The sequence below is a fragment of the Clostridioides sp. ZZV15-6597 genome, from assembly GCF_020657815.1.
Taxonomy (GTDB): Bacteria; Bacillota; Clostridia; order Peptostreptococcales; family Peptostreptococcaceae; genus Clostridioides.
Genome location: NZ_JAGWCT010000010.1, coordinates 1 through 57,671, shown reverse-complemented (window position 1 = coordinate 57,671; position 57,671 = coordinate 1). Strand labels below are relative to the sequence as shown.

The window sequence follows — 57,671 nt, the reverse complement described above, 5'->3', positions numbered from 1 at the left end:
ATACATAATATTGATAAATTCCATGAGCTTCTGTGCTATTTATAATATTTCGTTCTTCTAAAATCTTTTTTAAATCTTTAGCTGTCTCTTTAGCTGGATTAACCAATTTTATGTGTTCTCCAACCTCTTCACCTATTGTTCTCTTTAAAATAGGATAATGAGTACATCCTAATACTAAAGAGTCTATATTCTTATCTTTTAATTCTTGTAGATATATCTTTGCTGTTAATTTAGCTACTTCTGTATTTGACCATCCTTCTTCAACAATTGGTACAAATAAAGGGCATGCTTTATTAACAATTTCTATATTTTTATCTATTTTAGATATTTCTAAATTATATGCCTTTGAACTTATAGTTCCTTCTGTTCCAATTATACCTACAATCTTGTTTTTAGTGGAGCTTACAGCTGTCCTAGCTCCTGCTTCTATAACACCTATTATTGGTATATCATATTTTTCTTGAGCCTCTTTTAAACTTCTCGCAGTAGCAGTATTACAAGCTATAACTATAGCTTTTACATCTTTAGTTTTTAAAAAATTTATAGCTTGAAAAGTATATTTAATTATAGTCTCCTTAGATCTCGAACCATATGGTATTCTAGCAGTATCTCCAAAATATATTATATCCTCATTTGGTAATATCTTCATTATTTCTTTCAAAACCGTCAATCCGCCTAATCCCGAATCAAAAACTCCTATTGATTTATTGCTCATTTTTATACAACACCTACTTTACATTTTTGTGTTTAACAACATCTTATTTATCGCTAAAATTTATTTTTATATTCACAGTTAATATATTATTACCTAAATGATTATTATAGTTTATTTTAAACAAAAAATAAAGGAGCTATCTCAAATTAGAAAATAATTTCTAGAAAAAGACAACTCCTTTCAGTACTCAAAAACTTAAATTTATTTTGCAAACACATGATTCCCTATTCTCATATATGGATTTAGTCTAGTTATCCATTTGCAAGTGGCTATTTCTGGATTCCAGAAATATACTGCTTTATTTGTTGGGTCAGTTCCATAAAGAGCTTCTTTAGCTGCTTTACATGCTGAATCTGTTGGTGTCTTGTTTATTGAACCATCAAGCACAACTGAGAAAGCATTTTTCTGATATATAACTTCCTCTATTGAATCTGGAAACCTAGGGTCCAATACTCTGTTTATTACTACAGCTGCTACAGCAACCTGTCCCTCATAGCTTTCTCCTCTAGCTTCACCTGCAACCAATTTAGACAGTAAGATTAAATCATTATCAGATAAATTTATTACTTCCTTCTTTGCTACATTTTGTTCTTGTTTATTTACTTTCTTAACTGTCTCTGTTGGCTCATCTGCAAATACTTCTTTAATGGGCATAAATATATAGGTTAAGGCTAGTAATATAGCTATCAGTTTACTCCACCTGTCCATGATTAAAACCACTCCTTATAATTTTATTTTTTTAAAATTTTTCTTCTAAATCCTTTACTACTTCAATTACTTTAAATTTGATTTTTACTTTACTTGTTTTCTTTGGTGTGTCTTGTTTTATTAGCTTATATTCCTTGTCAGTTAAAACTTCTTTTAACTTATCATCTGTAGATTTATCTATAACACCATTAGACTCATCAACAAAGCATAATGGAGGAAACATAACACACCACCAGTTCTTTCCTTCACCTTTTCCAATTATAATTTTTAGTGCTTTATATTCACCTGCTGGAAGAACTATATTAGAATATTGCTTTGTAGGAAAGTTACTATATTGTATACCTACCTTTACACTGTAATTATATCCATTTTCGAGAATAATATTTTTACTTATTTCTTCCAGATTACTATATTCTTTTTTTATAATAGCTTCACTTTCCTCTATACTTTTTGAGTTTTGTAGCTTTGGCTGTAAATATTTTATTACTTCATCCCTAACTTTTAATTTAAGTTCTTGATCTTCATCTGTATTACTATTTGCTATAACATGAAATCTTATTAATTTATCTTTATAGTCTTTTGATATATTATCAACTTTTTTTACTTCACCATTTATTACTATCGTCATTATTGATATGACTGATATAAGACTTAATATTAATATTCCCAATCTAACCTTAATTTTTCTCATTGAAAAGTCCCCCTCAAGATAAATTTATATCATCAATTATGTCCAATTAAATTTAATTTATTCATAATATTTTTCAATATCAATAAAAAAACTACTTTGAAATGATTATAACCATTTCAAAGTAGTTTTTAAATTTTATAAGTCTTTATTCATCATAGCCTTATCTATCATAAATTGCTCTGCTTTTTCTATATGCTCTGTAGCATATTTCTTCGACAATTCACTATCACCTTTGATTATGGCATCAAGTAAAAATCTATGTTCTTCAACAATATTAAGTGATGAGTCGTAATCAGACATATAAGTAACTCTAAACCTATACACTTGTTCCCATAAGGAGTTTATCAATTGGATTAATTTTTTATTGTTTGTTGCTTTAAATATACATTCATGAAATTCTACATCTTGTTTCAATAGTGCATCTAAATCTGATTCTAAAATGCTTTTTTTTAACGCTTCTGATATATCTTTAAGTTTTTTTATATCATCATCACTAATTCTTTCAGCAGCAAGAGACGCTGCTAAACCTTCTAAGCTTGCTCTTACTTCTAATACATCTAGAAGATCCTTTAAAGACATATTTGCTACATATGCACCTTTTCTAGGTAACATAACAACTAAACCTTCTAATTCAAGCTTTCTTATTGCCTCTCTTACTGGAGTTCTACTTACGCCTAGTTGTTCTGCTAGTTGTACTTCCATCAGCCTTTGACCAGGCTTTAATTTCCCTTCTAAGATTGCCTCTCTTAAATTTTCGAAGACTACATCTCTCAATGGCTTGTAATTATCCAAGTTTAGTTTAGTTAAATTCTCCACAAATTTCAACCCCTTTTTGACTGCTGTTAACAACATATACCTGTTTATATTTTTTTAATAATTCTTTTTTTCCAATTAGAGCGTCTTCTTTACTTTCAAATAATCCAAAAACTGTAGGACCACTGCCACTCATCATAGAACCTAAAGCATTATTTTTCATCATAACTTGCTTTATATTATTTATTTCTTCATATTTACTTATAGTAACATTTTCAAGAACATTTATCATATTTTCTGATACAGCTCTTATATCTTCTGAATTTAAACACTCCATCAAATATTTATTATTGGGTCTTTTTTTAATATTATTCAAGTCTAATCCTTGATAAACTTCTTTTGTAGAAACAAATAATTCTGGTTTACATATTAAAATACTTATATCACATGGTAAACCTTTAATATCTGTTAGTTTTTCTCCAACACCTTGAGCTAAAGCAGGCCTTCCTGATATACAAAATGGAACATCTGCTCCTAAATTAAATCCTATTTCTTTTAATTCATCTTCAGATAACTCAAGTTTCCATAATTCATTTAATCCTACTAATACTGCGGCGGCATTGGAACTTCCTCCAGCCATCCCTGCTGCTACAGGAATATTTTTTTCTATGAATACTTCTACACCTTTTTTTATATTAAATTTATTCTTAATTATTTTGGCAGCTTTATAAACAATATTATCTTCATCTAAAGGAATATCTAAACTAGTGCTTTTTACCTTTATTTCATCTTTATCTAATCCTTTTATTTTTACTATATCGTATAAATCTATCGTTTGCATTATCATTTCAACAAAATGATAACCGTCTTGCCTTTTTCCTAAGACATCAATGGATAAATTTATTTTTGCTCTGCTCTTTAGTTTTATAAAATCCATTCTATCCTCCTTGTTTAAAGAATAATGCATCACTAACAATAATATTATACTACAAAAAATAAAATAATAGGGTATTATAATACCCTATTATACTTAATTACTTTAAATTTTTTAATATTAATCTACTAATACGACTTTTTTTTCTAAAATAAGACACTTACCAGGCTTAATTGCTTCGTCAAGTTTTATATCATTAAGTTCTGCAATTTCATTTTCTGTTGTATTGTATTTTTTTGCAATATTCCAGAAAGTATCTCCTTCTTTACATATATATACAATTATACTTGGGGCTTTAGATAAATCATACACACCTTGATCTTCACCTTTAACAATAAAGCTTTCTGCCTTTTTATCTAATGCTTCAGTAAATCTTTTGATTTTTATAACTAAATCTATTTGGTCTCTATTTAAATCAACTTCAATTTTATCAATACATGCTGTATTAAAAACAGATGCTGTATCAGTTAAATTATCCATCTCTATATCATGCTCAAATGGAATTTCTTCACTAATTTTATAAACTAACTTTAGCCCTTCAACTGGAATAAATAAAATTTCAACTTTTATAATCCCTTGTATAATACTTTTATTTCCTTCAATGTAGCTATTTTCTATAGACATAGTTGGACAAACGCTTACAATATCTTTTATTTGTATATCATCATTATCATTTCTTATTCCTTCTCTAACCATAAATGTTTCTTCACTATTTCTCAAAGTCTTATTTAGTTGAATAGGTTTATGGTCAAATTTTATTATCTTTTGAGGAGAGTATGCATCTTGTAATACCTCTCTTGTCACTTCATCTGTAACTTTTACCTTGCAACAAGCCATACAATCTATTTCTAATAGACCTGTATTACTTTCACTATTTTGTTTAAAAATATGATTAAAGTCTGACATGGACAATAATACTTCCTCAGTCATGCCATCACTCACTCCAGGAACTTCTACAAACTGAGTAAACTCTATACCCACTCTATCTAACTCTACAAGTTCACCCTCATATGTACAAGCCAATGGATTTATTTCTAATACTCCACCAATAATAACCTTATTATCAGTTACTCTACTTTCTTTTACTTTAACACAAGGATTTAAGCTTATTATAGATTGAATTTCTTCTGTATTTATAGTTATAGTGTCTCTTATAGAACTTTCTGCTTTTTCTATTCCCACTATATCTTGAAAACAAATTTCCTTTCTATGCTTTTGTATGCCTTCTACCTGTGCTACATCCTTTACAATATCTAATCTTTGTTTTTCAAATAAACTTCCTCTTATATTCATAAGAGCTCCTACTTTAATCTTTCTCTCATTCATTATAGTGCAGTCCATATGCTCTACTTCTGAAAATAACATGTATTCCATATCTTGCATAACATTATCTTTTTCTATTACTTCGTTTATATCCACTTTTCCATCTACATTAGAAACAGTATTTTTATCGTCCGCGATGTAAATTACGTTGTAATTAAAACTTCCTCTACAAAGTATCTTTCCGTCTGCTATCTCAATTTTTTTAAGTGATATGTAACCCTCAGTCTTTACAATCTCATATACATCTAGTTTCTTGTCTGGCACTACTGCTTCTGCCTCAATAAATGTTTGAAATTTCCCAAAGTCTATTCTATTGTCAATTTTAATTACATCTTTAATTAATTCCATAGTTTACCCCCTTAAGTATTATAAAAGTATCACACTATATTTATATTTAAGGAGCAAAAAAAAAATTACACCTATTTTTAATAGGTATAATTTTAACTTATTTGTAATTTATCTTGATCTCTAAAAACTTGCAACTTTACATTAGATGTTAATAAATCTGAGTAACTATAAGATACCCTAGGATATCCATTACTTTCATCATCTAATTTTATAACAAACACGCTTGGATAAACTTTTTCTAGTATACCCTCTTTTGTAATAATCTGCTTTCTTCCTTTATTAGCTTTCAACAATATTTTCTTTCCTATATGTCTTTCTAAGCTTACTCTTATCTTATCTAGAGTTTGAACAGTAGCCACAATATCACCTTCTTTAACGTTTATATGTTTACATAATATCACATATAAACATTTTTGTCAAACGTTTAAACTAATTATTTTATATATTTTTTGCAAAAATGTCAATACTATTTTTGAATATATACAGTATAATTATGTTAATTTTTGTTAATGCAATATTGTTTTTGGCATTGCCCATCTAAATTTCCCTCTTGTTTCAGAGCCACCAATGCCCTTAACACCTGTGATAGTCTGCTCTATAACCTCATCAATAGGTACTACTACATCAATTCTTGAACATGCAATTTTTTCTACCACAAAAACAGGGTCTAAAGCATGTATCATTATTCTACCAGGGGAACTTGCATAATTCGCTCCTGCATTTATTATTTTTTCATAATTTGACTGACATGCACCTGCAAATATTACAAGATTATCCAAATTTGGTTGCCATTTACGTGCTTCTTTAACTGTTTTCATAAAATTTAAAGAGTTTCTATAGTTATTCATATCTTCTATATCTCCTCTTTTTATTGTCATTGCATCATGTCCTGTAATTACTAGTATATCCGGATTATATTTTTCTAGTAATGCTCTTACTTCTTTATGCTGATTTTGCTCTGAAACTGCTACTCCTACTGCAGGTATTCCAAGTTGAGCATATACATCCAAACAAATTTTCAAATACTCTTTATCTCCATCTATTTGTAGTACTTTTCCAGGCATCCCATATGTGTTAGAATTTAATTGAAGTTTTGGAACTGCCCTTGTCATCTTTTTCTGTCTCTCTTTAGCCTTTCTTACTGACTTATATAATAAATTTTCTACATTTTTATCTATTAATATATCTTTTATATCAGGTGCTTTTACTAATTCAAGGTCATCAATATAAGCATCTGCTATTACTCTAAATGCAATTCCTTTTAGTATAGCTATTTTTTCATTATTTTCATCTACACCAAAAGAGACTATTTTAAATACAATATCTTTGTTATGTGACTTTCTAGCTACAATGTCTCCTACCTTCATAGTTAAACCTCCAATAAATTTTTATCTTAGTTTATACTATGTTCGATATAAAACTTTGTTTCCTAATGTCAAAAAAACATTTCTTATAACACTTCTTTTATTACCCTTAAAGCGTTTTTATAGTATATTTTTTCTATTTCATCTTCACTAAATCCTTCTTTTTTTAGAGGTTCATATAATTTACCCATTTGAGATATATCTTCAATCTCAACCTTTGAATGTATTCCATCGAAATCTGAGCCTAAAGCTACAACATCAATTCCTCCAACATTTACAATATGTTTTATATGTCTAACCATATCTTCAAGCTTACTTTCACTTTTATCACTTAAAAACAAGTGGAAGAAGTTTATTCCTGTAACCCCACCCTTATTAGCCAACACTTTAATCATATCATCAGTTAGGTTTCTAGTATGATTCATCATTGCTCTTGAATTCGAATGTGTAGCTATTATTGGTTTAGAAGATATTTTTGCAATTTCATAAAATCCACCATCTGAAATATGAGAAACATCAACTAGCATACCTAGTTCATTCATCTTATGTACAACTTCTCTACCAAAATCTGTAAGACCTTTTTCTCTATACTCTATCTTATTATGAGGAAAACTTAACTCATTCACATGATTCCAACTTATTGTCATCATTCTAACACCTAAATCATAAAACTTCTTTAAGTTTTCTATTCTACCTTCAAGTACTGCCCCTTCCTCTATGGATAAAAGTGCTGTAAGTTTATTCTCTGATTGATTTTTCATAATTTCTTTATAGTTAGTAGCTAGAGCTATTACATCACTATTTTTTTTCATTTCTTTATGAAATTTATCTGCCATACTCATACAGTAATCAAAAGGATGTTTTACTTCTTCAGTATCAACAAAAAGAGCAAATGTTTGAGCCAATGAATCCCCTTTTTTCAACCTGTCTATATCAACAGAATATTTGTTAGTTTTAAGTTCACTTGTTTCCACATTTTCCATTAATTTTGCTATAGTATCACAATGTAAATCAATAAATTTCATATTTATACCCCCTGTATATTTTATATTTATATCTAAAAATAGAAATAGTTGTCCTTATAGACAACTATTGACAACTATTTTTTAATATTCTTTTTAGTGTTACTTAATTTTATTCCTCTTTTAGGTTAGGTATTACTTTTTTAACTTCTTCAATTTGATGCCATGTTTTATCTATACTATTTTCACTAATATATTTTTTTAAATCAGTTAAAGATGTAAAATCTTTAACTGATAAATTGTCTTCATCATCTGCAAATCTTAAAATAAACATAAGATTACCTTACTTTCCACAACATTTCTTATATTTTTTACCACTTCCACATGGGCATGAATCATTTCTTCCTATTTTTGCTTCTTTAACTACTGTTTTAGATTTTTTGTATGCTTTTATTATTTCTTTTCTTTGGTCTGCTGGTAATATTTCTTCCCAACCTTGTAAATTATATAGCCAATGAGCCTCAACAGTTACCATATTGTTATATAATTTTTCCCAATCTATTTTTATAGAAACTTCTTTATCAGCTTCTACATCTTCTAAAACTATATCTTCTTTTAAACTTTCACTTATTCCATCTATGAATCCCATGAAAAATTCATTAGTAGTTCCAAATTTTTCAGCTAATTCACTTACTTTACCTTCAACAACATCCATTTTATTATTTAATATTTCATTGTATATTCCAGCTTCAACTTTTAAATATTCTTCCCAGAATTTTACCTCTGTTTCTTGATTCTCGTGGTTATCACTTAAATTTCTCCATTCAGTATATAAACTCATACTTTTTTCCTCCTAAGTATATCTATATTTTTTTAGTTTTTTTATAGTATAAAATCTTTTAGTTAGATTGGAAGTTTCTTCTTTTTGATTATACCATATTCTATTTAAAGTTAACTCTTACATTATATCATAATTAAACAATTCTTTTAATACTTTTATAGCATACTCTTGGTTTATAAAGTAAGGACTAGTAGCAATTGTTACAACTTTAGCCTTTTTAATTAGATTTTTTATCTTTTCTAGTTTAAAATCAAATGGTATATAGTCCATATCCTCTGAAAATATATCTAAATCTATATCAAGAACAAACTCTGGTTCTATATCTAAATCAAAGCCATATGAGCTATCTATTATTATTAATTCTGAAAATATACTATGTTTTAATGCTGGTTTTATAAAACTTCCTACATTTAAAACCTCATTTGTATACCTAAATACATCCTCCAGATTATTTATATCTACATTGTAGTTTTTAGGCTCTCTAGTATCCTTATGCTGGTCTACATGTACTAGTTTACATCCTCTTGTGAATTCATTTACCATCATAGATTTTATCCAAAAATAAAATGCATGGTTATGATTATCAAAAACATATATTCTTTTATTTCCCAGGACATATTCGACCATATTTTCCAATCCTTTTGCTTTTATCTCTTTATTTTCATCAATTTCATTAAATACTACTTTATTTCCCAATTTCACATCATCCAGTGTTCCACTTATTAGTTTTGGAACATATATACTCTTATTTTCTCTTTCTTCATATGAAAATACATTATTTCCTACTGGTTTTTCTATATAAAATCCTGTATATTTATAGTTTGTCATAAGAAAATTTCCTCCATTATTATAATCTATATACATTAAAATCACTTATTATAAATTAGGTTATCTAATATAGAAGCTACTTTGTATATAACTAAATATTATCTCTTCTCTCAATATGTATTATACAATAAGTGTAAAATATATTTATATAAAATATCTTACATTCCTATAACAAAGCCATCTGCTTCAATTGGCAAGTAACTTACTCTTGTATTTAATTCCACTTTTCCAAAGAATACTACCCAGTATGGTCTAAAGATACTTTCAATTTTAACTATCTCAATCTCTGGTATCCCCCCCATAAACCTGTGACTTAATCTTATAGCCATTTTATTTGCCTTTGCTTTTACCCTTCTCTCATCCTTATCACTATATTGTATGATGTCATTATCTACATTTTTTACAATTTCAGATACTGGTAATTCTTGTACTATACTACCAGCACCTGTAGAGCCATTTACTAAAATATTTAATTCATTTATATTGCTAGCTTGTTTTTTTTTCATGAAAGGAGATTTATTTTGATAAATTTTAAGTGTAACGACTTTAAACTCTATATAATGAAGTCTAACTTCATGAACTTCTTTATTTTTTAATATCAACATACTTAATAAGGAATTCTTTCCACTTTTTGCTATATCTATAGCTTCATCTTTTGTAATTTTTATAGGCAATGCTCTTATATCCATAAAATCATTCCCTTTCCTCTTTTTTTCTTGTCATTTTGAATACTCTATATAGATAATCAAAAAATATTATAACTACTGCTATCATAACTCCATATGGGATTATCTTTCCAACTATAATATCATTTCTAGTTACTATACCATAAAATATAAATCCTGTTATTAAGAAGTATAATAGTACTAAAAAACCATCTATACCAATCCATTTTATTTCCAAATCTTTTTTTACTTTAGAGACCAATTTAGACATAATAACTACTCCTTTTTATAGATTATTTTGTGTATTTAAATTTTCGCCTATTCTATTTCCTATTGTCCATGCAATAAATGAAAGAGGGATGGCTATAACAAGAGGCTCTAATTCAAAACTTTGAACTGGAAACATTTTAAAATAACCAAAAGTTACTCCACCTACAATCATTCCCAAAATACCGCCCATAGATGTTCTTCTTCCATTACCAAGAAGTCCTCCTACTATAGGTACAAATGCTGAACCCATCCAAATACTTCCTACAAATATACATGCATCATATACATTTTCAAATCTAAACGCCACACTAAGTCCCATAACTGCCGCTAAACATACACCTACTCTAGTAAGTTTAACTAATTGCTTTTGAGATAATTCTTTTTTAGTAATTCTTCCATATATATCATTTGCTAAAGTGGCTCCTGCTGCTAGATAATAACTATCTAGTGTTGATATTATTGAACCTAAAATTCCTATTATAAATATTACTCTTATACCTTCTGGCAATGTATTTAAAACTAAAGTTATATATCCAGCTGCTGGAGCCATTTCTGGATAAGTGGCTCTAACTATAAGACCTGTCATAGTTAACACCATGTCAAAACATATCCACAGAGAAAAACAAGTCAACAAGGCTCTCCTACCAACTTTTGGAGAGTCTGCTGCCGAAAACCTTTGATAGAAAGTTGGGTCTGAATAAGCTCCAAATGAATATACTATTAACATCAATGCTTTCATTGCTGACATACCTTTTGTAGGATGCATTAGCTGAGGTGCATCTTTAAGTGCTTCTGTAAGACCTTGAAAACCACCTATTTGGTCAAATTGACCTGGCATGACCATAGTTAGACCAAATACCATGCAGAAAAACAATACCATATCTGTAATGGCAACTCCCATAAGACCACCAAGAACTGTCAATATAACTACTACCACTACCATTATAAACCCTATTAGTTGTTTATCAATTCCCCAAGCTACATTACCTATAGTTCCCATAGCTGTTATTTCTCCAAGTTGTGCACAATATATAAACATTAAAACTGCTCCAATTATAGCAACTTGCTTTCCATAAAAACTTTCTAATAAATCAGGAACTGTTATATTAGTTCTTATATGAATTCTTGGTCCAACCCACAATGCTAAAGGCATTCTTCCAATGTGTGCAGCTATTGACCATACTGCCCATGCAGATATCCCATATATAGCTGCATACTCTACACTACCAACTGTACCAACTCCACCATACCAAGAGGCAACCAAAGTACCTACTATCAAAGACCATGGTAAGCTTCGATTTCCTAGGTAATAACTTTCCATATCTTTTACATTTCTAGAAAAATAATAGCCTATCCCTAACAATAGAAATGCAAATATAATTATAATTCCATTTTCCCATAATGCTAACATATCTACTCTCCATATTCTTATTATTGTCTTAATTTTCTATTTTAATATTTAAATAGTTACTGTCATTTTTTAATTAAACTTAATTTATACCATGTGTTATAAATTTATTTTATAATTATGAAATCTCTAAACTGAAACTATTTCTTATTTTAAACATGAACAACTCTACCCATTTTTTAAAAATAGGTAGAGTTATATAAATAATTATAAGTATTTAAGCAATTTTATTATTCAAGTTTTTATTTTCTTTTTTATTTATTTTATTTAAAGCATAAGTAGCAAATATACCTATAACTGCACACACTACAGATAAAATAAATATATACGTATATCCTGTCTGTCCATATTTATCTAACCAGTTACCTGCAACGGTATAGTAAAATGCATCTGGAGAGAATCCTATAAATGAAGCGAATCCAACTACTGCTCCTGTAGTTTCTAAAGATATATTAGACTCTGAAACAGATGCAAAGTATATACCTCTAAATCCAAATAAGATTACACTTAGTATTATCATATTTATTACAGCTATCCATATAAGTCCTGCACTTTTAGGAATTACTAAGTAAGCTGCTGTACTTATTGTCATTAATATAAACCCTACAAACATTACTTTTATAGATGAACCAACTTTATCTGTTATAACACCTGCAATAGGAGATGCTCCCATTTTTATAACATAAGTTCTAATTATTGATAAAGCTGAAACTAAAGTCATTGGCATTACATAAACTTCTGATAGGTATGGGCTTAAATAAGTTAAACTTGAAAATACTAAATAAGTTGAAAATATTATAAGACCAATCAGCCAAGCTTTTGGCATTGTAACTACTTTTAGTAATGATTTAATACTTAATCCTTCATCTGATGCTCCAGTATCTTTCTTTTCTTCTACTAAGAAGAATAAAAGTATACCACATATTATAGATGCTGCAGAATATAACCATACTACATATTTAAATCCAATAGTTATTTCAGCAAATTTTCCAAAGAAGTAAAGACCTATAAAAGAAATTAACGTACCTGATACCCCTGATAACCCTTCATAAAATCCAAATATTCTTCCTTGTTCTGATTCACTACCCTGCATTCTAACAACCTTAACAGAAGCTGAGAAGAATGTTAATATTGTTGTAAATCCCCATAATACAAATATTAAAAGAATCATGTTGTATGATGGAAATGTTGAGAAGTAAAACCCTAATGCTCCTGAAGCAATTAAAGAAAAAGTTATCAGTTTTCTAACTGAAAACCTATCAGCAAACCATCCACCTATAAAATAAGATACCATTCCTACTAATCCATATAAACTCAATAAGTTCCCTATTTGCGTATGACTCAATGCTAATGCTTGTTGCATTGGATCATAAAATGATGACTTCATATATGGTAAACTATACATGGCTGTTGTTCCAAATGCCAATATGAATATTACCAAAAATCTCTTAACATTATTTTTGTTTTCCATGATTTTCTCTCCTTAAGATTTTAATTTTCTAGTTTTATTTCTATAACTTTATTTTAATTTTTCTATAGCTTGTTTAAAGTCATTTATTATATCATTTGCAGACTCTAATCCTACTGCTATTCTTATTAGATTTTCTCCATTCATTTGAACTAATGTATGTTCTTCTCCTAAACTTGTTGCTATTGTTGCAAGCTCTAAAGAATTCATTAATTTTCTACTAGCTTGGTCTCTTGTTAATCCATTTATTCCATCTTTAAGTTTAAATGAAACTACTCCTCCACCTAAACCATTCATTTGAGTTTTGCAAAGTTCATACTGAGGATGAGCTTTTAGTGCTGGATATTTTACCAATTCTACATTTTCTTCTTGCTCTAAAAACTCTGCTACTGCCAATCCATTTTCACAGTGTTTTTTCATTCTCATGTCTAAAGTTTTCATGCCTCTTAAAATCATCCATGCACTCATTGGTGGTAAAGATGCTCCTGTAAAACAACATAAACTTGGCCATCTCACTAAATCTATTAATTCCTTTGAACCTGCTACTGCTCCCCCTAAAGTATCTCCATGTCCATTTATAAATTTAGTAAGACTATGTATTACCAAGTCTGCACCTAAGTCTATTGGTCTTTGTATAATTGGAGTACCAAAAGTGCTGTCAACAATAGCTAAACTCTTATTTTCATGAGCTATTTCTGCTATTGTTTTTATATCTACTAAATCTAATGATGGATTTAATGGACTTTCTATATAAACTATCTTAGTATTTGATTTCATTGCATCTTTTACATTTTGTGGATTTACTGCATCCACAAATGTAACTTCAACGCCAAATTTGGCCAACAACTCAGACATAAATAATTTAGTATGTGAGAATATTCCATCAGAACTAACTATATGGTCTCCACTTTTTACTAATGCTAATATAGTAGATGTTATTGCTCCCATACCTGATGTACTAGATATAGCACTTTCTGCATTTTCAAGCATAGCTAATTTAGCTTCTAACTCTGTAAGTGTAGGATTACACTCTCTTGTATATACATACCCCCATGTCATACATAACTCTTCAAAATGCTCTACTGTCTTTGCAGCAAATGTTGCTGTTTGACATATTGGAGTAGCTAATGCACCTGTTGTTGGATCTGCACTATGTCCCCAATGTATTATTTTTGTCTCCAAATCTTGATTAATATTATTACTCATTTTAATTCCTCCTGTTTTGACCTATTTATACAACGTTTTCCCTGCCAAATTTCACCAATTCAGCTTTAATTAGTATAAACTTTTTAAGTATACTTTTATATTTGTTATAATTTCTAAAAATCTGACACTTATTTTGCTTTTTTACAGTTTTAATTATAAACTCTATAGTAACTATAGAGTCAATATATTTTTGATATTTTTTTTACAATGTTTAAAAAATTTAACATAAAAAGAGATATGCATTAAAATAAGCTTATTTTAATGCATATCTCTTTTTATATTAAATTTGATTCAATACATAAAACATCAATTTTTTGTTCTCTGTGTAAATTCTTTCATTGTCATTTTCTCATCAAAAGTCTATAGTAATTATATACATTACTATGATTTAACATCTGTAATAAAATATACTACATCAAGAAAATTATATACTCTATAAAACTTTATATAAAAATCAAAAAAAGTTTTACTATTTATTGTATCCATATATCTGTAAATAAAATTAATTAGAGGCATAAATATATTCAAATCATCCAATTTATTTATACCTCTAATTTTTCATAAGTAAAATCTCATTAAATTGATTTCTTCGCACGAATAAGTGTGCTTTTAGAGATACCAGTCATCTTCACAACCTCTCTATAAGGTTTAGAATTTAATAATCCCAATGCGTATTGTATCTGCTGATTACTATATTTCTTTGGTCTACCATCCTTAAAATCTTTTTTCCTTCTAGCAAATTCTTTTCCCAACTGAGTTCGTTCTATTATCATATTTCTTTCAAGTTCTGCAACTGCAAGTAATGTAGTTAAAAAGAATTTCCCCATTGAAGTATTTTCTAGGAGACCTATATTTAAAATATGGACACTAACTTCTTTAGCAAACAAACCCTCTATCAGTTGTATTCCTTCTGATGTACTTCTAGCCAGTCTATCAAGTTTAGTTGCAACAAGTAAATCTCCCTTTTTTAAAGAAGATATAATTTTTTCAAATTTAGGTCTATTTGTAGTAGTACCTGTATAAGTTTCTTTTATTATTTTGGCATTGTTATACTTGCTTAATATCTCTTGCTGTTGTTGATACAAACTGTTGTTATCTGTCTGATTCTTTGTACTGACACGGCAATATCCATATATAATAATAATCACTTCCTAACGTAAATATTTAATGCAGAAATTTGTAGATATCTGTATCTACATGTCTTTATACATTTTACTAAAACGATTTTTTGGTGTCAATACTGTTAACTTTTGACACCATTATAATTCCTTTATAATTTGTTTGACTATGTCAAAAATTAACAATATAATGAAGTTAATGAAATTATACAAATTGGAGGAAATAATATGAATAGTCTGTTAAATGATGCAATAGATGAGTTAAAAAACATCCATTGCGGAGAGGTTTTTTTATTAAAAGAATTGTTCAAAGGCTATGAATGGAACAGGTTGGAGATGAACATCAGGTTAAAATTAGGAAAACTTTTTTTGTATGAGGTAGTAAGTAATCCCAATTTAAAGGTAGAAGTAATCAATAAAAACTCTGCTTATCAACAAATGTATAAAAAAAAATAGCAACTTAAATATATATAATAATATAATCTTCTTGTTGAGTCAAAAGTTAAAACTTTTAATACAAATTGTACTATATAAATGTTTATCAGTAGGTCTGAGTCTATATAACTAACATATACAAATAGTACTGTTTAAATTATGTTTTTAAGATAGATAAATCTTAACCCTACTCCAGCATAAATCTAGATACACTAAAATAGGGCTCAGAATTATCTATATTTTTATACCATAAAATGCTTAGCTCTTCCTCTTGATTGAATGTATATGTCTGGAGAAATGCAATAGAAACGTTGGTTTATAAAATTTCCAAAATCAGAAAATCTTATCTTAAATTTAGGAATTCCAAAACTTTCAGGTGCTATTTCATCTACACCAAAATATATAACAAGCCCATCATCTGTAATATAAAATGCCTGATCTTCAGGTATAACTAATTCTACATTAGAATAATACATTTCTCTATTTTCATTAATTTCAGATTTTATATAATCAGTTATTATGTTTATATAGTCAACTCCATCTCTAAAAATATCACTTAGTAAAAGTTCTTTTCCATTTGTTAAATCTATATTGTAATTATTTAATGTATTGTACTTAGGCCCAGAACTACCAGCAAATCCCATAAGATTTAATATCATACTTAGTACATAGTTTTTACTAAAAGTAACTGCATAATTAGTAGAAACCCAGTAACTTTGTTTTGGAAGTGAATTTTGAGAAGCTGCATTATTATATTCTTGTTCTTCTTCTTGTAATCCAACCTTAAAATTATTTACAGTCATTTTTACAGCAGAATTTATGTTGTTTAAAATAGGCGGATTTACATAGGTGGATTGATTTCTAATATTGTAAAGAATAGGATATTTTACATCATATGAAAAGTACTTACTTCTGCCAAAGTCTTCATTAAACTGCACATATAATATGTTATATGTACAAGTATTTGTAGCTTGATAATTTTCCATTAAAACTCTCCTCCTCTTATTAAAAAAATCAGATACTATATAATATGTTTAAAAGAGTAATAATGTTAACAATAAATGTAAAGAATAGAAAGTATCTAAAACAGCAAAAAATGACTGATTTTGTGGTATAATACATAGGATTGAGAGTTATTTTATAGGAGGAAAGATATGTTATTATTAGCAGATAAATGGAAAGATTATGAACTTATAGATATGGGAAATGGAGAAAAATTAGAGCGTTGGGGTAAGTATGTACTTAGAAGACCAGATCCACAGGTTGTATGGCCAATGGAGTCCGAATGGGCTCTATGGAAAAACCCTCATGGACATTATCATAGAAGTAATAAAGGTGGAGGTCAATGGGAACACAAAAAAAGATATCCAGAACAATGGACTATAAATTACAAAAACTTAAAATTCCACATTAAACCAACTGGATTTAAACATACTGGATTATTCCCAGAACAAGCAGCCAATTGGGACTGGATGATGGACAAAATCAAAAAAGCTGACAGACCTATAAAAGTATTAAATCTTTTTGCATATACAGGAGGAGCTACAGTAGCATGTGCATCCGCTGGTGCAGAAGTATGTCATGTTGATGCTGCAAAAGGTATGGTCAACTGGGCAAAAGAAAATATAGAGTTATCAGGACTTAAAAATCAAACAGTAAGATTTATAGTAGATGATGTTGTAAAGTTTGTTGAAAGAGAAATAAGAAGAGGTAAGAAATATGATGCAATAATAATGGACCCACCTTCTTATGGAAGAGGACCTAAGGGAGAAGTATGGCAGATAGAAGAAAAATTATATAGCTTTGTGGATTTATGTATGGGTGTTTTATCTGATAATCCTTTATTCTTTCTAATTAATTCTTACACAACAGGCTTCTCTCCAATAGTTCTTGAAAATGTACTATCTACAACAATAGGAAAAAAGGCAAATAATGGAGAAATTTATGGCGGTGAACTAGGAATACCAGCTTCTAGGGATAGTAAAATACTTCCTTGTGGTATATTTGGAAGATGGGAGAACAAATAATGATAAAAGTCATATATGAAGATAACCATTTATTAGTTGTAGAGAAACCTGTAAATGTATTATCTCAAGGAGATGATACCAATGATAAGGACATGGTAAATCTTTTAAAAGACTATATCAAAACAAAGTACAATAAACCTGGAAACGTATATATTGGTTTGGTACATAGATTGGATAGACCAGTAGGTGGAGTCATGATTTTTGCCAAAACATCAAAAGCTGCCTCAAGATTGTCTGAACAAGTAAGAAATAAGACATTCAAAAAAACCTATATGGCAGTTGTTCATGGTAAAATGAAATCCGATTCAGACATATTAAAAGATTTTTTATATAAAAATAAAAAGACAAATATGGTAAGTGTCGTGAAAAAAAACCATAAAGATGCTAAAGAAGCTGAACTTAGTTATAAAGTATTGGGTTTTAAAGAAAATCTAAGCTTAGTTCAAGTAAACTTAAAAACTGGCCGTTCTCATCAGATAAGAGTTCAATTTGCAACTAGAAAACACCCTTTATATGGAGACCAAAGATATGGCCAAGAAGTAAATAAAATTGGACAACAGATTTCTCTTTGGTCTAATAAAATAGAAATTTGCCATCCAACAACAAAGGAAAAAATGGAATTTATATGTACTCCACCTGATAAATATCCATGGAATATATTCTAAATCTCAAATGAGGTGATTATATGAGTAAAAAGTTTTCAATAGGTGAAATGTCAAAGCTTCACAAAATAAGCATACAAACATTACGATACTATGACCAAATAGATTTATTTAAACCTGTTCATGTTGATCAAGAAAGCAATTACAGATATTACTCAATTGACCAATTTTCACAATTGGATATTATAAAATACTTAAAGTATCTAGGTATGCCATTAAAAGAAATCAAAGAAAAGTTAGATGAAAACAATGAAGAAATTCTAAAATTATTAACTAATAAGATTAATATAGTAGATGAAAAAATTAAAGAATTAGAACTTATAAAAAAAGTATTAAGTACAAAAAAAGAAACAATGGAAAAAGGTATGAAAGTAGATGAAGTAGGTAAAATAGTAAGAAAACATATTCCAAGAAGAAGTATTTTATCCATAGAATATGAAGAAGGTTTAAGTAGTGAAGAAACTATGGAACTTTCCAGAAGACAAATAGCAAATATACTAGAAGATAATATCTCTGTGTTTTATGGTGGAGTAAGTGGTCTTGTATCTATAGATAAATTCTTAAACGAAGATAAAGTCATCTATGAAAATAGTTTTGTAAATGTTGAAAGAGATTTATTTGATGCTAAATCTCAAAAATATATATCTGAAATTTCAGCTGGTGATTTTATTTGTATGACATATAAAGGTTCTTACAGAGAAAATTATACTGCTTTTAAAAAGTTAGTTGACTATGTTGATTATAAAAGGATACCTATTGAAAATTATATATATGAGATACCTATAATAGACCCTCTATCTACAAACAATGAAGAGGAACTTCTAACCGAAATTCAGATACAGGTTAAAAAGAGAGAAATTGATTTAAGATGTCTAGTATAATCAATTATTATAAAAAAGGGCGTTTCCAAATGATTTTTAAATCATAAATGGAATGCCCTTTTTAAATAATAATTAAAATTTTATAGTTTACACTTGGAAAATAATATGAAATGTTTTATTATATATCTATATACCTTATAATACGAGGTATATGATAACATAAAGTAGGTGAATTTATGGACTTAAATAAAGAAGTGCTTAAAGGTCATATTGATACTTTAATATTATCAATACTAAACAAAGGAGATTCATATGGATATGAAATAGCAAAAGTGGTTAGAGATGAAACTACATTTGAGTTAAAAGAAAGTACACTCTATGTGTCTCTTAAAAGATTAGAATCTAAGGGTTTGATAAAATCTTATTGGGGAAATGACCAAGGCGTAGGAAGCAGGAGAAAGTATTACAATATAACAGATGACGGAAAGGATAACTTAGAAATAAAAATTCAGGAGTGGGACTTTATACAGGGTATTATGAACAAATTTCTAAAGAAGGGGGATTAGATTTATGAAAATAATAGAAGAGTATTTAGAAACACTATATAAGAACGAAAATAACAAAGAGATTCAAGATTTAAAAGAAGAGCTAAGAGAACATCTAACAACATCTGCAAATGAATTTATTGAAAATGGATATAACATAGATGAAGCACAAAATAAGGCAATCGAGAGATTCGATGGTGGCGGTGAGATGTCAGTAGAATTACGTTCAATATTTAAACAAAAAATAGAACCTAAAAAAGTTTTATTGCGAAGATTATCAAATTCAAGGCTCTTATTTTTAAATTTATTTGGATGGCTTGTTGCAGCTGCTGCATTTACAGCCAATAGAGGTTTTGGACACATAGTTCCACCTTGGTTGATTGTAGCTTTGATAATCGTAGTAGCTATATTAATAATTTTAAGCATTATAATTAATAGATTAAAGAAAGAAATAGAAAATGATTATGTTATGTAGTCACATTAATAAATATATTTTTGTTTTATTTATATGAATAAGTACTAGGATATTAATAAATACTATGAAAGGAGTTTTTGTATATGGAGAAAAAAATATTATTAGAAAAAATTCTTGATACGCCAGGAGTTTCATATATTAATGAGAAAGTAAATTTATTTAAATATACCAAATGGATTTCATTTGGAACTTATATAATGACTGTTGAAAGCTTCTGCTATAAAGAAGATTCAAAACACTATAATCCAGTAATGGGCACATTTGATTATGAGTCAGAAATTTTTATAGTTAATGCCATATATAAAGATGAGGTCTACTCTATTAAAAGTAAAAAACTCTATAGAAATGTATCTAAGGGAGATAAAATAGTTGTTACAATTAAATACTATTATGATAAATATGAAAATCTTATACATGAAGAAATTCATGACTACCACTCTTATCCTCTATCTAATGATTAAAGAAAAAACTGATAGTATCAAGATTAATATTTATTTTAGTTCACATAAAAAAATAATTATAGAGTATTAATTAAAGGCGAAAGCTTCTACGGACTAACGCCTTTAATTAATCTAAATATTAGTTTATTTTTTTATTCCGCTATATTATAAACTTTTAATTTATCTTTGTTTATATGCTTTTTCTTAACCTCTACTAAGGCTTTTAATGTATCTAAAGATGTCATTATTTCAGTAGAGAATTCAATAGCTGTTCTTCTCATTTTAAATCCATCTCTTGTTGAGTCATTACCTTTAGTAGGTGTATTTATTACTATATCAACTTGTTTATTTCTTATAGCATCTAGTATGTTTGGTCTAGGCTCTTCAACTCTGTTTACTATATCAGCCTCTATTCCATTTTCTCTTAGACTCTTAGCTGTACCTTCTGTTGCAACAAAAGTATATCCTAACTCTTTCATATCTTTTGCTATTGCTATAAATTCATCTTTATCGTTATTATTGACAGTAGCAAGCACTACTCCTCTTTCATCAGACATATGTCTACCTGCTGCTAAGAATCCTTTATATAAGGCTTCTTCTAGGTTTTCTCCTACACCTAAAACTTCTCCTGTAGATTTCATTTCAGGTCCAAGACTTACTTCAACTTTAGCTAATTTAGACATTGAGAATACTGGAACTTTTACTGATACTAGTTTAGGCTCTTTATAAACTCCTGTACCATATCCTAAATCCTTTAATTTAGCTCCTAGCATACATTTTGTAGCTAAGTCAACTATTGGTACTCCACTCACTTTACTTATATATGGGACTGTTCTACTGGCTCTAGGGTTAACCTCAATTATATATAATTCATTTTGGAATTCTATAAATTGTATATTAACCATACCAAGTACATTAAGGTCTAAAGCTATTTTTTTAGTATATTCTAGAATTTTATCTTTTATCTTATCAGATATATTTTGGCTTGGATACATTGTCGTACTATCTCCAGAGTGAACTCCAGCTCTTTCTAAATGTTCCATTATTCCAGGTATTAATATATCTTCTTTATCACATATAGCATCTACTTCTATTTCTCTACCAGTTAAATACTTGTCTATAAGTACTGGATTTTTATGGTCTCTAGCAAAAGCATCATCTAAATACTGAGTTAATTTTTCCTCGTTGTAAGTTATTTCCATACCTTGGCCACCAAGTACATAAGATGGTCTAACTAATACTGGATAACCTAATTCATTAGCAACTTCAATACCTTCATTAGTTGTCCATACGCCTTTTCCTTTTGGTCTATTTATATCTAATCTCTCTAATAAGTCGTCAAATTTTTCTCTGTCTTCTGCTGCATCTATATCATCAAAATCAGTTCCCAATATAGGTATTTTTTTCTCATGTAAGAACTTAGCTAGTTTTATAGCTGTTTGTCCTCCAAATTGTAGTATTACACCTTCTGGTTTTTCTTTTTCAATTATATTTAAAACTTCTTCTTCTGTTAATGGTTCAAAATATAGTTTATCTGATGTATCAAAATCTGTACTTACTGTTTCAGGGTTATTGTTTACAATTATAGTTTCTATACCCATTTTTCTTAAAGATTTTACACAGTGAACTGAACAATAGTCAAACTCTATACCTTGACCTATTCTTATTGGTCCAGAACCCAATACTACCACTTTTCTCTTATCACTTACAACTACTTCATCATATTGCTCATAAGTTGAGTAATAATATGGAGATAGAGCTTCAAATTCTCCTCCACATGTATCAACCATTTTATAAACTGGTTGTATATTATATAGACTTCTTAGTTCATATAATTTTTCTGGGCTAATCTTCATTAAGTCAGATATACCCTTATCAGAGAATCCTTTTTTCTTTAATTCATGTAAGTATTCCTTATCTAAATCTTCTATTTTAAGACCTTTTAATTTTTCTTCTTGCTCAACTATCCATTTAAATTTATTTATAAACCACTTATCAACACCAGTGATTTCTTCTATCATTTCTACTTTATAGCCTCTTCTTATCATTTCAGCTAAGTCAAACAATCTTTCATCATCAGGCACTACAACTCTTTTCTTTAACTCTTCTAACGTTCTACCTTCTGATGGGGCATGAACTAATGAATATTTTCCTGTTTCAAGTGATCTTATTCCCTTAAGAATGGCAGCTTCAAAGTTACTTCCTATACTCATTATTTCACCAGTTGCCATCATCTTAGTTCCTAATTTTCTATTTGCCTTTTTAAATTTATCAAATGGCCACTTTGGTATTTTTACTACCACATAATCTAAAGTTGGCTCAAAACAAGCATAAGTTTTTTTAGTTACCGCATTTTCTATTTCATCCAAAGTATATCCTAAAGCTATTTTAGCTGCCACTTTTGCTATTGGATATCCTGTAGCTTTTGATGCTAGTGCTGATGATCTACTAACTCTTGGATTTATTTCTATTATTGCATATTCTAAGCTGTGTGGATTTAAAGCTATTTGAACATTACATCCACCTTGAACTTCTATTGCATTTATTATATCTATTGATGCTTTTCTAAGTAGTTGGTATTCTTCATCACTTAAAGTTTGACTTGGAGCAACAACTATACTATCTCCTGTATGAACTCCAACTGGGTCTACATTTTCCATGTTACATACAGTTATACAGTTTCCATTTCCGTCTCTCATTACTTCATATTCTATTTCTTTCCAACCTTTTATACTCTTTTCAAGAAGAACTTGACCTACTGGACTTAATTGCAATCCATGTGAAAGTATCTCTCTTAATTCTTCCTCTGTATCAGCTATACCTCCACCAGTTCCACCTAATGTGTATGCTGGTCTTACAACCACTGGATATCCTATTTTATTTGCAAATTCAAGACCTGCTTCTAAATTTGTAACTATATCACTAACTATTACAGGTTGATTTATTTCTTTCATTACTTCTCTAAATAAATCTCTATCCTCACCCTTTTTTATAGACTCTATAGACGTACCTATAACTTTTACATTATATTTATCTAGTATACCAGCATCATGTAATTCTACAGCCAAGTTTAGTCCTGTTTGACCACCCATACCTGCAAGTAAACTATCTGGTCTTTCTTTTTCAATTATTTTTTCTATAAATTCTATTGTTAATGGTTCTATATATATTTTATCTGCAATTTCTTTATCAGTCATTATTGTAGCTGGATTACTATTTACTAATACAACTTCTATTCCCTCTTCTTTTAGTGCTTGGCAGGCCTGTGTTCCTGAATAGTCAAATTCTGCTGCTTGACCTATTATTATTGGCCCTGACCCTAATACTAAAGTTTTCTTTATACTATCTAATTTAGGCATAACTCTTTCTCCTTATCTAAACAATTTTCACAGTTTTTATCTTCATAATCTATACAATCAATTTTAATTACTTTATTTCATCTTTAAATTTGAGTTTATTTATTATATCTATATTAATTAAACCAATACTTTTTTTGATTTAAGTTAGTCTTATTTTTTAGTTATATATTCTGATATTATTTATTTTACAAACTCTAAAAACTTATCGAAAATATAGTCATTGTCTTTTGGCCCTGGACAAGCTTCAGGGTGGTATTGAACACTGTATACATCTAGCTTCTCATGTCTCATTCCTTCAACAGTATTATCGTTTAAATTTATATGTGTCACTTTCATTTGTTCAGGAACTTCTGAAACATAATATCCATGATTTTGAGAAGTTATAAATACTTTTCCCTCTTCTAAATCTTTAACTGGATGATTTCCGCCTCTATGTCCAAATTTAAGTTTCGCAGTTTTTCCGCCAAGAGCTAGGGCTAAAAGCTGATGTCCTAAGCATATTCCAACTATAGGCTTTTTACCAATTAGAACTTTTATATTTTCTATAATATCTTCTAAATCCTCTGGGTCTCCAGGCCCATTTGATAAAAATATTAAATCAGGATTTATACTTAATACATCTTCTGGAGATGTTGTAGCTGGGAATATTGTTATATCGCATCCACGAGCTATAAATGATCTTAAGATGTTTCTTTTAACTCCAAAATCCATAACAGCTACTTTTGGACCATTTCCTTCTATATGCTCTACTTCTTTTCTTGTAACCGTTCTAACTGCTTCTGTATTTGAAAACTTATCTAATTTATGTTTAACATCTTCTAATTTACTATCTTCTAATGTAATTATACCTTTCATTGTCCCATTATTTCTAAGTATCTTAGTTAAAGCTCTTGTATCTATTCCTTCTAGTCCTATCACTTTATTTTGCTTTAAATATTGGTCTATATCAATTTCACATCTAAAATTACTTGGAGAATCACTTTTTTCTCTTACTATAAATCCTTTCACTTGCACTTTTTCAGATTCTGCTGATGATAAATTTATACCATAATTTCCTATAAGAGGATAAGTCATAGTAACTATTTGACCATAGTAAGAAGGGTCTGTTAAAACTTCACCATATCCTATCATTGAAGTATTAAATACTACTTCTCCTACACTTTCTTCTAAATATCCAAATGCTTTTCCTATAAAAACTGTCCCATCTTCTAATATTAACCTTGCTTTCATATTACAGTACCTCCTATAATTCTCTTTAGGCAAACTAAAGAACATTAACTAAATATAATCTTTTAAATATCTATATATATTTTTCACTTTTACATTCTAGTTTTATACTCATTTGCATTTATTTTTTATCTTTTTCTATTATACTACAAATTTCTTAAAAAAAAGAAGTTATCTCAAAAGTAAAAACTCCTAGAAAAAATAACTTCTTCTTTTTAATTTAATGATTAAATTCTTAAACTATACAATCAACTTAATTTCTATTCAGCTATATTGTAAACTTTTAACTTATCTTTGTTTAGGTGTTTTTTCTTAACCTCTACTAAGGCTTTTAATGTATCTAAAGATGTCATTATTTCAGTAGAGAATTCAATAGCTGTTCTTCTTATTTTAAATCCATCTCTTGTTGAGTCATTGCCTTTAGTAGGTGTATTTATTACTATATCAACTTGTTTATTTCTTATAGCATCTAGTATGTTTGGTCTAGATTCTTCCACTCTGTTTACTATATCAGCTTCTATTCCATTTTCTCTTAGACTCTTAGCTGTACCTTCTGTTGCAACAAAAGTATATCCTAACTCTTTCATATCTTTTGCTATTGCTATAAACTCATCTTTATCGTTATTATTGACAGTAGCAAGCACTACTCCTCTTTCATCGGACATATGTCTACCTGCTGCTAAGAATCCTTTATATAAGGCTTCTTCTAGGTTTTCTCCTACACCTAAAACTTCTCCTGTAGATTTCATTTCAGGTCCAAGACTTACTTCAACTTTAGCTAATTTAGACATTGAGAATACTGGAACTTTTACTGATACTAGTTTAGGCTCTTTATAAACCCCTGTACCATATCCTAAATCCTTTAATTTAGCTCCTAACATACATTTTGTAGCTAGGTCAACTATTGGTACCCCACTCACTTTACTTATATATGGGACTGTTCTACTGGCTCTAGGGTTAACCTCAATTATATATAATTCATTTTGGAATTCTATAAATTGTATATTAACCATACCAAGTACATTAAGGTCTAAAGCTATTTTTTTAGTGTATTCTACTATCTTTTCCTTTATCTTATCAGATATATTTTGGCTTGGATACATTGTTGTACTATCTCCAGAGTGAACCCCAGCTCTTTCTAAGTGTTCCATTATTCCAGGTATTAATATATCTTCTTTATCACATATAGCATCTACTTCTATTTCTCTACCAGTTAGATATTTATCTATAAGTACTGGATTTTTATGGTCTCTATCAAATGCATCCTGTAGGTATTGAGATAATTTTTCTTCATTGTAAGTTATTTCCATACCTTGACCACCAAGTACATAAGATGGTCTAACTAATACTGGATAACCTAATTCATTAGCAACTTCAATACCTTCATTAAGTGACCATACACCTTTTCCTTTTGGTCTATTTATATCTAATCTCTCTAATAATTCATCAAATTTTTCTCTGTCTTCTGCTGCATCTATATCATCAAAGTCCGTTCCCAATATAGGTATATTTTTCTCATGTAAGAACTTAGCTAGTTTTATAGCTGTTTGTCCTCCAAATTGTAGTATTACACCTTCTGGTTTTTCTTTTTCAATTATACTTAAAACTTCTTCTTCTGTTAATGGTTCAAAATATAGTTTATCTGATGTATCAAAATCTGTACTTACTGTCTCAGGATTATTGTTTATGATTATAGTTTCTATATCCATCTTTCTTAAAGATTTTACACAGTGAACTGAACAATAATCAAATTCTATACCTTGACCTATTCTTATTGGGCCAGAGCCTAACACTATTACTTTTTTCTTATCACTAACAACTACTTCATCATATTGCTCATAAGTTGAGTAGTAATATGGAGATATAGCATCTATTTCTCCCGCACATGTATCGACCATTTTGTATGCTGGTTTTATGTTATATAGACTTCTTAATTCATATAATTTTTCTGGGCTTATCTTCATTAAATCAGATATACCTTTATCAGAGAATCCTTTTTTCTTTAACTCAAGAAGATAATCTTTAGTTAAGTCTTCAATCTTCATAACTTTTAATTTTTCTTCTTGTTCAACTATCCATTTAAATTTATTTATAAACCACTTGTCTATTCCTGTGATTTGCTCTATCATTTCTACTTTATAGCCTCTTCTTATCATTTCAGCTAAATCAAATAGTCTTTCATCATCAGGTACTACAACTCTTTTCTTTAACGCTTCAATACTTCTCTCTTCTGATGGTGCATGAACTAATGAATATTTTCCTGTTTCAAGTGATCTTATTCCCTTAAGAATAGCAGCTTCAAAGTTACTTCCTATACTCATTATTTCACCAGTTGCCATCATCTTAGTTCCTAATTTTCTATTTGCCTTTTTAAATTTATCAAATGGCCATTTTGGTATCTTAGCCACTACATAGTCTATAGTTGGCTCAAAACAAGCATAAGTTTTTTTAGTTACTGCATTTTCTATTTCATCCAAAGTATATCCTAAAGCTATTTTTGATGAAACTTTGGCTATTGGATATCCTGTGGCTTTTGATGCTAGTGCTGATGATCTACTAACTCTTGGATTTATCTCTATAACTGCATATTCAAAACTATGTGGGTTTAATGCAAACTGAACATTACACCCACCTTGAACTTCTACTGCATTTAATATATCTAAAGATGCTTTTTTAAGCATCGCACATTCTTTATTGCTTAAAGTTTGTGTTGGAGCAACTACTATACTATCTCCTGTATGAACTCCAACTGGGTCTATATTTTCCATGTTACATACAACTATACAGTTTCCTTTTGAATCTCTTATTACTTCATATTCTATTTCTTTCCAACCTTTTATACTTTTTTCAATTAATACTTGTCCAACTGGGCTTAATTGCAATCCATGTGAAAGTATCTCTCTTAATTCTTCCTCTGTATCAGCTATACCTCCACCAGTTCCACCTAATGTGTATGCTGGTCTTACAACTACTGGATACCCTATTGTAAGTGCATAATCAAGACCTGCTTGTAACTCTGTAACTATATCACTAACTATTACAGGTTGATTTATTTCTTTCATTACATCTCTAAATATATCTCTATCTTCACCTTTTTTGATAGATTCTACTGAAGTACCTATTATTTTTACTCCGTATTTATCTAGTATGCCTTTTTCATAAAGCTCAACTGCTAAGTTTAATCCTGTTTGTCCACCCATACCTGCAAGTAAACTATCTGGTCTTTCTTTTTCAATTATTTTTTCTATAAATTCTATTGTTAATGGTTCTATATATATTTTATCTGCCACTTCTTTATCAGTCATTATTGTAGCTGGATTACTATTTATTAATACAACTTCAATTCCTTCTTCTTTTAAAGATTGACATGCTTGAGTTCCTGAATAGTCAAATTCTGCCGCTTGACCTATTATTATTGGTCCTGACCCTAATACTAAAGTTTTCTTTATACTATCTAATTTAGGCATAAATTTTTCTCCTTATCTAAATGGTTTTTACTATCTGTAAATAATACTAAATCTATATTAATGCTAAGAATTTATTAAATATACAATCTAAATCTTCTTTTGTTGTGTATTCTGGAATGTACTGAACACTATATATTGGTAATTCCTTATGTCTCATTCCTTCTATAGTATTGTCATTTAAATTTACATGAGTTATCTCTGTATTTTCTGGCATCTCTGAAACATTGTATCCATGATTTTGAGAAGTTATAAATACTTTTCCTGTTTCTAAACATTTAACTGGATGATTTCCTCCTCTATGTCCAAATGCAAGTTTTGAAGTTTTTCCACCTAATGCTAATGCCAAAATTTGATGTCCTAAACCGATTCCTGCTAGTGGTTTTTTGCCTACTAATTTCTTTATATTTTCAACTATATCATTTATATCTTCTGGATTACCTGGCCCATTAGATAATAATATCAAGTCAGGGTTTATTCTTAAAATTTCTTCTGAAGTAGTCATTGCTGGTACTACTGTTATGTCGCAGTTACAAGCTTTCAGTGAATCTAATATACTATTTTTAACACCAAAGTCTACAACTACAACTTTAGCACCAGTCCCTTTAATATTTTCAATTTCTTTTCTTGTAACACTTTTAACTGAATCTTTATTGCAACACTCCGTCAATTTAGACTGAACTTCTTGTAATGATACATTTTCTAAAGTTATAATACCTCTTTTTGTTCCATTATTTCTAATAATCTTAGTCAATGCTCTTGTATCTATTCCTTCAAGTCCAATTACTTTATTTTGCTTTAGATATGTGTCTATATCCATTTCACATCTAAAATTATTTGGGTTGTCACTTTTTTCTCTTACTATAAGTCCTTTTACTTGCACTTTATTTGATTCAACATCTTCTAAATTTATTCCGTAGTTCCCTATAAGTGGATATGTCATTGTCACTATTTGTCCATAATAAGTTGCATCTGTCAGTAGTTCACCATATCCTGCCATTGAAGTATTAAACACAACTTCACCAACAGCTTCCTTTAAATATCCAAATGCTTTTCCTTCAAATACTGTTCCATCTTCTAAAATTAATTTCCCCTTCATATAAGCTACCTCCCAAATGTTTTATCTAAGCATTTTCTATTTCTTTTACAATATTAATAGCTGATTCTCTTGGACTTTCTGCTTTTGTTATAGGTCTTCCAACAACTAAATAATGAGCTCCTCTTTTTATTGCATCTGATGGAGTAACAACTCTTTTTTGGTCTCCAACTTCTGCTGACTTAGGTCTTATCCCTGGGCAAACTGTTATAAAATCAGTTCCACACGCTTCTACTATCTTATCTACTTCTTGAGCTGAGCAAACAACTCCATCTATTCCTGATTCTTTTGCTAATTTAGCTCTCTTTATAGCCAATTCTTCTGTTGTCATATTACATCCTATATCTTGTAAGTCTTGGTTGCTTAATGAAGTTAAAACCGTTACTCCAACCACCAAAGGTTTTTCTATATTTAATCTCTCTGCTTCTTCTTTAGCAACTAGTGCACATTGTCTCATCCCTTCCATGTCTGATACATGTATTGTCATTAACCAAACATTATCTCTTACTGCAGCTCTTACTGCACTTTTCATAGTATTTGGAATATCATGGAATTTAAGGTCTAGAAATATTTTTTTACCTTTTTCTTTTAAATAGTCTATAGTCTTTCCTTTTGTAGCCACATATTGTTCTAGTCCTACTTTAAATATATCTACACTATCTTCTAATTTGTCTATTAGTTCTTTAGCTTTATCAAATTCGTCAGTATCAATTGCAACTATTAGCTTCTCTTTACCATTTATCATTTTTACATCTCCTTTTTAATAAAGCCTAAATCCTCATAAAAAAATCCTCACACCAAAAGAGGCACAAGGATTTTATCTATACATAACTCTATTCATTAGCTATGAGATATCTTTCCCAGTCTCTCTGGACTAGTTTAAAAGACTTTATTATATTTAAATTTTTATTTTATACTCATCAAAAACCTCTAGAAGATTTACTAGAGGTTATATATTAACACTATCTATAACCCTTTAGTCTCTCTGGACTAATTTAAGGAATTTAGCTGTAATATTTTTCTTTATTTATATAACTTTATGTATCTTAAGGATATTTTAAAGTTTCATCTTTTTTATAATTAAACCACTAATTGCTTTTTATGTCAATAAGTCTTTGAATTATTCTTTATCTTTATCAAACAATTTTTTTTCAAAATAAGACTCTGCATTATATATCGCAGCAGCTGGATTATGCCCAGTTACTCTATCTTTGACAATTAGAGTTGTTATAGGAGCTTCCATATATTTCATAGCTAATGTATCATGTCCAACACATAGTCCAAGAATTATATTAAGGTCAACTTTAGCTTCATTTAAAAACAAAGCCTGCCCTATTGGATTACACATTATTTCATCTGCACACTTTGATATCGTTTGAGATGCTTCTAATCCAACTGTACTTTTAGGCATTGCTCCATTTTTACATATCACAGAAAACACTTCAAATCCATGATGTTCAAATACCTTTTGTACTGTTTGCATTTCTCTTTTTAAACCAATACAAAACGCTATACCAATTTTTTTATAGTCACATTTTTTAGCAAACTCTATAATCTCTTTTAACCTAGTATATTGACAGTATCCCTCTGTTTCAATTAATCCAGCATTATAAGCTATTTTTCTATTTTCTTCATCTTCATAAAGTTTTTTTGCCTTTTCTTGTAACTCAACTTCTCTAGTTGGACATATCTTCATTAGCTTATCCATATCTCCATCTGAACAGCCTCTAAGATTACATTTCCCACACTTATACATACATACTATCCCCTCTCAAAATTTTATTCATTTTGTGATTCTTCTTTTTCCAAACTTAAATTTTCATCTTGAGTTTCTTCTTCTGATTTTACATGTTCAACTACAGTTATAAAATATGACTTTCCTATTCTATTCTTTATAGGAAGTTTTTCATATGAAACATCTATTTTATTTTTTATACATGCTATATCAAAATGTCTTAAGCCTACTCCTAAGCTAACCTTATTCATATCTTCACAATGTTTCTTAGGTTTCTTTTCAAATAGATGAAGACCTCGTTCATCTTTATGAAAATACCAAGGTTGAGAGTTTTTCACAGATGGAGCTCTTCTTGTAAATTCTAATATTTCTTTCCATTTCCTATTTCTATTTATTTTATTTATGATATCTTTTACTGGTTTTCTATCAGGCCTAGCGTATCTTGTCCTAAATAAATCTTCATTTTTTGCCGGATATCCAAAAGCTATTATTATATATGGATTCTCTATTTTGTTTTCATCTTCTTCTTCCGTTTTTATTCCAGCTAAATAATCTAAATCGTCTTCTTCATCTTCTCTTGGGTCTTTGTTGCCAATATCTACAAATTCCAAGATATCTTCTCTTTTTAATGTCGACTCCAACCAACAAGTAGCTACTCCTAACGTTGTAAGACGTAAGACTATACCTTCAGTGGCAAAACCTATATTTTGTAGATAGTCTTTTCCTTTATCTGATGTGACTACTATATAATGAGGTGCTTTTACTTTACACTCTTTACCCATTAAAAAGTGTATTATATGACCTCTATCAACAACATGTGCTTTAATATTTAAATCTTCATTTAAGTATTCTAAATTTTTACAACTTCTTTTTATTTCTTCCATTAATGGCTTTTTTAGTTTTGTACTGGAAAAATTTCTTACAGATTTTCTATAAAAAATGGCTTCATAAAGCTCCATTTATGCCCTCCTAACTGAAATCTTCTGTTCATAATATATAAACTACTATATTTAAACATATATAAGCTTTGCCAGAAAATTTTTTATTTCATTATAAATATCTATCTCATTATTATATTATAAGTTTTTTTCGGTATTCTTGTATAGCTTTTCACTAAAAAAGTATTTTTATTTCTACTTTAATACTATTATCAACAAAAAATAACGTCTTAGTTGCAATTATATATTTAAACAATCTATTTTAATTAAAATAAGTGTTTTTTATTTCTCAATCTATTGAGTATAAATATTTTAAATATGACCCAAAATCTAAGTAATGATATTAATATTTTATAAGTTATTTAATGATATAATATTTTATAAGTTATTTAATATTAAAAATACAGGAGGAATGATATGGATTTTAATAAAAATTTAGAAAAATATGCTGAGTTAGCAATTAAGGTCGGAGTTAACATACAACCAGGTCAAACTTTACTTATAAAATCACCAATTGAATGTGCTGATTTTGCAAGAAGTGCACTAAAGGAAGCATATAAATATGGTGCTAAAAATGTATATATAGAATGGTCTGATGAAGAAAGTACTCTTATTAAATATTTATATGCACCAGACGAAGCATTTCATGAGTTTCCAAAATGGACAGCAGATCAATATGTAGACATAGCTAAAGAAGGTGGAGCATTTTTATCAGTATATGCTCAAAACCCTGATTTATTAAAAGATGTTGACCCTGAGAAAGTTGCTAACTTTCAAAAAGCTTCTGGAAAGGCTTTAAAAGAGTGGCGTTCTTATACGCTAACAGATAAATGTAAATGGAGTATAGTTTCTGTACCAACAAAAGATTGGGCAAAAAAAGTATTTCCAAATTTATCAGAAAACGAAGCAGTAGATAAGTTATGGGATGCCATATTTAAGTGTTCAAGAGTTGATGGACAAGACCCTATAAAAGCATGGAAAGAACATAATGAAAATCTAAAGTCTAAAATGGATTTTTTAAATGAAAGTAATTTCAAAACTTTAAAGTATAAATCTTCAAAAACTAATTTAACTTTGGATTTACCAAAAGGTCATATTTGGTTGAGTGGAGCATCTAAAGACCCTAATGGAGTAAGCTTTAATCCTAACATTCCAACTGAAGAGATTTTTGGAATGCCACACAAGTTTAAAGTCAATGGAACTGTTTACAGCACTAAACCTCTTGTTTATGGAGGAAATATAATTGATAATTTCTTTTTGACATTCAAAGATGGTAAAATAGTAGATTTCTCTGCTGAAAAGGGATTAGAAACATTAAAGAAACTTATTGAAACAGATGAAGGTTCTCATTATCTAGGAGAGGTTGCTCTTGTTCCATATAACTCTCCAATATCTGATACAAATATTATTTTTTATAATACTTTATATGATGAAAATGCTTCTTGCCACTTTGCAATTGGGTCTGCTTATAAGACTTGCTTAGATGGTGGAAATGATTTGAAGGATGAAGAATTGGATGAACATGGAGTAAATGATAGTCTAACACATGTTGACTTTATGGTTGGCTCTTCAGATATGGATATTGTTGGAGAAACTCATGATGGAAAACATATACAGATTTTTAAAAATGGCAATTGGGCTTTTTAACTTATTTTTATACTAAAAAGGGCTGACGGAAGTTATACCAGACTTCCCAGCCCTTTTTAATGTTGATGATAAATATTTTTTTATATTAATTAATCTCATTATTATAGATTAATTCCTATTATTTTGGACATAAGTTTCTAAAACTTATATTTATATTATATATAAAATATCCTGTTTAGTAAAACCTTTATTTTAATTTCCATGCTAAAAATTTAACTTTGCTATCTCAACAGCAGATTTTGCATCTTTTGAATAATAGTCAGCTCCCATTTCCTCAGCATATTCCTCTGTCAAAACTGCACCACCTACAAATACCTTTGCATTTATTTCATTATCTCTTAATGCTTGAATTGTATCTTTCATACTTTGAACAGTTGTAGTCATAAGTGCACTCAATCCCACTAACTTTATATTTCTTTTTTTAGCAACCTCTACTACTTCTTCAATTGGAACATCTTTTCCTAAGTCTATAACTTCATATCCATAATTCTCTAGCATTATTTTTACTATATTTTTTCCAATATCATGAATATCCCCTTTTACTGTAGCAACTATTATTTTTCCTTTAGATACATTGTCACTATTTCTACTTAGTAAGGTTTCTTTTATTGTATTTAGTGAAGTTTTTACTGTTTCTGCTGATTGAATCAGTTGTGGTAAAAAGATGTCTCCACTATCGTATTTCTTTCCTACTCTATCAAGAGCTGGAATTAAAATTTTATCTAATATATAATTTTCATCCTTCTCTTTTAAAAGATTCAATGTTACATTTTTGGCTTCTTCTTTGAATCCTCTTTCAACTAAAACATCTAGTGACAAATCTTTATTAGCTTTAACAGTGGAATCAGACTGTTTTGAATTATTTATATTGCTATATTGATTTATGTAATTTATACATCCTTTATCTGTATTATTTAAGATTCTAAAAGAATTAACAGCCTCCATCATGCTATATTCGTTTGGATTTATAATTGCTAAGTCAAGCCCTGCTCCTAAAGCTAGCGTTAAAAAAGAGGCATTAAGTGCTTTTCTATTTGGAAGTCCAAATGAAATATTTGAAACCCCTAGTATAGTTTTTACCCCTAATGTCTTAACCATTGTTATGGCTCTTATAGTTTCTATTGCTTCCTCTTGTTGAGCTGAAACAGTTAGTGATAAACAATCTATAAATATATCTTTTGGTTTTATTCCATAAGAAACTGCTCTATCAACTATTTTTTTTGCTATTTCAAATCTTTCCTCAGCTTTTTTAGGTATACCTTTTTCGTCTAATGCAAGACCAACCACACATGCACCATACTTTTTAACTATTGGTAATATACTTTCTAAAGACTCTTCTTTGCCGTTTACAGAGTTTACGATTGTTCTACCATTATAATATCTAAGACCTTGTTCTAAAGCCTCTACATCGGAAGAATCGACTTGTAATGGTGTGTCTACTACTGCTTGAATCTCTTTTATTAACTTTGGCATTAATTTCTTTTCATCTATTTCTGGCAAACCAACATTCACACCTAATATTTGTGCCCCAGCACTTACTTGTTCTAGCCCTAAATTTATTGCATAATCTAAATTTTCATTTTTTAAAGCTTCTTGTAAAGATTTTCTACCTGTTGGATTTAATCTTTCTCCGACAACTGTAGGCGATTCTACTTCAACAAATTTTGATGGCGAACAAACTACACACTTATCAATCTTTTTGGTACTTCCCTTTTTAACAGAACTTATATTTTCAGATATTTCTTTTATAAAGCTTGGATTTGTGCCACAACATCCGCCTATTATAGTTGCTCCAGCTTCAACAAATTTTTTGACTCCCTCAAAAAATTCCTTCGCATCAACATCATATATAGCTTCTCCATCAACTATATTTGGTAAACCTGCATTTGCTTGAACCATTACAGGTATTGAAGCTCTTGACACGATTTTTTTTACTATTGGTAAGAGTTGTTTAGGACCTAATGAACAGTTTACTCCTATTGCGTCAACCCCCAGCCCTTCTATTGTAGCAACCATACTTTCTGGCATACATCCAGTAAAACTTCTCCCACTCTCATCAAATGTCATAGTACAGAAAACAGGTAAATCAGAATTCTCCTTAGCCGCTAAAACAGCAGCTTTAGCTTCATATAAGTCCATCATAGTCTCTATTACTATTACATCAGCTCCAGATTTAACACCCTGTAATACTTGTCTTTTAAATATCTCATATGCTCTGTCAAAGCTTAAAGTTCCCATAGGCTCTAACATTTCTCCTATAGGACCAATATCTAGTGCTACATATCTAGGTTTAGTGTTATCTACATTTTCTATAGCTTTTCTAGCCACTAAAATGGCATTGTCGATAACTTTTTCTACTGTATATTCACTATCTAATTTTAATTCATTACACCCAAAAGTATTTGTAAGAATTACATTTGAGCCTGCCTCTAAATATGATGTATGTATCTCTATAAGTTTTTCTGGATTTTGAAGACCAAATACTTCTGGATTTTCACCTATTTTTAACCCCTTTTGTTGAAGCATTGTTCCCATTGCACCATCAAATATTAATATATTATCCTTTAGATATTGTCTTATTTCCACAAGAATTCGCTCCTTTTCTATATGTACAATTTCTGTAGTTTTTACAATTTTCACACGATTTTTCTTTCTTTGATTTATCTATTTTCAAATTAGAAATGCCTATAATAGCTACTACTGATTTTCTTGGTATCATAATCCCATTTGATGTAATTGTGAGTCCTATTTGTTTTTGAGCATTTAAAACATTTAATATATCTATATTTTTCTCTATTGGTAAGTCCCCATATCCTGGGCTATATCGCATAGTTATAAATTTGTTTTGTTCTGAAAAAACCTTTTCTATATTGTTTTGAACAATATCACATACTTCTTCTATTGCTGTTGTTCCACATGAATCAATTATTAGTCCTTTTGTTAAATCTGAGTAAGAGTATCTTTTTATTTCCTTTTCTACTTCTATTCCCAAAGTCGCTGCCATAATTACACATTCATCACAGTTTTTTAGAAGTTCATATATATCCCTACTCTTTAAAGTTAAATTTGTTCCCTCTAGTTCTACAATCTTATCTTTATTTATTTTGATAGGATAAATCCTAGATATATATCTAGGATTTATCTTGTTTTTGGCTGTTTCTATACATTCATCAATAGTTTCTTTAAGTTCTTTATCTATTTCTTGTCCTTTATATTGTAAATACCTTAAAACTTCACTTTGATTTATGCTTATACTTTCTCTTTCAATTAAATTATTCTCCATATATATTAAGAGAAAATCCTTTATCTAAAACATCTTTTGCATATTCTTTTGCTCCAAATAAAGATAAGTCTCTATAATTTCCACATTCTAAAGCTGTAGCTGCTGGCATTTTATCAGATTCAATTACTTTCTTTAATGCCTTTTCTAAACCATCTTTAACTGTCTTAGCATCTACATCTCCCCATAATATTAAATAAAATCCTGTTCTGCATCCCATTGGAGATAAGTCTATCACACCATCTAATGTCTCTCTTAAATAAGTTGCTAGTAAATGTTCTAAACCATGCATAGCAGCAGTTCCAAAGCTTTCTACATTTGGTTGTAAAAATCTCAGGTCAAATTTACTTATTTTATCTCCTTTAACTCCATCAAGTACACTGCACTTTCTCACAAAAGGAGCTTTAACTTTTGTATGGTCTAATTTAAAACTTTCTACTTTTTCCATTTTTGAACCCTCCATTATCACTTAAAAATTTATTACTTTAAATCTATAAAAAAACTCTCCCTATCCACTATTGATAAGAAGAGTATATTATTTCCAATCATCTCATCGTTGTTAGCAGGACCACCTAATAAAAGGTTGGTATAGGTTCACTGAGCTAACTCTCTCCCCTAATTCTTGATAAGTATCTTATTAAACTGACTTAAATTATATATTACTTTTTTATTTTTGTAAACACTTTATGCTATAAATATTTGTGCATCTAAATCATACTTTTATCTTATTGCACAGTTTCTTGTATTATTGGTAGCTGTACCTCAAATACAGTTTGATGTATATTACTTGAAACAGTAATTTCCCCACCATGTAAATTCACAATATTTTTTGTAATTGCAAGACCTAATCCAGAACCTCCATCATTTCTATTTCTTGATTTTTCAACTCTATAGAATCTATCAAATATATTTGGTAAATCTAATACTGGAATAGGTTCTCCATAATTTATAACTTTTGCAATCGCCATATTTCCTTTTTTGGCAGTTACTATATCTACATAAATTCCTTCTTTTCCATATTTCATAGCATTGGTTATAAGATTTTCAAAAGCTCTCACCAATTTATTTGGGTCAGCATTTATAATTAATTTTTCTTCATTGAAGTTAACTCTACTAACCATAAATTCTTTTTTAAAATAAAATCCAAGTTGAGATACTATTTGACTTAATAGTTCTACCAAGTTTATATCTATTTTTTTTAATCTTATTGTATTATTTTGCATTTTTGTAAGTTCAAATAAATCATTTATAAGTATATTTAAACTTTTTGATTTCTCATATGCAATATTAACATAATACATCAACTGAACTTCATCTTTATACTTACCATCTTCTATCAATCCCAGATAACCCATTATTGAGGTTAAAGGAGTTCTTAAGTCATGCGAAACATTTGTTATTAAATCCGCTTTAGTCTGTTGAGCTTGTCTTTCTTCAACAGTTATATTTCTAAGTTGATAAACTATACTATTGATTTTATTTGCAAGTTCATCAATCTCATCAATTTTTTTATCACTTAATCCATTTGACTCATACTCAATATCTATACTTTTTTCTAAATCGCCTTCCTCCATTGAGTTTACAGCATCCATGATAATTTCTAGTTTTTTATTTTTGTTATCAGTATCTTTTAGAAAATTTACAAGTTTTTTATTTCTCTTGTATGACATTAATGAATAAATTGATAATGATGCTGTCAGAAATAAAACAGAATATAATGTACTGTCTCCTATAACAGCTCTAATGTCTCTTAAACTACGCATAAGGTAATTAATCGTAGATAAAGTAGTTCTCATATATAATATCTTTATTATATATACACTTGTTAACATAATCATTAGGGTTATAATACAACTTATTATAAAGTCTACTATAGGGCGAAACATATAATTTAATACACTCTTATTTTTCAATTTTATATCCTACCCCCCATACAGTATGAATTATTTTTTCTCCATCTGTATACTTTTCAATTTTATCTCTTATCCTACTCATATGAACCATTACAGTATTGTTAGATTGGTAGTATTGTTCTTTCCACACTTTTTCAAATATCTCTTCTGTACTATATACTCTACCTCTATTATTTGCTAGTAAATACAAGATATCAAATTCTCTTGATGTCAAAAATATATCCTTGCCAGCTACTGTTACACTATGTTTTTCCTTATCTATTAACACCACTCCTACTTCTATGACATCTTTATTTTCTTTGTCAGTACCACTAAAATAATACGCTCTTCTAAGTAATGCTTTTACTCTCACAGTAAGTTCAAGTGGATTAAATGGCTTTGTTAGATAGTCATCTGCACCCGTCATTATTCCTTGTATCTTGTCCATATCCTCTGATTTTGCACTCAGCATAAGTATTGGTATATTTAAACTTTCTCTAACTTTTCTACAAACTGCTATCCCATCCATCTTTGGCATCATTATATCCAATACCATCAGATGAATATTTTCTTTTTTTAAAATATCTAAAGCTTCTTGTCCATCTTTAGCTTTAATTACATTATATCCATCATTTAAAAGATATATCTCTACAAGGTCTCTTATTTCCTTTTCATCATCCACAACAAGAATTGTATCTTTCACTTTTTCACATCCTAACTTACTTTAATATAGTTCTTACTCATCTAAAATTATACTATACTTAAAGTAGTCTAATCTATCAAATTTATTTATATTACATTTAGTAATATTATACAATTTATGTTATGTTGTTTTATTATTTGCTTTGTAAATATTCTTCCAAAGTTAACCCTTTTGAATAAATTTCCTCAGCGACATCCTTACCCACATATCTAATGTGCCATGGCTCATATGCTGTACCTGTTATATCTTCTTTACCTTTAGGATATCTTATTATAAATCCAAATTTATGAGCATTTTCTGCCAACCATATGGCTTCTTTTGTGCTTCCAACAAACCATCTTTCTGGATTTGTCAAGTCAATACACAGTCCAGATTGATGTTCACTATGTCCAGGTTTTGCTACATATGCATCGGCTTTTTCCTGACCTTGAGAATTTACTCTTCTTGTATAAGTATCTTGTTGAGTATCATAAGACCTATATGCTGAAGACCCTAGAAACTGTATTCCTTCTTCGTTAGCTTGTCTAACTAAGTCTTCTACTGCTTTTGCAGGTTCTCCTGCCATTTGTTTTTCCTCTTCAGTAGCTTCTGGAACAAACTCTATATTTACTTTAGTAATATCTTTTGGCATATAATCTTTACTAAGTTCATTTGTCTTGTTTACCAATAATATATTATCTGCTATACTGTTTGAGTGATTTTTTTTCTGAGAATTTGCTTCAGCATCTTCTGATGAAGCAAATTGAGCAGTTCCAGTCTGTTCTTCATCTTTCAGAATTTTATCTTTAACTATAAACATACTTATAAATACTACTACTATAATCGCTAACATCAATTTTAATTTTTTCATGGTTAAATCGTCTCCTTTGTTATGTTTGTTAATGTTAATTTTAGAGTATAAGTTTTAAGTATTTTATAAGTAAACCTTAAGTTATTCTTAAGTTTATATTTTCAAATAAAGGATGGTGCTAAAAATGACTATGCAAAAACTTCTTAGTAAAGCCCGTAAGGCTATACAAGACTTTGATATGATACAAGAAAATGATAAAATTGCAGTTGGTCTTTCTGGTGGAAAAGATAGTTTGACATTACTTCATATACTTAAAAATTATCAACGATTTTCTCCACAAAAGTTTGAATTAATAGCTGTAACACTAAATACTGGTGGAATTGATAACTCTCCATTAAATAAGTTATGCGAGGAAATAAATGTACCTTTTTATGAATTTCAAACTAATATAAAAGAAATCGTATTTGATATAAGAAAAGAAAAAAATCCTTGTGCATTATGTGCTAATTTAAGAAGAGGTGCTTTAAATGACAACTCAAAGAAACTTGGGTGCAACAAAGTAGCTCTAGGACACCATAAGGATGATGCTATTGAGACATTTTTAATGTCTATGTTTTATGAAGGAAGAGTTAATTGTTTTTCACCAAAGACATATTTAGATAGACAAGATTTAACTGTTATAAGACCTATGATTTACATAGAAGAATATATGACTAAGAAGATTTCAAAGGAGTGTAACTATCCTATCATAGCAAATCTATGTCCTGCAAATGGCCATACTAGGAGAGAATACATAAAAAATCTTATTGCTAATTTAAATAAAGAAATGCCAGATTTTAAAAGGAATGTATTTGGAGCTTTAAATAATTCAGAAAAACTTTTTATATGGGATAAAGAAAAGATAAAAAATATTTATTTAAAATAATTTAAATATAACATTAAATCGCTTTCATACATTGTATAAAAATTAATATCTTTATATAAAGAAATGCAAGATTGTATTAATTATAAATACTCTCTATTTATAATTGACACAATCTTGCTATATTATAATCTTTTATATTTTTATTATTTTTTATATCTATATTTTAATAGTTATTAATATTATTATCGATTCTAATAAATGCATTAACTATAACTTAAACTTTTTATATTCTTAACTCAATTTATTCTTAAAATTTCTATCCCTCTATATTTCATAAAAACAATATTCTATGCTAGATTAGAATATTAAATTCGACTATCTCTGGTACATTAAAAAATCTAAACGGCAACTTTGTACTTCCAAGACCAGAACTCACATATAGATGATTTCCTTTTATATCATAAAATCCTTTAGTGTATTTCCTTCCATATGGAGGAGTGACTAAAGCTCCCTTGAAAGGCAATCTTATTTGACCGCCATGACTATGTCCAGATAAAACTAAATTCATTGTATCTTTACTGAGCATATCTACCAAATCTGGTTCATGCGCTAGCAATAAATTAAAACTATTATAATCAGTTTTACTTTCCAAATCTTGTATATTTGGATTACCATTTAATATCTCATCAGCTCCAAGTATATTAATATACTTATTGTCTTCAAGTTTTATTTTCTTACTTTCATTAACTAAAAGATGAAAGTTAGAATTTTTCATAATTTGTCTATAATACCTAGGAAGTTCATACATATAATCATGATTACCAAATACTGAAAATTTTCCTAACCTTGCATTCATACTAGATAAAATCTTTGTAATTTCATCTATATCTGGATTTTTATTAGAATAATCAATTAAATCTCCAGTAAATACTAATATATCTGGATTTAAGGCATTCACCTTATTAGCTACTTTTTTGAGTTTATTAGTTGAATAAAAACTGCCTATTTGAGTATCTGAAATCTGAACTACTTTTATAGTCTCATTCTCATTTTTTACTATATTTTCTTTAATCATGTTTCCATCTTCATTTATATTATATTTTTTCACAATTAATAGACTCGGTTCTATTGCAACTGAGTATATAAAAATTAAAACAAATATCAATATAAAAAATTTTAAAAAACGTTTTATCTTTAATTTCAAAGTATTTACCTACTTATTTATTATCTTAAACTATTTGAATTACAGACTCAACTTTGTCCATTTTTCTATCGTGTAATTTTGGTTTATTAGCTAAAAACCATTTATATGTTCTTGTAAGACCTTCTTTTAATAAAATATTTGGTATATAAAGACCATGTTCAATAAGCTTATTTATATCTAGATTAAAGTCTATATTTCTAAATGGGAAGTAAGTTCTCTCTCTAAACTCAACTTTTTCCATGTCTACATATTTTATAATAGGTTCCTTCCCAATAACTTCTCCACATGTATATATAAGTTCATCCCAAGATATTAACTGTGGATTTGTTACATTATACGCTTCTCTTACATGAGAATTTTTCATTACACTTTCTAGCACTTTTACTAAATCCCCAATATATATAAATTGATTGCTTACTTGTTTTCCTTTAGGTACTGGTATTTTTTCGTTTTTTTCTATTTTTTCAAAGAAATAATATTCTCTATACAAATTATTATTTTCCCCATATATATAAGTTGGCCTAATAATTATATATGGTATAGAGCTATTTATAACAAAATCTTCTGTTTCTTTTTTGTTAAGTCCATATTTACCCCAATTTTCATTTTCACCTTTTTCATTATCTTCTTTTACATTTCTTCCACTATCTTTGTATACGGCTCCTGCTGACAATACTATGTATTTTTTTAAATTATCTAAGTTTACAAAATCAATAAGATTACCAACATCCTCTTTTGTATATGCTGTCATATCATATATGTAATCATACTGTCTTCCATTGATAATGTTTTCCATATCTTTGCGTACTTTTCTATCGCAAATTAAGTGCTCTCTAAAACCTTTATAATCTATTTCCTTTTTACCATTCGTAAGTATATCTATTTGATACCCACATTTAATTAAACGCTTAGCAAGTGCAGAACCTATAAAGTCGCTTCCACCCATGATTAAAATAGATTTCATTTCAAGTGCATCCTCCTCTTTTTTAAATGGCTTCCTTAATTATAATATCATATTTTTAAATATGCTACACCATTTTGTATTGTTTTTGTCTATAAAAGATATTTATAGCAAAATATCTTTTATAGATTTAACACTTTCGACAATATAAGTAGGATTACTTTTACTAATCTCATCAAAAGAGCCATATCCATACAATACACCTATAGAATCTACACCTATTTTATTAGCTCCAATTATATCGTATTTTCTATCGCCAATCATAATGACCTTATCTTTATCTGTTACATCACACAAATCTAACACATATTCTATAACTTCATTTTTATTTACTCTTGTACCATCAAGATTACTGCCTGCGATATATTTAAAATATCTATCTATACCAAAATATTTAAGTATTGTTTCTGCAAAAACTGTTGGTTTAGAAGTAGCCAATAATAATGTTTTTCCATTTTCATAAAGTATTTTTAAAGTCTCTTTTATGTCTTTATAAATTTTATTTTCAAATATTCCTCTGTCAGAAAAGTATTCTCTATACTTTTCAACAGCTTCTGTTGCCTTTTCATCTTCAAATTTATAATAGTCTTTAAAAGTAGCATGTAGGGGTGGCCCTATAAATTGTTCTAAGTTATCCAATTCTTCTTCTATCCCAAAACTACTTAAAGAATATTGAATAGACTTTGTTATCCCTTCTTTAGGGTCTGTAAGTGTTCCATCCAGGTCAAATAACACTATTTCATAATTTTTTTTCATATTTAAATCCTCCACTTTTTATAAAAATAATACTTTATCTTTTGAGTTTATCTATTTTAAAAAGCTATAGTAATAGAATCTTAATCTAATACTATAGCTTAAATAATAATCAAATCTTATATGTTGTCTTTAAACTAAATTTAAACAGTTTTATTTAACTGTTATAGCTGAAACTGGACATCCTTCTTCTGCTTCTTTACATAAATCCTGTAATTCTGCTGGTATTTCTCCTTCAATTGCAACTGAATGACCTTCATCACTCATACTAAAAACGTCTGGACATGTTCCTATACACGCTCCACAAGCTACACATACATCCTTATCAACAAATGCTTTCATACTAAAATACCTCCCCTAAAATTATAATTATTGTTCCTTACATATTTATCCAATATATACTAATTTAAACATATTTTTCCTTTTTTATCAATATGACTTAATTTATTACAGTCCCATCATACCAATGTCTATAAACTTCACTACTTTTCATCCATGATTTTATAGTATATTGTAAGCTCAATTTTTTATTTAGCATTAGTTCATTATTATTATAATCGGTTATAATTTCTTTACTATCATCTATTGTAAATATTGTAAAATCGCCTTCTCCACCAACTTTTATCCTACCTTGACTTCCTTGCAAATTAAAAACTTTTGTTGGATATTCAGTTACTTTTTCTATACATTTTTCTAGAGGTATACCAAGTTCCATAATTTTATTTACAACATTTAAAAGAGAATAATGTATATCTTTCATATTTTTTATATGCATATCTGTACTTATTAAATCTGGCTCTAATCCTTGATTTACTGCTTTTTTAAAGACTTCAAAATCAAACTGTTCTAACCCATGACATACATCAAATAATACACCTCTATCTTTTGCATTTAATACAGATTCTCTCAAGCTGCCAGATTCATTAAATATTCCATTTGTGCTATTTCCATATACAGGTGTAACTATATCTCCCTTTCCTAAAATATTCATTACTTCATCTATATATGATGGATACTCCCCTATATATACCACTAATGGTAAATTTAATTTTTCTGCAATTTGTTTTGACTTTTTAATTATATCTATACCATCTGTACTAGATTGAAATTTACTTGCTTTTACTTTTATACCCTTTATCTTTTCCATATTTTTTTCTACAATGGACTCAATGTTATCAAAATTTATAACATCTAAAGATGTTGATTCATTCAATATATTTAATCCCTCATTAGTTACATTTAAAAATGAATATACTTCAGTCTTACATTCATCCATATATTTTTTCTTAAAATCGTAGTAATTTACAGGACCTGCTGTACCTGCATCAAATATAACTGTTGAACCTTTTTCAATTCCAATTGAATCAGAATCCATACCTGTAGGTAATTTTCTCTTATAACAATGGGTATGAACATCTATAAATCCAGGAGAAATATACATGTTATTAGCATTTATTATCTCAAACTCTTTGTTTATGAGTATTTTTTCTTTTCTTATCATTTCTTTAAGATTTAATCCAATATCATATATCTTTCCATGTAAAACTAAGATATCTCTTTTTTCAAATTTGATACCATCCTTTGGAGATATTATTGTCCCATTTCTTATAAGTAAGTTTTTCATTTATTCCACATCCTAATTACAGTATAATTTCTCTAATAGTTTTTTCTTACATAAAGAAAATAAGTCTAAAAATAAAAATATTCTAGACTTATTCATTATATTATACTATATTAATTATATTAAATTAAATAAAAACTTGGACTTACTTTAAAAAACAATTTAGTATTTGTTGTTCTGCTTCTTCTTCTGTAAGACCTAATGTCATCATCTTTAAAATTTGGTCTCCTGCAATCTTTCCAATTGCTGCTTCATGTACTAAAAGAGCATCTGGATGATTTGCAACAATTTCAGGTATCGCACTAATTTGAGAATTGCCCATAATTATTGAGTCACATTGAACATGTGCAGAACAAAGAGAATCCCCAATAACACAAGGATTAAACTTTTGCTTAGAGTTATCTTGACCAACTGTACGAGAAATTACTTGAGCAGAAGAATTTTCACCTTCCAATATAACCTTCATATTAGATTCTGCAACTTGATTTCCATGAGTTAACAACTTTTCAAATACAACTATCTTTGCTCCTTTACCTAAAGTAGCATCCATTTCTCTTTTAGTTGAATCAACACCTTTAATCTGAATTGTTTCCATTTCACAATATGAATCTTCGCCCATATTAACAATCGTAACTGGATTTAAAATTCTTTTTCCTTCTCCATCACCTTCGCCATAATGTTTTTCCACATATTTTAGACGAGCTCCTTTATGTAAGAAGAATCTATGTATTCCATTGTGTTCACTGTCATCATTACCACAATTATGTATACCACAACCAGCAATTATAACAACATCCGCATTTTCTCCAATTTCAAAATCATTATAAACCATGTCTTGTACACCAGCTTCTGTTACTATTACTGGTATATGAACATTTTCTCCTTTAGTATTTGGTTTTACTATAATATCAATTCCAGGTTTATCAGTCTTTGGAGCTATAGTTACATTTTCAGTTGAATGTCTTTCTATACCTTGTCCATTTTTACGTATATTGTATGCTCCTAATGGAGTTCCACGAAGTTCAGCAACTTTTTCTAAAAGATTTAAGTCTATTTTGTTCATTTAATTTGCCTTCCTTTCTAATTAATTCATATCTTTCATTAATTCACAATTTGAATTAACTTGGCACATGATTTCAGGTAATATAGCATCTTTTGTTCCATGGCTTTTTACTGAACCATCTTGTAAAACAATTATTTCATCAGCTAACTCTAATATTCTTTCTTGGTGAGAAATTATGATTATAGTTTGGTCAGATTCCCCATGAATTTTCTTAAAACTTTCATTAAGCTTTCCAAAACTCCAAAGGTCTATACCTGCTTCAGGTTCGTCAAATATAGAAACCTTTAAATCTCTAGCAAAAAGAGTTGCTATCTCGATTCTTTTCATTTCCCCTCCAGAAAGAGAGTTATCAACTTCACGATTTAAATAATCTTTTGAACACAATCCAACATCTGTAAGATATTGACAACACACATCAGTAGACAATGGTTTTCCATGAGCAAGAGTAAGCAGGTTTTCAACTGTCATACCTTTTATTCTTGGTGGTTGTTGAAATGCGTATCCTATTCCTTTTTTTGCTCTTTCTGTGATACTAAGATTAGTTATATCTTCTCCATCTAAAAGTATTTGACCACTAGTGGCTTTTTCAATTCCCATAATAAGCTTAGCAATTGTGGATTTTCCTCCACCATTTGGACCTGTGATAACAATAAGTTTGCCTTTTTCAAATGAAAGGCTAACATCATTTATTATTCCTAGCTCCTCATTGTTAGACTCGACATTAAAGGAAAGATTTTTTATTTCAAGCATAATACCCCTCTTTTCTGTAAAATATTACATTTATATCCATTCTTTTATTATATCAGTACTTTTTATATCTCAGCAACTCTAAGGGATAAAATATATATTAAATATAAAACAAATTTATTAAAAAATAAAAAAGATGAGTTTTTCTAACTCATCTTTAAAAATCAGTATTATTTAATTATATATGTATCTAAAAATTAACCTTCTATATACTCTAGTATTATTTTTTGATTATCTTTTAACATAATTTCTTCTTTTTTAGATTCAATCCCATTCTTTTTTATTTTTACTTCAGCTACAAAAGCGTCATTACCTTCAACCATTTCTAATAATTCATACGCTTTTTTACGTCCTATTTTAGTTGCTATATCTTTTAGCACTGCCATTTTCTTAAACATTTCATCACCTCTACTCAAATTTTACAATTGATTTTTAACTATATAATTATAGTTTAATACTAAATTATAATTATTATTGTCTCTAATTATATCAGATATTGAGTAAATTTAACACTTTGCAAAATTATTTATCCTCTCTGACTAAGTAAGAATTTCCATCTTGGTCTTTAAAAGAAAACATTCTTCCATAAGGCATCTCCATTAATTCTCCTACTTCAACTTTATTCTTTGCCATCTGTTCATAAGTTCCATTAATATCTCTTGTACTTAAAATTATTGATGGATGCGATAAACTTACATCTTGATTTTGCTTCATCATCAAATTTTTATCATACAATACAAATGTTGTAAATTCATTTTTACTTGGTGCTACTTCCACCCATTTCATATTTGGACCCATTTCTTTTTCATAAGTTACCACAAAGTTTAATTTTTCTGTCCAAAACAATTTTGCATCCTCTTGATTATTTACATAGAGAGTTATTTTTCCTATTTTATTTATCATAAAAATACCCACCTTTATTATTAAATAAATATCTAATATTTTTTATATTTAATAATATACCCATATATATTATTTTCTATAGATATATACTTATAATATTTATCGCCAAATTATGTAATTCTATACAATATATAATTTATAGTATCCATATAATTATAGCCTTAATTTACATATTTTAATTTTTCTATATATCATACTTATAATTATGATATTCTCTAAATAAAAAATCACTTTTAAATAGAATTTACTATCTAAAAGTGATTTTTTATATTCTATGCAACTTTATGTTTTAGCCACTTCGTTCCTCTTAATCTTAAACAATATAAGGTTCCTCTAACAAGCCAATCTGTATACATACCTATCCAAATTCCTAGCACTCCAAATTCTAATACAACCCCTAATACGTAGCCTGTAAAAATCCTAAAAATCCACATTCCTATTACAGCTGTCATCATTGTATATCTAGTATCTCCAGCTCCTTTTAGACCTGCGGATAGTACAAAGGATATAGGCCATATTACCATAGCTAAACAATCACTTCGAATTAATTGTGTTGATACATCAATTACATTAGAGTTTTGAGTATACATGCTTGAAATCCATGGTGCAATTGGTATAAATATAGCACCTACTACAAATAAACAAACTGTTGCAAATTTAGTTAGATATAACAAAGTGCTCTTAGCCCCTTTTATGTCTCCCCGTCCTATATATTGCCCCACCAAAGTCGTAGCAGACAGGGCTAATGCATTTCCAATTACATTTATAATAGATGCAATTGACATTCCTATTGCGTTTGATGCAATTGCTGATGTTCCCATAGTAACTATAAATACTTGAACAATCAATTTACCTGCATTAAAAAGTAATTGTTCAACCCCTGCTGGTATACCTATATTAAATATAGATTTTTGAGTTTCAACATCAATCTTAAATGGAAATATTTTACCTATAGATATAAATTCATTTCCTTTAAATAAAGCTCTTATAATAACTATACATCCAATTATTCTAGCTATGGCAATAGACATAGCTGCTCCTGTTATGCCATAAGAAGGTGTTTGTAAATTTATCCCTAAAGTATTTAAATCAACACCATATATAAGTATATATCCTAATGTTACATTTACTATATTCATAAACATAGTCACATACATAGGTTTCTTTACATCTCCACAACCCCTTAGAATACCATTTGCTATCTGCTGTGTTGCAATAAATGGATAGGTGAATAATGTAAACTCTATGTACAGTTTTGCATTTGATTTTACCAATTCTTCTGCTGAACCATAAAACAAATTGATTACACCTGTTCTAAAAATCCACATTAATATTGTTATTGTAAGTGATAATATTACACCAGATATTAATGCTTGCTTGATAGTTTCATTTACTTTTTCAGTATCTCTTTTTCCTATTTGTTGAGCTACAACAACAGTAGCACCAACAGATAGCGCAGCAAATACAGATATAAATATATTATTGATTGAATCAACCATTCCAACTGCAGATACAGCCTCTTCCCCAATATGACCTGCCATCATTGTATTAAATACCCCTAGAAGCATAACAAATGTCTGCTCTATCATTATAGGAATCGCTAATTTTATAACATTCTTCCTTATAAACATCCCTTTTCCTCTTTTCCCTCTTTATATAAATTTAATTTTTAATTATTTTATCGAACTATGAATTGATACCATAAGGTTTAGAATTGTATTTTTAACGTTATAATATACTGTGTTCAAATAATATAAATCTTGTTTAATATCATTTGAACACAGTATATCTTTATAATTATCTTATGTTTATTATTTTTTATGGATACTAGATTTAAAATATTTATGAGTTAAATTAACCGATTAATATAGCTGGATATCAAATGCAATCACTGTATTTCGATAATATTGTACCACTATTATATAACAATAACAATAAACATATTTTTTATTAGCTTCATAAAATTTTTTGTAATGGACATGGTCATTTAAGTCACATCTACTAAAAACAAATTTATAAAATCTTATAATATATCTGTAACAAAATCACATCAATTTAAATATTGTATCTTATAGACTCTTTTTAGGATGTGATAATTTGGTTAATTTGAATGCTAATAATTTAAATGTAAATATGGTTTACCCTATTTCTGCCACAGCACCTATACGTTTCAGAAGATATACTGTTTCATACTTAGAAAACATGGAAAATATTTATTTAACTATAGCAACATACTTTGATACACTTGGTTTAGGTACAGTAAGTATTGACAAAGTTTATGGTCAATGGGCTTGGTTCATTGATAATATATATGACTTAAATCTATTTGTTTTTGTAGGAAACTATCCTTATCAAATTGCTAGAAATAGATATGATACCTTTGTTGATATTTTACCAGTAGCTATTACTTCTATTGTCAATGGAGATAGAATATTTTTAACTTCAAATCCTTGTTTGTTAAACTCAAAGATTACAGTTAGATTTATATCTAGCCATCCTACTCTTAATAGAACAGTTGATTATGGCAATATTAGAGATTTTATTTTTTAACAGTACAACATGATGTGCTCTTTAAAACAATGTAACCCTTTAGATAATAATATTAATTTAACATAACGACCTTAGCTAGTACATCATGTTTAACTGTTACAAATTTATAATAACTTTTCTTATTAAATAGTATTTAAGTTTTTGGGTAGTTAATATATTTTACTTACCTATTTTTTCTGTTCTATATCCTATTTCTTTATTAGCTAATCTATAACCTTCTTTTATCATCTCTTCTCTTGTTAATGCATTTCCTAACAAATTATCAATACTAAGTTGTTTTCTATCACTAAAATACTTATCTAACAATGACTCTTCTATATCTTCTTGAGATGCTAAATGTCCTTCATGCATTATATATTTTACATCGAAACCTTCTTTATTTAATATTTTTCCTAATAAAATACTTCTATGACATCTTATAGGCTCTTGCATTGCACCTAATAAAACTATTTTATAACCCATTTGACATCCCTTTTTTAATCTCTCTATTCCTTTTGAAAATATATCTTCCTTTATTACCTCTTCAAAATCTGCATAACCTTCTTGTGTATATACATCTTTATTAGTTCTTTTTGCCCCAAATTCCTTACCCATGTATATATATACAAATCCAGCCTTTCTTAGTGATTCATTGAATGTTTCTCTATTATACTGAATATTATATTTAGAATATGGAGTTTCTCTAATGTCAACTACACAATTTATATTATATTTTTTTATCATATTAATAAGCTTATCAAATGGATAATTTGAATGTCCTATTGCAAATATTTCCATACAATCACCTACTATTCTTAGAATTACTATTTTATACAATTGATACTCTATCTTACATATAAGCCTTCTACACTGCAAATATACTTAACTATATCTATACTTCCATTTAACCCCATATATACATTGCTAAATAATCCATTTATTTCTAATCCTATTTCCAAATCCAACAGATATATATAGAGAGAAACTCTTTCTCTTAGTGCCAACTTCATAAGAGCATCAATTATATAATAATTATACCCTATTTCTTCAAAATCAAATAAGGTATCACTTAATTGTTCTAGATATGTCCTCTCCTTTTTACTTAGTGCTATTTTTATATGTTTTTTATTTTCACTTACAAAATATTCACTTGCAATTATTATTTATTTACTGTAACTCATTATAATTAATAGTGCCCTTAAAAACTTATTTTCTTGTATAAAATACTTATCTTTTACTTTATCTAAATCCCAAAATACATCAAGGATACTATGTGGAGACTCTATATCCATCATTTTAGGAAAACTATCTATTTTAAAATACCTTTCATTTAGTATTATCTTGTCAGTTCTATCTAAATCTATATATGATAAAAATAAGGTCTATCTTTTTATTTAGACAGACCTTACTTAATTACTTATATATTATTTTAATTTATTATAAAATATGTTTCACAGGTATCTGGATTTCTGTTAACCATTCTTCTTCATTTTCTTTATTCCATATACCATCTATATAAGATTCCCTAAAATGCCCTATTACTTCATATTTATTATCTTGTATCCATTTAAATGCATCTGCATAAGTTTTTCCTAATGTTGAATATGGCCCATTATGCAATATACAAACTGCATTTTCAACTTCGTCTATTTCTTTAAATTTTAATAAATCTGTGTCTTCTTTTAGGTCATTTATCGCTTGACACATCTCAACATCCATATCTGTTTCTCTATATTCACCATCATGATATATATTGAAACAATAGTCTGGAACCATACATGTGCATCCTGATTTCATCATTTCTCCAGCCATTACGTTTGGAAACAAATTGAAAAGCTCATCATAATTCTTTAATACTTTTCTCATAGAAGCAATTTTAACTTTTGGTAGGGACTTAATAATTACATTATTCATATCGACTTCTCCTTTTAAGTTTTTAAGGTAATTACGTAGTTTAATAAGCTTATATTCTTCATTCCTCATTACATCTAATATATCTTTTTCTTTGTTTATTAAAATCTTTTCCACCTCTTCAGGCTTTTCTATTATTTCTTTTATTTCAACTAGTGATAGGCCCATTTGTTTTAAGGTGATTATTTGATGCAATTTTGGTAATTGTTCTGTTGTATAGTATCTGTATTTTGTAAATTCGTCTACGTATTCTGGTTTTAACAGCCCTATATCTTCATAATACCTTAGTGTCTTTGTAGTTATTTTATTTATTTTAGAAAACATTCCTATAGAAAACATCTCATCACCTGCGCATTAGATTTGATTAATTTAAGTTTAAGCCTTACCCTTAGGTTAAAGTCAATATTAAATAAATTATAATTATATTAATTCTTCAATTCTGTCTCCACTTAATACTAAAGTATCCCCTCTTTTTATAACAGTTGACCCTTTAGGTACTAAAACCTGCTCTTTTCGTTTTATCATAACTATTAATATGTCCTCTGGTATATTAGAATCCATTATACTCTTGCCAGCCCACTTACTATCATCGTCTATATTTACTTCTATAAGTTTAGAACTAATTTCACCATCATAGTCATTAAATGTTTTTAATACAGGTGTATTATCATCAACCAAGTCTAACTTCCTTGCTACAGTTGGTATTAACGTACCTTGTAGTCCTACTGAAAGTAACGCTATGAAAAATATTATATGAAATATATCATTCTCTATGACTACTCCTTGAGTAACTGCATAAATTGCAAAAACTACTGATGCAGCACCTCTAAGACCTACCCATGATATAAACAATTTTTCTTTGTTTGAAAATTTAAATTTTGCTAGAGTTATAAATGTGGCTAATGGTCTTGCAATAATTATCATAAATATAGATATGGCCATTGCTATACCAAATACACTTGGTAGTTTTGAAGGGAAGGACAACAATCCTAACATAAAGAATAACATTATTTGCATAATCCATGAAATTCCATCAAAGAAATGAACTAGACTTCTTTTATGAGGTATCTTACTATTACCTATAATGATACCTGAAATATATACACTTAAATATCCATTTCCTCCAACATACTCACTAAGTGCATAAGAAAGTAACGCAATAGCTGTAATAAATATAGTATAAAATCCTTCTATCTCAAAATTTGAATTTCTCAAAATATAAACAGATAATTTTGCCAATATAAATCCTATTGCCAATCCAAAAGTTATTTGTTTTATTACCATTGGGATAATAAGTTCTACTCCAGAATTATTCATCAATGTCAAAATAATTAATGTTAACATATATGCTATTGGGTCATTACTTCCACTTTCAACTTCTAATAATGAAGCAAGAGAACCTTTTAAGTTTAGTTTTTGAGAACGTAATACAGCAAATACAGATGCAGCATCTGTTGAAGCTGCAATTGCTCCAATTAACAAACCTTCAAATAAACTAGTTCCTATTGCCATGTAACAAAAGATACCTGTAACACCTGCTGTAATTATTACACCTAATGAAGACATCAGTATGGAAGGTACTGCAACTGGTTTAGCCATGTTCCAGTTTGTTCCAAACCCTCCAAAAAACATTATAAATATCAATCCAATAGAACATAATTGCTTTGTTAACTCATAGTTATCAAAATAGATTCCTACCATTCCATCAGACCCAAATAACATGCCCAATAAGATAAAAATCAATAATATTGGTACTCCAAATTTATATAATACCTTGCTTGAGGTTATACAAATCAATAGCACTAACCCACTTATAATCATCAATTCTGTCATAGCATCATCTCCATTTCATATAAATTTTACAGATTAAATTATATCTGCAATTATACTGCTTCTTTAAGTATCAATATGATATAAGTTATATTGTACAAAGTGTAATTAAAATTTAACAATCTATTAAAAGTTGAGTATTATACTCAACTTTATATATTTACTTTAATTATATTCATTTAATCTTTATAGTTTGAATTTTATTTAATTAGTATTTCATTTTTCAGTCGATTATTTAGTGTATTTCATATTTTTATAGTAAATTTACAGGTAACTATGAAATACATAATATTTAGATAAGTAATAAGAAACTAGCATGTAGTATTAGATACACTAGATATGAAATCTTCAAAATTTTATCATTGAAATATTTCTTTATATATATTATTGTATATTTCTTACAAATCATTGTCAATTTATTTTTCTCAAAAATAGAATAATTGCATAATCTTTTTTATATTATGCAACTTATAGATTTAATCCCAAAACTCCCTTATTACCTCTATAATTTCACTATATGATAATAATGTAGCCTCCACTATTGACTTGTTTGTTTTTTCTAAATAATACTTAATCATATAGTAACCACAGGCATACCCTGCACAATAAGGTAGTCCTACTGGAAAATATCCTTGCATTTTAGCTATATCATCACCATAAAGATATGATATTATATTTTGAAATCCAGTTTCCTTTAAGCCACTTTTAATTATTGGCTTTATATAGGTATTCAGTGTTTCAAGGTCAGTCTTACTAACCCAAGGTCCTACCATATCATCTCCAAACATCCATGTTGCAAAGTTTTCTGCAAGACCTTCATTTATCATCATTTCTTCCAAAGTTATGTCATTACTCCATTTTATAAATTGAAATCGAATATTGTGATTACATTCATGCGCTAGTGCTACTGGTAACCTATTAATAGTGTACTCATTTGGAACTATTGATAAAAATATATATCCTGGAATTCCACCATCACCAAAATATCCATCACTTAATATTGTATAAGGGCTTTCTGGATTTGCTAATAATATTGAAAATTTATACTCCTCAGTATTCAATTTATATCCCTCTTTTATAAAAGACTTTAGGGAATTTTCAATAGTTTCTTTACACCTGTTCCAAAGCTTGTCATTAGATAAAATATTTATGCTATTTATTTGATTTTCATTAATATCTCTTGGAGATAAAAACCCCATCATATCACTTGCCATAATTACATCATATCCACCTTCTTGTTTTGCAGTGATTGGAACGTTTATACACTTCCATTTAAACTCAAAGGGTTTCATCAATTCATATCTGTATATATCCTCTTTCTTATTTATAGGTGCATTAATTATTTTTTTATATATTTTATCTGAGCGTACCTCTATAATATTCATTTTTATCATCTCCTTTAAAATAAAGTATATAGAATTACGTAGCGTCAATGTCAATATATAAACTTATACAAATAAATAAGAGAATCATTTAATTCATATAATATGACTCTCTTGTTTATTTGTAATGTGATGGATTCGTATAATATTTTTAAACATTTATTTTTTTATTAGAATTAATTATGTTAAAGCAAGGATAATATTATTATCTAACTTAAATTCTATTTTAATGTTGTTAGAATAATATTGCTATCTCTTAGCATTAATTTTTTTGTATTAAATACTATATTCTTTTGGTGGCTCCCCTGAAAAATCTGAGATTACAGCCTTAGCATCCTCAAGATAAAAGATTTCAAAAGTAGGATTCTCTTCATTCTTATAGATTGATTTAACAAGCTCACTAGATTCAATTATTTTTTTCTTTATATCCTTATTATCTGAGAATATGACTTTTCCACATAGTCTTATCCAAGCAAATTCAGGAGTTGATGTAGTTATTTCTACATATGGACTTTTTTTAACTTGTTTAAATACATCTTTTTCATTACTTGTACAAAAATATAATTTCCCACATTCTTCAATCATAAATTGGAATGGGCGAACTTTTGGCTTTCCATCAGTTCCTATTGTTGCAAAATATTGAACTGGATTTTCCTTTAAAAACTTTACTACTTCATTCATTTCATCTACCCCCTAAAATAATTTGTTGTATTTTTTATTTCTTTAATAATATAATAAACTCATTAATATCTACTGTATAGTAA

58 protein-coding genes (1 of these 58 running past the window's edge) are annotated in these 57,671 nt (G+C 28.5%); 10 read left to right on the top strand and 48 right to left on the bottom strand.

The features are described from left to right. The 18 genes from murI to KGF52_RS04165 form a co-directional block, all read right to left on the bottom strand. Window positions 1-715, bottom strand: partial view of a glutamate racemase gene (murI, locus tag KGF52_RS04250; RefSeq protein WP_227839244.1) — the 5' portion only. Its footprint begins 92 nt before the window's first position; 715 of the gene's 807 nt are visible here — the first part of the coding sequence; the start codon lies at window positions 713-715; the stop codon falls past the left edge of the window. A gap of 201 nt (window positions 716-916) precedes the next feature. Continuing rightward, window positions 917-1,423, bottom strand: coding sequence for a cell wall hydrolase (locus tag KGF52_RS04245; protein ID WP_227839243.1), 507 nt, complete (start codon window positions 1,421-1,423; stop codon window positions 917-919). A 31-nt stretch (window positions 1,424-1,454) separates the two neighbouring features. Next, the gene (gene spoIIR, locus KGF52_RS04240; RefSeq protein ID WP_227828667.1) at window positions 1,455-2,114 is read right to left on the bottom strand and encodes a stage II sporulation protein R; all 660 of its coding nucleotides are present in this window, start codon (window positions 2,112-2,114) and stop codon (window positions 1,455-1,457) included. Window positions 2,115-2,249: 135 nt separating this feature from the next. Continuing rightward, a complete protein-coding gene (locus tag KGF52_RS04235) occupies window positions 2,250-2,930 on the bottom strand; it encodes a GntR family transcriptional regulator (protein ID WP_227828666.1) in 681 nt (226 codons plus the stop codon). Continuing rightward, window positions 2,914-3,804 (bottom strand): 4-(cytidine 5'-diphospho)-2-C-methyl-D-erythritol kinase, encoded by an 891-nt coding sequence (ispE, locus tag KGF52_RS04230; protein WP_227828665.1) that lies wholly within the window; start codon window positions 3,802-3,804, stop codon window positions 2,914-2,916. The genes KGF52_RS04235 and ispE overlap by 17 nt, the downstream gene beginning before the upstream one ends. Window positions 3,805-3,921: 117 nt before the next feature. After that, window positions 3,922-5,472 (bottom strand): DUF3794 and LysM peptidoglycan-binding domain-containing protein, encoded by a 1,551-nt coding sequence (locus KGF52_RS04225; protein WP_227437546.1) that lies wholly within the window; start codon window positions 5,470-5,472, stop codon window positions 3,922-3,924. Window positions 5,473-5,564: 92 nt separating this feature from the next. Next, window positions 5,565-5,831, bottom strand: a complete 267-nt coding sequence (locus KGF52_RS04220; RefSeq protein ID WP_009892135.1) for a Veg family protein — start codon at window positions 5,829-5,831, stop codon at window positions 5,565-5,567. Window positions 5,832-5,978: 147 nt separating this feature from the next. Further along, window positions 5,979-6,839: a sporulation peptidase YabG gene (yabG, locus tag KGF52_RS04215; protein ID WP_227839242.1), complete on the bottom strand. Its 861-nt coding sequence runs from the start codon at window positions 6,837-6,839 to the stop codon at window positions 5,979-5,981. 83 nt (window positions 6,840-6,922) lie between these two features. Then, a complete protein-coding gene (locus tag KGF52_RS04210; RefSeq protein WP_227839241.1) occupies window positions 6,923-7,861 on the bottom strand; it encodes a dipeptidase in 939 nt (312 codons plus the stop codon). A gap of 109 nt (window positions 7,862-7,970) precedes the next feature. After that, the gene (locus KGF52_RS04205; protein WP_227839240.1) at window positions 7,971-8,132 is read right to left on the bottom strand and encodes a hypothetical protein; all 162 of its coding nucleotides are present in this window, start codon (window positions 8,130-8,132) and stop codon (window positions 7,971-7,973) included. A gap of 9 nt (window positions 8,133-8,141) precedes the next feature. Continuing rightward, the gene (locus KGF52_RS04200) at window positions 8,142-8,639 is read right to left on the bottom strand and encodes an SEC-C metal-binding domain-containing protein (RefSeq protein ID WP_227828662.1); all 498 of its coding nucleotides are present in this window, start codon (window positions 8,637-8,639) and stop codon (window positions 8,142-8,144) included. A gap of 117 nt (window positions 8,640-8,756) precedes the next feature. Further along, window positions 8,757-9,467, bottom strand: a complete 711-nt coding sequence (locus KGF52_RS04195; RefSeq protein ID WP_227839239.1) for a UPF0489 family protein — start codon at window positions 9,465-9,467, stop codon at window positions 8,757-8,759. A gap of 158 nt (window positions 9,468-9,625) precedes the next feature. Continuing rightward, window positions 9,626-10,156: a hypothetical protein gene (locus KGF52_RS04190; RefSeq protein WP_227828660.1), complete on the bottom strand. Its 531-nt coding sequence runs from the start codon at window positions 10,154-10,156 to the stop codon at window positions 9,626-9,628. Window positions 10,157-10,160: 4 nt separating this feature from the next. Next, window positions 10,161-10,403, bottom strand: a complete 243-nt coding sequence (locus KGF52_RS04185; RefSeq protein ID WP_227839238.1) for a hypothetical protein — start codon at window positions 10,401-10,403, stop codon at window positions 10,161-10,163. Window positions 10,404-10,418: 15 nt separating this feature from the next. Then, window positions 10,419-11,813: a sodium:solute symporter family protein gene (locus tag KGF52_RS04180; protein ID WP_227828658.1), complete on the bottom strand. Its 1,395-nt coding sequence runs from the start codon at window positions 11,811-11,813 to the stop codon at window positions 10,419-10,421. A gap of 214 nt (window positions 11,814-12,027) precedes the next feature. After that, window positions 12,028-13,281, bottom strand: coding sequence for an MFS transporter (locus tag KGF52_RS04175; protein ID WP_227839237.1), 1,254 nt, complete (start codon window positions 13,279-13,281; stop codon window positions 12,028-12,030). Window positions 13,282-13,329: 48 nt separating this feature from the next. Continuing rightward, window positions 13,330-14,484: an aminotransferase class I/II-fold pyridoxal phosphate-dependent enzyme gene (locus KGF52_RS04170; protein WP_227839236.1), complete on the bottom strand. Its 1,155-nt coding sequence runs from the start codon at window positions 14,482-14,484 to the stop codon at window positions 13,330-13,332. 575 nt (window positions 14,485-15,059) lie between these two features. Then, window positions 15,060-15,629, bottom strand: a complete 570-nt coding sequence (locus KGF52_RS04165) for a recombinase family protein (protein ID WP_227828683.1) — start codon at window positions 15,627-15,629, stop codon at window positions 15,060-15,062. A 201-nt stretch (window positions 15,630-15,830) separates the two neighbouring features. Between KGF52_RS04165 and KGF52_RS04160 the strand changes: the two genes are divergently transcribed. Further along, entirely contained in the window at window positions 15,831-16,058 is a 228-nt protein-coding gene (locus tag KGF52_RS04160) for a single-stranded DNA-binding protein (protein ID WP_227437569.1), read from the top strand. Between the two features lie 221 nt (window positions 16,059-16,279). Here KGF52_RS04160 and KGF52_RS04155 read toward each other — a convergent pair whose 3' ends face one another. Next, window positions 16,280-17,023: an RsiV family protein gene (locus tag KGF52_RS04155; RefSeq protein WP_227839235.1), complete on the bottom strand. Its 744-nt coding sequence runs from the start codon at window positions 17,021-17,023 to the stop codon at window positions 16,280-16,282. 168 nt (window positions 17,024-17,191) lie between these two features. On the opposite strand from KGF52_RS04155, the gene KGF52_RS04150 reads away from it, so the two are divergent. From KGF52_RS04150 to KGF52_RS04125, 6 genes are all read left to right on the top strand, one after another. Beyond that, window positions 17,192-18,064, top strand: a complete 873-nt coding sequence (locus tag KGF52_RS04150; RefSeq protein WP_227839234.1) for a class I SAM-dependent methyltransferase — start codon at window positions 17,192-17,194, stop codon at window positions 18,062-18,064. Continuing rightward, on the top strand, window positions 18,064-18,729 hold the full coding sequence (locus tag KGF52_RS04145; RefSeq protein WP_227839233.1) for an RluA family pseudouridine synthase: 666 nt from the start codon (window positions 18,064-18,066) through the stop codon (window positions 18,727-18,729). Before KGF52_RS04150 ends, KGF52_RS04145 begins: the two co-directional genes overlap by 1 nt. Window positions 18,730-18,749: 20 nt before the next feature. Then, window positions 18,750-19,607, top strand: coding sequence for a MerR family transcriptional regulator (locus KGF52_RS04140; RefSeq protein ID WP_227828653.1), 858 nt, complete (start codon window positions 18,750-18,752; stop codon window positions 19,605-19,607). A 176-nt stretch (window positions 19,608-19,783) separates the two neighbouring features. Beyond that, complete coding sequence (locus KGF52_RS04135) at window positions 19,784-20,113, top strand: PadR family transcriptional regulator (protein ID WP_227828652.1); 330 nt, start codon at window positions 19,784-19,786, stop codon at window positions 20,111-20,113. A gap of 4 nt (window positions 20,114-20,117) precedes the next feature. Beyond that, window positions 20,118-20,567 carry a permease prefix domain 1-containing protein gene (locus KGF52_RS04130; protein ID WP_227839232.1) on the top strand — a complete coding sequence of 150 codons (450 nt, stop codon included), beginning with the start codon at window positions 20,118-20,120 and terminating at the stop codon, window positions 20,565-20,567. Between the two features lie 83 nt (window positions 20,568-20,650). Further along, complete coding sequence (locus tag KGF52_RS04125; RefSeq protein ID WP_227828650.1) at window positions 20,651-21,028, top strand: DNA polymerase III subunit delta; 378 nt, start codon at window positions 20,651-20,653, stop codon at window positions 21,026-21,028. A gap of 131 nt (window positions 21,029-21,159) precedes the next feature. On the opposite strand, the gene carB (KGF52_RS04120) is transcribed toward KGF52_RS04125, so the two are convergent. From carB (KGF52_RS04120) to KGF52_RS04090, 7 genes are all read right to left on the bottom strand, one after another. Continuing rightward, a complete protein-coding gene (carB, locus tag KGF52_RS04120) occupies window positions 21,160-24,366 on the bottom strand; it encodes a carbamoyl-phosphate synthase large subunit (protein WP_227839231.1) in 3,207 nt (1,068 codons plus the stop codon). A gap of 180 nt (window positions 24,367-24,546) precedes the next feature. Continuing rightward, a complete protein-coding gene (gene carA / locus KGF52_RS04115) occupies window positions 24,547-25,596 on the bottom strand; it encodes a glutamine-hydrolyzing carbamoyl-phosphate synthase small subunit (protein WP_227839230.1) in 1,050 nt (349 codons plus the stop codon). Between the two features lie 257 nt (window positions 25,597-25,853). Then, entirely contained in the window at window positions 25,854-29,060 is a 3,207-nt protein-coding gene (gene carB, locus KGF52_RS04110; protein WP_227828647.1) for a carbamoyl-phosphate synthase large subunit, read from the bottom strand. A 52-nt stretch (window positions 29,061-29,112) separates the two neighbouring features. Further along, window positions 29,113-30,156 (bottom strand): glutamine-hydrolyzing carbamoyl-phosphate synthase small subunit, encoded by a 1,044-nt coding sequence (gene carA, locus KGF52_RS04105; RefSeq protein ID WP_227828646.1) that lies wholly within the window; start codon window positions 30,154-30,156, stop codon window positions 29,113-29,115. A 25-nt stretch (window positions 30,157-30,181) separates the two neighbouring features. Beyond that, window positions 30,182-30,898, bottom strand: coding sequence for an orotidine-5'-phosphate decarboxylase (gene pyrF / locus KGF52_RS04100; RefSeq protein WP_227436407.1), 717 nt, complete (start codon window positions 30,896-30,898; stop codon window positions 30,182-30,184). 375 nt (window positions 30,899-31,273) lie between these two features. Beyond that, window positions 31,274-31,909 carry a DUF1847 domain-containing protein gene (locus KGF52_RS04095; RefSeq protein ID WP_227839229.1) on the bottom strand — a complete coding sequence of 212 codons (636 nt, stop codon included), beginning with the start codon at window positions 31,907-31,909 and terminating at the stop codon, window positions 31,274-31,276. Window positions 31,910-31,932: 23 nt separating this feature from the next. Continuing rightward, window positions 31,933-32,847, bottom strand: coding sequence for a nitroreductase family protein (locus tag KGF52_RS04090; RefSeq protein WP_227839228.1), 915 nt, complete (start codon window positions 32,845-32,847; stop codon window positions 31,933-31,935). A gap of 396 nt (window positions 32,848-33,243) precedes the next feature. On the opposite strand from KGF52_RS04090, the gene KGF52_RS04085 reads away from it, so the two are divergent. Then, a complete protein-coding gene (locus tag KGF52_RS04085) occupies window positions 33,244-34,473 on the top strand; it encodes an aminopeptidase (protein ID WP_227839227.1) in 1,230 nt (409 codons plus the stop codon). 204 nt (window positions 34,474-34,677) lie between these two features. On the opposite strand, the gene KGF52_RS04080 is transcribed toward KGF52_RS04085, so the two are convergent. The 6 genes from KGF52_RS04080 to KGF52_RS04055 form a co-directional block, all read right to left on the bottom strand. Next, on the bottom strand, window positions 34,678-37,059 hold the full coding sequence (locus tag KGF52_RS04080) for a homocysteine S-methyltransferase family protein (RefSeq protein WP_227839226.1): 2,382 nt from the start codon (window positions 37,057-37,059) through the stop codon (window positions 34,678-34,680). Next, complete coding sequence (locus KGF52_RS04075; RefSeq protein ID WP_227839225.1) at window positions 37,031-37,756, bottom strand: vitamin B12 dependent-methionine synthase activation domain-containing protein; 726 nt, start codon at window positions 37,754-37,756, stop codon at window positions 37,031-37,033. Before KGF52_RS04075 ends, KGF52_RS04080 begins: the two co-directional genes overlap by 29 nt. Further along, on the bottom strand, window positions 37,746-38,201 hold the full coding sequence (locus tag KGF52_RS04070; RefSeq protein WP_227828640.1) for an S-ribosylhomocysteine lyase: 456 nt from the start codon (window positions 38,199-38,201) through the stop codon (window positions 37,746-37,748). Before KGF52_RS04070 ends, KGF52_RS04075 begins: the two co-directional genes overlap by 11 nt. Window positions 38,202-38,478: 277 nt before the next feature. Beyond that, a complete protein-coding gene (locus tag KGF52_RS04065; RefSeq protein WP_227839224.1) occupies window positions 38,479-39,666 on the bottom strand; it encodes an ATP-binding protein in 1,188 nt (395 codons plus the stop codon). Next, window positions 39,656-40,348 (bottom strand): response regulator transcription factor, encoded by a 693-nt coding sequence (locus KGF52_RS04060; protein ID WP_227828638.1) that lies wholly within the window; start codon window positions 40,346-40,348, stop codon window positions 39,656-39,658. The genes KGF52_RS04065 and KGF52_RS04060 overlap by 11 nt, the downstream gene beginning before the upstream one ends. A 133-nt stretch (window positions 40,349-40,481) precedes the next feature. Beyond that, complete coding sequence (locus KGF52_RS04055; protein WP_227839223.1) at window positions 40,482-41,198, bottom strand: M15 family metallopeptidase; 717 nt, start codon at window positions 41,196-41,198, stop codon at window positions 40,482-40,484. Window positions 41,199-41,322: 124 nt separating this feature from the next. On the opposite strand from KGF52_RS04055, the gene KGF52_RS04050 reads away from it, so the two are divergent. Then, window positions 41,323-42,063: an ATP-binding protein gene (locus tag KGF52_RS04050; protein WP_227839222.1), complete on the top strand. Its 741-nt coding sequence runs from the start codon at window positions 41,323-41,325 to the stop codon at window positions 42,061-42,063. Between the two features lie 292 nt (window positions 42,064-42,355). Here the strand turns inward: KGF52_RS04050 and KGF52_RS04045 are convergent, their stop codons facing one another. The 10 genes from KGF52_RS04045 to KGF52_RS04000 all read right to left on the bottom strand — a co-directional run bounded on the left by KGF52_RS04045 (window position 42,356) and on the right by KGF52_RS04000 (window position 50,886). Further along, window positions 42,356-43,207 carry a metallophosphoesterase gene (locus KGF52_RS04045; RefSeq protein ID WP_227839221.1) on the bottom strand — a complete coding sequence of 284 codons (852 nt, stop codon included), beginning with the start codon at window positions 43,205-43,207 and terminating at the stop codon, window positions 42,356-42,358. 25 nt (window positions 43,208-43,232) lie between these two features. Beyond that, complete coding sequence (locus tag KGF52_RS04040; protein WP_227828634.1) at window positions 43,233-44,171, bottom strand: SDR family oxidoreductase; 939 nt, start codon at window positions 44,169-44,171, stop codon at window positions 43,233-43,235. Window positions 44,172-44,273: 102 nt separating this feature from the next. Beyond that, complete coding sequence (locus tag KGF52_RS04035) at window positions 44,274-44,924, bottom strand: HAD family hydrolase (RefSeq protein WP_227828633.1); 651 nt, start codon at window positions 44,922-44,924, stop codon at window positions 44,274-44,276. Between the two features lie 150 nt (window positions 44,925-45,074). Beyond that, window positions 45,075-45,263, bottom strand: a complete 189-nt coding sequence (locus tag KGF52_RS04030; protein WP_227436432.1) for a ferredoxin — start codon at window positions 45,261-45,263, stop codon at window positions 45,075-45,077. 97 nt (window positions 45,264-45,360) lie between these two features. Further along, entirely contained in the window at window positions 45,361-46,545 is a 1,185-nt protein-coding gene (locus KGF52_RS04025; RefSeq protein WP_227839220.1) for an amidohydrolase family protein, read from the bottom strand. Window positions 46,546-46,687: 142 nt separating this feature from the next. Continuing rightward, window positions 46,688-47,605 (bottom strand): SufB/SufD family protein, encoded by a 918-nt coding sequence (locus tag KGF52_RS04020; protein WP_227839219.1) that lies wholly within the window; start codon window positions 47,603-47,605, stop codon window positions 46,688-46,690. Between the two features lie 21 nt (window positions 47,606-47,626). Further along, on the bottom strand, window positions 47,627-48,355 hold the full coding sequence (locus KGF52_RS04015) for an ABC transporter ATP-binding protein (RefSeq protein WP_227825061.1): 729 nt from the start codon (window positions 48,353-48,355) through the stop codon (window positions 47,627-47,629). 194 nt (window positions 48,356-48,549) lie between these two features. Further along, the gene (locus tag KGF52_RS04010; RefSeq protein ID WP_003420681.1) at window positions 48,550-48,750 is read right to left on the bottom strand and encodes a hypothetical protein; all 201 of its coding nucleotides are present in this window, start codon (window positions 48,748-48,750) and stop codon (window positions 48,550-48,552) included. 124 nt (window positions 48,751-48,874) lie between these two features. Next, the gene (locus KGF52_RS04005; RefSeq protein WP_227828631.1) at window positions 48,875-49,255 is read right to left on the bottom strand and encodes a VOC family protein; all 381 of its coding nucleotides are present in this window, start codon (window positions 49,253-49,255) and stop codon (window positions 48,875-48,877) included. A gap of 272 nt (window positions 49,256-49,527) precedes the next feature. Beyond that, window positions 49,528-50,886: an MATE family efflux transporter gene (locus KGF52_RS04000; protein WP_227839218.1), complete on the bottom strand. Its 1,359-nt coding sequence runs from the start codon at window positions 50,884-50,886 to the stop codon at window positions 49,528-49,530. 466 nt (window positions 50,887-51,352) lie between these two features. Between KGF52_RS04000 and KGF52_RS03995 the strand changes: the two genes are divergently transcribed. After that, complete coding sequence (locus KGF52_RS03995; protein WP_227828629.1) at window positions 51,353-51,805, top strand: staygreen family protein; 453 nt, start codon at window positions 51,353-51,355, stop codon at window positions 51,803-51,805. A 159-nt stretch (window positions 51,806-51,964) separates the two neighbouring features. On the opposite strand, the gene KGF52_RS03990 is transcribed toward KGF52_RS03995, so the two are convergent. The 6 genes from KGF52_RS03990 to KGF52_RS03965 all read right to left on the bottom strand — a co-directional run bounded on the left by KGF52_RS03990 (window position 51,965) and on the right by KGF52_RS03965 (window position 57,588). After that, window positions 51,965-52,582, bottom strand: a complete 618-nt coding sequence (locus KGF52_RS03990; RefSeq protein WP_227839217.1) for a DUF488 domain-containing protein — start codon at window positions 52,580-52,582, stop codon at window positions 51,965-51,967. A gap of 47 nt (window positions 52,583-52,629) precedes the next feature. Continuing rightward, on the bottom strand, window positions 52,630-52,794 hold the full coding sequence (locus tag KGF52_RS03985) for a hypothetical protein (protein ID WP_227828626.1): 165 nt from the start codon (window positions 52,792-52,794) through the stop codon (window positions 52,630-52,632). A 427-nt stretch (window positions 52,795-53,221) separates the two neighbouring features. Then, a complete protein-coding gene (locus KGF52_RS03980; RefSeq protein ID WP_227839216.1) occupies window positions 53,222-54,034 on the bottom strand; it encodes a MerR family transcriptional regulator in 813 nt (270 codons plus the stop codon). A gap of 81 nt (window positions 54,035-54,115) precedes the next feature. Then, window positions 54,116-55,528: a potassium/proton antiporter gene (locus tag KGF52_RS03975; protein ID WP_227839215.1), complete on the bottom strand. Its 1,413-nt coding sequence runs from the start codon at window positions 55,526-55,528 to the stop codon at window positions 54,116-54,118. Between the two features lie 473 nt (window positions 55,529-56,001). Continuing rightward, the gene (locus tag KGF52_RS03970) at window positions 56,002-56,910 is read right to left on the bottom strand and encodes a DUF2268 domain-containing protein (protein ID WP_227839214.1); all 909 of its coding nucleotides are present in this window, start codon (window positions 56,908-56,910) and stop codon (window positions 56,002-56,004) included. Window positions 56,911-57,183: 273 nt separating this feature from the next. After that, window positions 57,184-57,588, bottom strand: coding sequence for a pyridoxamine 5'-phosphate oxidase family protein (locus KGF52_RS03965; RefSeq protein ID WP_227828622.1), 405 nt, complete (start codon window positions 57,586-57,588; stop codon window positions 57,184-57,186). Window positions 57,589-57,671 lie beyond the last annotated feature (83 nt).

Excerpts from the sequence above, each read along its gene's own strand:
- KGF52_RS04245 (WP_227839243.1), bottom strand. The coding sequence starts at position 1,423 with ATGGACAGGTGGAGTAAACTGATAGCTATATTACTAGCCTTAACCTAT.
- spoIIR (WP_227828667.1), bottom strand. The coding sequence starts at position 2,114 with ATGAGAAAAATTAAGGTTAGATTGGGAATATTAATATTAAGTCTTATA.
- ispE (WP_227828665.1), bottom strand. The coding sequence starts at position 3,804 with ATGGATTTTATAAAACTAAAGAGCAGAGCAAAAATAAATTTATCCATT.
- KGF52_RS04225 (WP_227437546.1), bottom strand. The coding sequence starts at position 5,472 with ATGGAATTAATTAAAGATGTAATTAAAATTGACAATAGAATAGACTTT.
- yabG (WP_227839242.1), bottom strand. The coding sequence starts at position 6,839 with ATGAAGGTAGGAGACATTGTAGCTAGAAAGTCACATAACAAAGATATT.
- KGF52_RS04210 (WP_227839241.1), bottom strand. The coding sequence starts at position 7,861 with ATGAAATTTATTGATTTACATTGTGATACTATAGCAAAATTAATGGAA.
- KGF52_RS04205 (WP_227839240.1), bottom strand. The coding sequence starts at position 8,132 with ATGTTTATTTTAAGATTTGCAGATGATGAAGACAATTTATCAGTTAAA.
- KGF52_RS04200 (WP_227828662.1), bottom strand. The coding sequence starts at position 8,639 with ATGAGTTTATATACTGAATGGAGAAATTTAAGTGATAACCACGAGAAT.
- KGF52_RS04195 (WP_227839239.1), bottom strand. The coding sequence starts at position 9,467 with ATGACAAACTATAAATATACAGGATTTTATATAGAAAAACCAGTAGGA.
- KGF52_RS04190 (WP_227828660.1), bottom strand. The coding sequence starts at position 10,156 with ATGGATATAAGAGCATTGCCTATAAAAATTACAAAAGATGAAGCTATA.
- KGF52_RS04185 (WP_227839238.1), bottom strand. The coding sequence starts at position 10,403 with ATGTCTAAATTGGTCTCTAAAGTAAAAAAAGATTTGGAAATAAAATGG.
- KGF52_RS04180 (WP_227828658.1), bottom strand. The coding sequence starts at position 11,813 with ATGTTAGCATTATGGGAAAATGGAATTATAATTATATTTGCATTTCTA.
- KGF52_RS04175 (WP_227839237.1), bottom strand. The coding sequence starts at position 13,281 with ATGGAAAACAAAAATAATGTTAAGAGATTTTTGGTAATATTCATATTG.
- KGF52_RS04170 (WP_227839236.1), bottom strand. The coding sequence starts at position 14,484 with ATGAGTAATAATATTAATCAAGATTTGGAGACAAAAATAATACATTGG.
- KGF52_RS04160 (WP_227437569.1), top strand. The coding sequence starts at position 15,831 with ATGAATAGTCTGTTAAATGATGCAATAGATGAGTTAAAAAACATCCAT.
- KGF52_RS04155 (WP_227839235.1), bottom strand. The coding sequence starts at position 17,023 with ATGGAAAATTATCAAGCTACAAATACTTGTACATATAACATATTATAT.
- KGF52_RS04150 (WP_227839234.1), top strand. The coding sequence starts at position 17,192 with ATGTTATTATTAGCAGATAAATGGAAAGATTATGAACTTATAGATATG.
- KGF52_RS04145 (WP_227839233.1), top strand. The coding sequence starts at position 18,064 with ATGATAAAAGTCATATATGAAGATAACCATTTATTAGTTGTAGAGAAA.
- KGF52_RS04140 (WP_227828653.1), top strand. The coding sequence starts at position 18,750 with ATGAGTAAAAAGTTTTCAATAGGTGAAATGTCAAAGCTTCACAAAATA.
- KGF52_RS04135 (WP_227828652.1), top strand. The coding sequence starts at position 19,784 with ATGGACTTAAATAAAGAAGTGCTTAAAGGTCATATTGATACTTTAATA.
- KGF52_RS04130 (WP_227839232.1), top strand. The coding sequence starts at position 20,118 with ATGAAAATAATAGAAGAGTATTTAGAAACACTATATAAGAACGAAAAT.
- KGF52_RS04125 (WP_227828650.1), top strand. The coding sequence starts at position 20,651 with ATGGAGAAAAAAATATTATTAGAAAAAATTCTTGATACGCCAGGAGTT.
- carB (WP_227839231.1), bottom strand. The coding sequence starts at position 24,366 with ATGCCTAAATTAGATAGTATAAAGAAAACTTTAGTATTAGGGTCAGGG.
- carA (WP_227839230.1), bottom strand. The coding sequence starts at position 25,596 with ATGAAAGCAAGGTTAATATTAGAAGATGGGACAGTTTTTATAGGAAAA.
- carB (WP_227828647.1), bottom strand. The coding sequence starts at position 29,060 with ATGCCTAAATTAGATAGTATAAAGAAAACTTTAGTATTAGGGTCAGGA.
- carA (WP_227828646.1), bottom strand. The coding sequence starts at position 30,156 with ATGAAGGGGAAATTAATTTTAGAAGATGGAACAGTATTTGAAGGAAAA.
- pyrF (WP_227436407.1), bottom strand. The coding sequence starts at position 30,898 with ATGATAAATGGTAAAGAGAAGCTAATAGTTGCAATTGATACTGACGAA.
- KGF52_RS04095 (WP_227839229.1), bottom strand. The coding sequence starts at position 31,909 with ATGTATAAGTGTGGGAAATGTAATCTTAGAGGCTGTTCAGATGGAGAT.
- KGF52_RS04090 (WP_227839228.1), bottom strand. The coding sequence starts at position 32,847 with ATGGAGCTTTATGAAGCCATTTTTTATAGAAAATCTGTAAGAAATTTT.
- KGF52_RS04085 (WP_227839227.1), top strand. The coding sequence starts at position 33,244 with ATGGATTTTAATAAAAATTTAGAAAAATATGCTGAGTTAGCAATTAAG.
- KGF52_RS04075 (WP_227839225.1), bottom strand. The coding sequence starts at position 37,756 with ATGGAGAATAATTTAATTGAAAGAGAAAGTATAAGCATAAATCAAAGT.
- KGF52_RS04070 (WP_227828640.1), bottom strand. The coding sequence starts at position 38,201 with ATGGAAAAAGTAGAAAGTTTTAAATTAGACCATACAAAAGTTAAAGCT.
- KGF52_RS04055 (WP_227839223.1), bottom strand. The coding sequence starts at position 41,198 with ATGAAAAAATTAAAATTGATGTTAGCGATTATAGTAGTAGTATTTATA.
- KGF52_RS04050 (WP_227839222.1), top strand. The coding sequence starts at position 41,323 with ATGACTATGCAAAAACTTCTTAGTAAAGCCCGTAAGGCTATACAAGAC.
- KGF52_RS04040 (WP_227828634.1), bottom strand. The coding sequence starts at position 44,171 with ATGAAATCTATTTTAATCATGGGTGGAAGCGACTTTATAGGTTCTGCA.
- KGF52_RS04035 (WP_227828633.1), bottom strand. The coding sequence starts at position 44,924 with ATGAAAAAAAATTATGAAATAGTGTTATTTGACCTGGATGGAACACTT.
- KGF52_RS04030 (WP_227436432.1), bottom strand. The coding sequence starts at position 45,263 with ATGAAAGCATTTGTTGATAAGGATGTATGTGTAGCTTGTGGAGCGTGT.
- KGF52_RS04025 (WP_227839220.1), bottom strand. The coding sequence starts at position 46,545 with ATGAAAAACTTACTTATAAGAAATGGGACAATAATATCTCCAAAGGAT.
- KGF52_RS04020 (WP_227839219.1), bottom strand. The coding sequence starts at position 47,605 with ATGAACAAAATAGACTTAAATCTTTTAGAAAAAGTTGCTGAACTTCGT.
- KGF52_RS04015 (WP_227825061.1), bottom strand. The coding sequence starts at position 48,355 with ATGCTTGAAATAAAAAATCTTTCCTTTAATGTCGAGTCTAACAATGAG.
- KGF52_RS04010 (WP_003420681.1), bottom strand. The coding sequence starts at position 48,750 with ATGTTTAAGAAAATGGCAGTGCTAAAAGATATAGCAACTAAAATAGGA.
- KGF52_RS04005 (WP_227828631.1), bottom strand. The coding sequence starts at position 49,255 with ATGATAAATAAAATAGGAAAAATAACTCTCTATGTAAATAATCAAGAG.
- KGF52_RS04000 (WP_227839218.1), bottom strand. The coding sequence starts at position 50,886 with ATGTTTATAAGGAAGAATGTTATAAAATTAGCGATTCCTATAATGATA.
- KGF52_RS03990 (WP_227839217.1), bottom strand. The coding sequence starts at position 52,582 with ATGGAAATATTTGCAATAGGACATTCAAATTATCCATTTGATAAGCTT.
- KGF52_RS03985 (WP_227828626.1), bottom strand. The coding sequence starts at position 52,794 with ATGAAGTTGGCACTAAGAGAAAGAGTTTCTCTCTATATATATCTGTTG.
- KGF52_RS03980 (WP_227839216.1), bottom strand. The coding sequence starts at position 54,034 with ATGTTTTCTATAGGAATGTTTTCTAAAATAAATAAAATAACTACAAAG.
- KGF52_RS03975 (WP_227839215.1), bottom strand. The coding sequence starts at position 55,528 with ATGACAGAATTGATGATTATAAGTGGGTTAGTGCTATTGATTTGTATA.
- KGF52_RS03970 (WP_227839214.1), bottom strand. The coding sequence starts at position 56,910 with ATGAATATTATAGAGGTACGCTCAGATAAAATATATAAAAAAATAATT.
- KGF52_RS03965 (WP_227828622.1), bottom strand. The coding sequence starts at position 57,588 with ATGAATGAAGTAGTAAAGTTTTTAAAGGAAAATCCAGTTCAATATTTT.